Consider the following 57671-nt stretch of genomic DNA (forward strand, 5'->3'; position numbering starts at 1 on the left):
AACGCAGCGCAGCGGCAGCATCCTCGGCGCCATCGTGCGAACTGGAAACCAGCAGATGCAGGCCACGTGCCCGGGCGGCCAGGTCGATGCCGCGGATCAGCTCGGAAAAGAACTCGCCATACAGGTCCGGCAGCAGCGCGCCCACGGTATTCGTGCGGCGGGTAATCAGCATGCGGGCCGCGGCGTGCGGCATGTAGCGGAGACGTGCCGCGGCCTCGCGGATGCGCTCGCTGGTCTCGGCAGTCACCCCGCGGCCACCATTCAGTGCACGCGATACCGAGGCCACCGAAACGCGGGCCTCACGTGCCACATCTTTGATGGTTGCTGTCGCCACGCGAGCTTGCCCCGGATCGCCGAAAACCCAGCAGTGGCGGCAACGTAAACGTTTTCATGGCGACATGTAAAGTGCCTGTAAAAAGAAAATTCTGCTGCGCTGCGAGGTGTTTTTTGTCGCTCTACAAGGCCGCGATGGGACAAACCCATGGCGCACCGATTGCGGACGATGTGCTGCCTCCGGAACAGGCGTTGTGGCAGTGCAGCAACCGTCGTCCAGGTGAGATGGAAATGTGCCTTGCATCGACCGGTTGAGGTCGTCGCCGAAAGAGGAGACAGCCAAGATCGCCGGCAGCGATTGACCGTGGTAGCTGCGTGGTAGCCACCCGCAGCCTGTTCAACCTTGGCCGGAATCCGCACGCCGCTTCGGACGGACAGATGGCATGACCTCAGGCGGCCATTTGTGACCTGACGTTGTCCCTCAAGACCGTCGATGGAAACCCGCTTCGCGGGCGGCCCCGCGGTGGTTACCCGGGCTGCAGCCTCCAAGACGACAGCCGGAACCCTCTCAGGTACGACGCGCGTCTCAATTAGGTGTCACCGGACCGACTTTTACGCGCCTTACCCTCTGCGGCGCCTCTGATGGCAGGACTTATGCTTTTGATTTCATGCTTCTTCAAGAACGGATCAGGCATGCGACAGGCGTCTCACTTCGGCGCTCTTCAGCCTCTTGTTAAAAATTCCGGCATGTCGTTAAATCAAGGTTAATCTTCGCGCACTCAAGCAACTGTATCCTCAAGTTCCCACAACATTGAACGATATAGGGACAAGTCCCTGTTTTGAATACCATGATGACTCTGCTGACCTTACTGCTCGTACTACCTGCCGCGCTGATCGCCAGCGCAGTGAAGGTTGTGCCGGCCGGTCAGGTCTACAGCTTGTATCGTCGCGGCAAGCCGGTGCGGCTGTTGTCGTCGGGCACGCATCTGGTACTCCCGCTGCTGGATCGGGTGGCGCACAAGATCAATCTGGCCGGGCAGACGCTGCGGTTCGAGGAGCCGCTGGCCGACGCCCACGACGTCCGTGGCACGGTGTACTGGCAGGTGCTGGAGCCGGAACGCGCCGACGCCGTGTTCGAACAGGTCGATCAACTGATCCGCCGCGGTGCGCAGGAAGCCTTGCGAGCCGAGCCGGCGGTCGATGACGCCCATCGTCGTGACTTGGGCGCCCGCGTGAAGCAGTCGTTGAACAGCGCGCTGCGCGAACGCGGCATGATGGTGACCCGGGTCGAGCTCGACGTGGCCTGAGTCTGGAAATTGCGTCAGGGCGACCAAGAGCGCCCACGCCACAGGGGATTTGTGAACCTCGCAACCCGCTTCGGCGGGTTTTTCTTTCGTCGGCTTGCATCTGCCGCTGGCATCGTCGCCGTCCGGCCGGGATACTGCCGCCCCGGATTACAGGAAAGCATCATGGCTGCGCGCGACGCCTTGCAGGTACGACTCGAACAAGGCATTGCCGCACTGGGGCTGAGTCTGCCGACCGACGCGGTGCCACGCCTGCTCGACTATCAAGCCCTGCTGGAGCGCTGGAACGCGGCCTACAACCTTACCGCCGTGCGCGATCCGGCGGAGATGATCACTCGTCACCTGCTCGATTCGCTGGCGATCCTGCCGTACGTGCAAGGTCGCACCCTGGCCGACCTTGGCACCGGTCCGGGCCTGCCCGGCATCGTGCTGGCGATCGCCGCGCCGGGGCGCGAGATCCTGCTGGTCGATTCCAACGGCAAGAAGGTGCGCTTTCTGCGCGAGGCGATCCGTGCGCTCAAGCTCGAAGGTGTGCAGGCACTGCAGTCACGCGTGGAAGAGGTCGAAGGCCAGTACGACTGCATCACCGCGCGCGCGTTTGCCAGCCTGGCCGACATGCTGGGCTGGGGCGGCCACCTGCTGGCGCCGGAAGGGCTCTGGCTGGCGATGAAGGGCAAACGGCCGGATGACGAGTTGCCGGGCGTGCCGGCAGGCTTCGAAGTGCGCGGCGTGCATGAGCTGGCTGTCCCGGGTTTGCCGGCCGAGCGTCATCTGCTTGTGCTCGGCCACGTCTGAACGAGGGTTGTTCGGAGAGATTATTCGTCCAGCACGCTGCCGTTGCTCTCGATCACCTGCGCATACAGCTTGGCGGTGGCCTTGGGCGTGCGCTGCTGGGTAGCGAAGTCGACATGGTACAGGCCGAAGCGCTTGGAGAAACCCAGCGACCACTCCAGGTTGTCCATCAGTGACCAGGCGTAATAACCCTTCAGATTGACGCCGGCCTCGATCGCCTTGTGCACGGCCTTGAGGTGCTTGCGCAGGTAGTTCGTACGCAGCGGATCGTCAAGCACACCGTTCTCGGCGACCGGCGGATCGTAGAACGCGGAGCCATTTTCGGTGATGTATAGCGGGATGTCTCCGTAGCGGTCCCTGAATCCGGTCAGCGTATCGGTGAGGCCTTGCTCGAACACCTCCCAGCCGGTTTCGGTGTAGGTCTGGTTCGGCTGGCGCACCGGCACCGCCTTGAGTGGGTAAGCCTGTGGGTCGTGCTTCACCACGGCGCGGGTGTAATAGTTGATGCCGACGAAGTCGACCTTCTGGTGGGTCAGCTTGAAATCGTCGGCGGGGAAGTCCGGCCACGCGTCGCCGAAGATTTCCTTCAGCTCGGGCGGATAGCTGCCGAGCAGCGCCGGATCGGCGAACTGCTGGTTCATGTAGGCGTGCGCGCGGCGGGTTGCCGCCAGATCTTCGGCGCTGTCCGAATGCGGATACTTCGGCTCGATGTTGAACACCACGCCGATCTCATGCTTGCCATGCGCGCGATACGCCTGGATACCAGCTCCGCTGGCGCGCATCAGGTTGTGCGCGGCGATCGGTGCCTCGTATTTGTTGCGGTGGCCCGGCGCCAGCGCACCATGCAGATAGCCGCCATCGGTGACCACCCACGGCTCGTTGAGCGTGGCCCAGCGCGGAACGCGGTCGTCCAGCGCCTTGAACATCACCTCGGCGTAGTCGGCGAACCAATGCGCGCTGTCGCGATTGAGCCAACCGCCGCGGTCGTCCAGCGCCGCCGGCAGATCCCAGTGGAACAGCGTGACGTTCGGCGCGATGCCGTTTTCCAGCAATTCATCGACCAGCCGCGAATAGAAATCCAGCCCCTTCGCGTTGACTCTGCCGGTGCCCTCGGGCAGCACGCGCGCCCAGTTGATGCTGAAACGGTAGCCCTGCAGGCCCAGCGCCTTCATCAACTGCACGTCGTCCTTGTAGCGACGGTAGTGGTCGCAGGCGACGTCGCCGGTGTCCCCATTGCTCATCATTCCCGGCGTATGCGCGAAGCGCTGCCAGATGCTTGGGCCGGCGCCGTCGGCCAATGGCGAGCCTTCGATCTGATAGGCGGATGTGGCGGCACCCCAGTGGAAGCCGTCGGGAAAGCGGAAACTGGGGCGTGTCATGAGGTACCTATGACCAAGTGCTTGATGTAAACGATTACATGGGCAGAATAGCCGAATGCCCCACCGAAGTGTGCAGACTTGCGCACGCGCTGGCGGGACGGCCATCGTGGCCACACGCACCGGAGATGTCGATGGCCGCCGTACAACTGGACCAACTGCGCAAGGTCTACCCCAATGGCAACGTCGGCGTGGCCGGCGCCAGTTTCGAGATCGCCGACGGCGAACTGCTGGTGCTGGTGGGACCGTCCGGCTGCGGCAAGACCACCTTGCTGCGGATGATCGCCGGGCTGGAAACGATCAGCGCCGGCACGCTCAGCATCGGCGGCCGCGTGGTCAACGAAGTCGCACCGAAGGATCGCGACATCGCCATGGTGTTCCAGAACTACGCGCTGTATCCGCACATGACCGTAGCCGAGAACCTTGGCTTCGGCCTGCGGCTGCGCGGGCACAAGCAGGCCGACATCGACCAGCGGGTCGCCGCGGCCGCCAGGACGCTGGAACTGGAAGCCCGGCTCACCTCTCGCCCGGCCGCGCTGTCCGGCGGACAGCGTCAGCGTGTAGCGTTGGGCCGGGCGCTGGTGCGCGACCCGAAGGTGTTCCTGCTGGACGAGCCGCTGTCCAATCTCGATGCCAAGCTGCGGCTGTCGATGCGGGTGGAAATCGCGCGGCTGCACCGGCAGCTCAAGGCCACCATGATCTACGTCACCCACGACCAGATCGAGGCGATGACCCTGGGCCAGCGCATCGTGGTACTGGACGGCGGGGTGATCCAGCAGATCGACACGCCGATGAATCTGTACGAGAAACCGGCCAACCTGTTCGTGGCCGGGTTCGTCGGCAGTCCGGCGATGAACCAGCTGCACGGCACGCTGCGCCACGACCATGGCTGGACGCTCGCCACCGCCCACGGGGATATCGCGCTGGGCGATCCGCCGCAGGCGACGGCATGGCAGCCGTGGCGCGATCGCGAGGTGGTGCTGGGGATTCGTCCGGAAGACCTGCAGCCGCGAGACGCCGGCGATGCCGCGCTCAGCGCCCAGCTGGAAGTGCTGGAGCCAGTCGGCAACGAGGTTTTTCTCAACCTGCGCTACGGCGCGCAGGCACTGGTCTCACGGGTGTCGCCACGTGGCCTCCCCGAACCGGGCAGCACGGTACCGCTGGGGCTGGCGGCGCCGCGGCTGCACCTCTTCGATGCCGCCAGCGGCGCGCGGATCGGCCCGTGAGGGCGGGCAGCACTCGGCTGGACGAGGCATTACACTAACCCTCTCCCGCGTACGGTAGCTATCCATCCATGGCCCGCATCATCGCTGTCGCCAACCAGAAAGGCGGCGTCGGCAAGACCACCACTGCCGTCAATCTCGCCGCTGCGCTGGCCGCCGCGAAGCGCAAGGTATTGCTGGTCGACCTGGATCCGCAGGGCAACGCCACGATGGCCTCGGGCATCAACAAGCGCGATGCCAAGCCGGGTGGCTGCGAAGTGCTGCTGGAGGAAGTGGAGATCGCCGCGGCGATCGTGCCGACCGACGCGCATTACGACTTGCTGCCGGGCAACGGCGACCTCACCGCCGCCGAGCTGAAGCTGATGGATGCGCTGGCGCGCGAGCACCGGCTGAAGGAATTGCTGGCGAAGATCTCTCCGGACTATCACACCATCCTGATCGACTGCCCGCCCTCGCTGAACCTGCTCACCCTGAATGCGCTGACCGCCGCCGATGGCGTGCTGATCCCGGTGCAATGCGAGTACTTCGCGCTGGAAGGCCTGTCCAGCCTGCTCGACACGGTCAAGGCGGTGCGCCACCGGCTGAATCCGAAGCTGGAGATCGAGGGCTTGCTGCGCACCATGTACGACGTGCGCAACAACCTCGGCAACGAGGTTTCCGCCCAGCTCACCCAGCATTTCGGCGACAAGGTGCTGCGCTCGATCATCCCGCGCAACGTGCGCCTGGCCGAAGCGCCCAGCCATGGCCAGCCGATCCATCTGTACGACCGCAGTTCGCGCGGCGCGATTGCCTACATCGGCCTGGCCGGCGAGATCATCCGGCGCGAGCGTGTGCAGACACGCACCGATCACGTGGATCCGGTCGAAGACATTGACCCGCCGGCGGCAGCTCCCGCGCACGGCGACAGCGGCCCGACGCTCAAGGCGCCGGCCGCCAATCACCAGGAATAAGCATGGCAGCTGCGAAAAAACGTGGATTGGGACGCGGGCTCGATGCTCTGCTTGGTGGCGACGGTGATGCTTCGCCGTCGGTGATCGCGCAGGAAGGCGAGCTGCGCATGCTGCCGATCCAGCAGATCCAGCCGGGCAAGTACCAGCCGCGCCGGCACTGGAACGATGAGGCGCTGGACGAGCTGGCCGCGTCGATCAAGGCGCAGGGCCTGATCCAGCCGGTGGTGGTGCGCGAGATCGGCAAGCACAGCTACGAGCTGATCGCCGGCGAGCGCCGCTGGCGCGCCGCGCAGCGCGCCCAACTGGCCGAGATGCCGGCGCTGGTGAAGAACGTGCCGGAAGCCGCGGTACCGGCGATGGCGCTGATCGAGAACATCCAGCGTCAGGACCTCACTCCGCTGGAAGAAGCCGATGCGCTGAAGCGCCTGATCGACGACTTCGACCTCACCCACCAGCAGGCCGCCGACGCGGTCGGCCGCTCGCGCGCCGCCGTGTCCAACCTGCTGCGTCTCACCGAACTGCCCGCTTCGATCAAGAAACTGCTCGACGAAGGCAAGCTGGAGATGGGCCATGCCCGCTGCCTGCTGACCCTGCCCGAGCGCGACGCCGAGAGCCTGGCGCTGGAAGCGGCGCGCCACGGCTGGAGCGTGCGTGAACTGGAAGAAGCTGCGCGCCGTGCACAGCAGGCGCCGAAGGGCAAGGCGAAGCACGCGCCGTCGCGTGACGCCAATATCGCCGATCTGGAGCGCCAGCTCAGCGAACGTTTCGCCACCCGGGTCGAACTGGCCCAGGGCCGCGGAGGTCGCGGCAAGTTGGTGATCCACTACCACAGCAATGACGAACTGGACGGGATTCTCGGCAAGATCCGGTAGAAATGAGTGGAGAGGCGTGAGAAACGAGAGAGAGCGGGCGCCGTGTCTGGTTGCCTTCTCTCGTTTCTCACTCCTCTCCACTCACTCCTCGCTCCACGACACGCCACACGCTTCACGTTCACGTAATAAATAGTCAGGGCCTCCCCCATGCCGCAACTCTCCGTCGTCGTTCCCGTCTTCAACGAGCGCGACAACATTCCGCCGCTGCTTGCCGAAATCGCCGCTGCGCTGCGCGGCAAGATCGATTACGAAGTCATCTACATCGATGACGATTCCAGCGACGACAGCCGCGCCGTGCTGGCCGCGCAGAAGCTCAGCCATCCGGAGTTGCGCGTGCTGCACCATGTCACCCGCAGCGGACAGAGCACCGCAGTGTGGAACGGCGTGCGCGAAGCCAAGTCGCCGTGGATCGCCACGCTAGACGGCGATGGCCAGAACGATCCAGCCGATATCCCGAAGCTGCTTGCCGCGCGTGCCACCGCAGCGCCCGAGACGCGGCTGTTCGCCGGCTGGCGCACCACTCGCCGCGACAGTTTCAACAAGCGGATTTCCTCGAAGATCGCCAACGCAGTGCGTTCGCGCATGCTGAGGGACGCCACGCCCGACACCGGTTGCGGCCTGAAGCTGTTCGAGCGCGACGTGTTCCTTCGGCTGCCCTACTTCGACCACATGCACCGCTACCTGCCGGCGCTGGTCAAACGCGCCGGCTTCCAGAGCCAGAGCGTTCCGGTAGGTCACCGCCCGCGCACGGCCGGCGTGTCCAAATACGGCATGCTGGACCGGCTATGGGTAGGGCTGGCCGATCTGCGCGGCGTGGCGTGGCTGATGCGCCGCGGCAAGGTGACCAGGGTCGAGGAACTCTGATCCAGATCACGCCGGGCCGATGCGGTCGTCGTATGCTGGGGATCTGCCTTGCGTGACATCGCCCATGAGCATTGCCGTCAAGCGTGTCTACGAGCCGGCCGCGAAAGCCGATGGCTATCGCGTGCTGATCGACCGGTTGTGGCCCCGCGGACTGAAGAAGGAGGCCGTGCCGCTGGATCTGTGGGCGAAGGAACTGGCGCCGTCCAAGAGCTTGCGCCAATGGTTCGGCCACGATCCGGTGCGTTGGGACGGCTTCCGGCACCGCTACGCCAGCGAGCTGGATGACGCCGCCGAGCATTGGCGTCCACTGGCCGAGCGGGCGGCGCGACATCCGGTCACCTTGCTCTACGGTGCACGCGACGAGGAGCACAACAATGCCGTCGCGTTGAAGGCGTACCTGGAAAACTGGCTGCACATGCACGGCCCGCGCTGAGAGCGCGGGCGATCAGGACGGGCGCAGCGGCGTCGCGGCCTTCGACCAGCCGGCCAACGCTTCGCGGGCTTCCTCGCGACCGCGTTCGATCAGTTCGCGGGCGCGATAGAACTCGTAGGCAGTCGACATGTTGCGTGGCAGCTGGATCAGCAGATCCGGCTCGTAGGCTGCCAGCCGCATGCGCGAAAGGTTGGCCTGCATCAAATCCATGGACTGGTTGAGCAGCTCCAGCGCACCCGGTTCGCGCGGTTTGTTTTCGCTGTGCGGCAGTATCCGGCCGAAGAATTCGCCGACCTGGCGACGAAAGCCGCCATCCTCGGCCTGGTCGGGCTCATCGGCCACGGCGGGCGCCGTCCGCGCCGGGCCGTCCATGCTGACGGCAAACAGATAATCGGCCGTATCGCGAATCAAAGGCGTCACCGGCAACGGGTTCAGCAGCGCGCCATCGACCAACCTGCGGCCGTCGAGACGGTGCGGCCGGAATACCGTGGGGATCGCGATCGAAGCGCGGATCGCGTCGAACAGCGAACCGCGGGTCAGCCATACCTCGCGGTCGCGATCGAGATCGGTGGCGACCGCGGTGAAGGCGAGGGGCAACTCTTCGATGCAGACATCACCGATCAGGTCGCGCAACGTGCCGATGATCCGCTCGCCCTTGATCAGGCCGCCGCCGGAAAACGTCCAGTCGAGCAGCCTGAACACATCGAGTTTGGCCAGTGTGCAGACCCAGTCGCGATACACGTCCAGCTTGCCCATGGCGTATACGCCACCGATCAGCGCACCCATCGAGGTGCCGGCGATAGCGGTGATCTCGAACCCCTGCGCCACGATTTCCTCGATCGCACCGATATGCGCCAGCCCTTTCGCGCCGCCGGCGCCGAGCGCCAGGGCTACGGTCGGCTTGCGCGCGCCGGCGGACGGCTCAGGCACGATCGGCGGGGCGGAATCGTGGACCTTCATGGCTGACCTTCAATCACGGATAGCATGCGTTGTCGTGATCATGCTGCTCCTGCTTCGACATACCCTGGCGCAGAGGCTTGGATCAAGACGAGCCAAGTTTGCGCTGGCTGGTTAGGATGAAGCTAAGCCGCCGTAGCAACAAGTCCCTGGAATCATGCATGCCTTTCATTGACCGAACCCTGTTCCGATCGCGCTCCCGCCTCGCGTCGACGGGAGCCATCGCATGAGCTGGCAGGCATGGGCGACGATGGCGGTGATCGTGGTGGCGATGGGCTTGTTCGCAAGCGAGAAGCTGCGTATCGACCTGGTGGCGCTGCTTGTGCTGGCGGCGCTGGTGATCCTGGGCATCGTCAGCCCGGTCGAGGCGCTGAGCGGATTCAGCAATGAAGCCACGGTGACGGTGGCGGCAATGTTCGCGCTGAGCCTGGGCATCGAACGCTCCGGCGCGCTGGAGCCTTTGACCCGGCTGCTGATGCGGATCAGGCGACCGTGGCTGCTGACCTTGGCGCTGATGCTGGTGATCGCCCCGCTGGGCGCCTTCATCAAGAACATCGCGCTGGTCGCCACTTTCCTGCCGCTGGCCTTGCGCGTGTGTCAGCGCACACGCACCTCCCCGGCGCGCGTGCTGATGCCGATGGCCTACGCTGCACAGATGGGCGGCGTGTGCACGCTGATCGGCACGTCCTCGAATCTGCTGGCGGACAGTCTCGCGCAACAGCACGGCATGGCTGCCTTCGGTGTCTTCGAATTCACCCGCATGGGCGTGGTGCTGGCAGTGGTCGGCATCGCCTATCTGATCTTGGTCGGTCGCTGGCTGCTGCCGAAGCAAGTGGCTGCCGAGATACCCGAGCAGGAAGACATCGGCAAATACGTGACCGAACTCGAAGTGACCTCGCACTCATCGCTGCTCGGCGGCAGCATCGCCGATGCCAGGCTTGGCGAGCGGTTTGGCGTCTATCCGCTGGAGCTGCTGCGCGGAGAAAAGCGCATGTGGTCGCCCCGCAGCCAGCAGATCGCGGCCGGCGACGTGCTGCTGGTGCGTGGCGACTGGGAGAAGATCGAAGATTTCCGGCGCCGTGCCGGACTGCGCAATGCGCCGGACAGCCGCTATGCGCAGGATATCGATCATTTGCGCGTGATGGTCGAGCTGATGGTTGCTCCGGCCAGTCCGATGGAAGGTCGCCGGCTGGAAGAAACCGGGCTGCGCTGGCGCTACGACGCGGTGGCGCTGGCCATCCACCGCCGCGGCCAGCTGCTGCGCGACAAACTCAGCGACGTCAACCTCGCGGTGGGCGACGTGCTTCTGGTACTGGTGTCCGAGGATGCGATGTCCAGCCTGCGCAACGACGAGGCGTTCATCGTGCTGAGCGAGCGCGAGGAAGCCCATCGCACGCCGCACAAGGCCTGGTATGCCGTGGCGATCATGTCGGCCGTGGTGATCAGTTCCGCCCTGCACTGGCTGACGATCCCGATCGCGGCGATCTGCGGCGCCGCCACGATGGCATTGACCGGCTGTTTTGGACGTAAAGATGTCTACGAAGGCATCGACTGGAAGATCATCGTATTGCTCGGCGCGATCCTGCCGCTTGGTATCGCCATCGAGAACAGCGGGCTGTCGCGCACGCTGGTGCAGATGGGATTCGGCGTGGTCGGCGAACACGGCCCGCTGGCCGGGCTGCTGATGGTGTATCTGCTGACCGCGCTGCTCACCGAGCTGATGGGACACAATCCGACGGTGGTGCTGATGGTAGGTATCGCCGCCTCGGTCGCGCATGCGATGAACGTGGATCCGCGGCCGTTCGTGGTGGCCGTGGCGTTCGCCGCCGCCACCTCGTTCGCCACGCCGGTGGGCTATCCCACCAACACGATGGTCTATTACGCCGGCGGTTACCGCTTCACCGATTTCATGAAGGTGGGCATCCCGCTGATCCTGATCTTCTGCGCGCTGTCGATGTGGCTGATTCCGCAGTTCTGGCCGTTCCATCCGCCTCAATAAGACAACGCGCTCTTCGCGTTTGCTCCCTCTCCCCCCGGGAGAGGGTTGGGGAGAGGGTTCACGGATCCAGCGCTGCTTATGCGAAGCAGGCTCAGATGAAATTTCTGCGCGAGCACTCGCCCCTCACCTCAATCCTCTCCCCAAAGGGGGAGAGAAGGCGAACGCGTCGTCCTGCTGTCAGGCGTAGCCTGACAGGGCCAGTTGCAGCAGGATTTTCATTTCCTCGCGCAGCGGCAGCGGCGCCACCACTTCCGCATCCGGACCGTACTTGAGCACGTCCATCAGCAGTTCCTTCGAGTTGGAGTAGGGCACTTTCAGTTCGTAGCGGCCGTCAGTCAGCCACTCGCCCTTCTGCTGCGAGTGCCAGTGTTCGTCGGCAACCCAGCGCGCGGCGTGCGGCGAGAAGCGGATGGTCGCCCACGCTTTCGGCTTGCCCGCGAAGATGCCGTAGCTGGAGGCGAGCAGCTCGTTGAGATCGGTCTCGGCCACATCGGTGGCGACCGCGTCCAGCGACTGCGCCTCGACGATGCGATCGACCGCAAAACTGCGCAATGCCTCGCGGTCGTGATCCCATACGTCCAGATACCAGTTGTCGCGGTAATGGGTCAGCCGTTGCGGCGACACGGTGCGGCGGCTGTCGGCATTGGTAGTGCGTGCGCGATAGCGGAAGCGCAGCTGCCTGCGCTCCAGCACCGCGCCGGCAACGATGCGGAAAACCTGCTGGTCCAGCTTGCGCTCGCCCCACGGAATCACCCGGATGCGTTCGATAGGCAGCGCCTTGCCGCTGCCTTGATCGGACAGCAAGCCTTCGATGCGCGCCTTGAACGGTGCCAGCGCTCCGGCCAGCACGCCGGGACCGGAGCGGCTGATCAGTTCGTTCAACGCCAGCAATGCGGCCAGTTCGTCCGAAGTCAGCCACAACCCCGGCAGTTCGAACTTCTCGCCTTCGCCTACTTCGTAGCGGAACGCGGCCTGGTCGATACCTGCGCTTTCGATCGGCGCACCCAGCGCATCGCGCAGGAAGGCCACGTCGCGGTACAGCGTGGCGCGCGAACACTCCAGTTCGCTGAGCAGACGCGACAGCGGGATCGGGTAATGCGCCGACTTCAGCAGGCGATGCAGGGTCAGTATGCGTTCGTAGCGGTCCATGGCACTTCATCGAGGCATGCGTGGGTGCAGCGTTGTAGCATGGGTGTGTGCTGCAGTACTCGCAAGCCCATCATCCATCCGGATAGCGGCACGATCTTCAATCCTGATTCCACCGCTTTCAACCGGTTGATCCATGCAGCCTGTCCGCGAACTGCCGAATACGGTCAAGCCGGCTAATGGTCTGACCCATGGTCTGGATAGGCACAGGACGTATTGGCGCGCCGAGTCGGTGGCGCCGTTATGGCGGATATTGGCGGCCAGCGGCTACGGCTTGTGGGCCTGGCTGGGGCTGGCCTTGATGCTTGGGCTGTACCCGGCCGGCCGCAACGGCAGCTTGTTGCCGCTTTGCGTGGGCACCGTGCTGGTAGGTATCGGTTTGCTGGTGGCCTGCCTGCCATGGCGCGGGGCATCGGGTTGGTACGGCTGGCATCCGCGACGGGACAGCCGCCCGAACCGTGCGGCGATGCTGGCGCTGGTGACGTTCCTGCCGATGCTGGCCGTGGCCGGGCTGGTGCGCGGTGACAACATCTTCTGGGCGACCCGACTGGCCGGTGCGATGCTGGCGTTGTGCAGCGTGGCCAGCCTGGCCTATACCGGGTATCGCTTTCGCCGACAGTTGTCGCCGACCTTGCAACGCGCAGCGGCGGCATTGCCGCTCAGCCGGCTGGTCTTCGCCGGCTATGCCGGTGGATTGTGGCTCTGGCTCTGCACCCTGGCCCAAGGTGATCTGGTAGCTCCTCGAAGCCTGTATCCGTGGGTCTTGCTGCTGCTGACGCTGGCCTTGTTGCTGGGCCTGCTGGAGGGCCAGGGTTGGCATTCGTTGAGCAGGCTGGGAGCACAGGAGAGCGCGGCCGAGCAGGAGCTGCAGCCGGCGCGCTTTGTGGCGGCGCTGTTTATCTACGTACTTCCATGTATCGCCTTGTTGCACGCCAGGCAAGATGGAGTGGATCTGATCGCGGCGGCGCTGGCCGTACCCAGCTGCCTGCTGGGTAAATGGCTGGAGCGCCATTTGTATGAATCTCTGCTGCGTGGCTCCACAGACTGACGGCCTGACCGGCTTCGTTCATTGCGAGTTCAAGCCGTGCCGTTAAGGTAACGGATCACTATTAATTAACAAACGGGCTGTTCACCCATGAAAAAGACCTTGATCGCCGGCCTGTTGCTGGCTGCCTTCGCGAGCTTCGCCGCGCAGGCCCAGGATGCCCCCAGCGACCCCGCCAACAATGGTGGCTGGAGCGGTTCAGGCGAGTTCGGCTTTGCCTCGGCCACCGGCAACACGCGTTCGCAAAACGTCAATGCCAAGCTCGGCCTGAACCAGGAAAACGAGCAGTGGAAGAACAACTTCTACGTCGACGCGCTGCGCTCCAAAAGCCAGCAGAAGGTGGTCGATGCGGCCGGCAATACGGTCGAGCAGTTCAACACGACCGCGAACCGCTATGACGGCGGTGCCTCGGTCGGCTACAAGCTCGATCCGCGCAGCTACATCGTTGGCGCCACCCGTTACGAGCACGACGACTTCGGCGCCAATCTGTGGCAAGGCGTCGTCTCGCTCGGTTACGGCTACATCGCCCTGAAGGACGAGCGCAACGAGCTGTCGTTCGAAATCGGCCCGGGTTACAAGCGTTACCGCCCCGCCGACGTCAATGTACTAGTCAACGGCGTGATGGTGCCGCAGCGGCAGACGACGCAGGGCGAAGTCGTGGCCCGCGGCCTGATCAACTACAAGTACAAGCTCACCAGCAACACCGCGTTCGAGAACACGTTCCTGATGGAAGCGGGTTCGAAGAACACGTATCTGCAGAACGACGCCGGCGTGGCGGTCAGCATGACCAAGAAGATGGCGTTGAAAGTCGGCTTCCAGGTACGTCACAACAGCGACGTGCTCGCGGGCGTCAAGAAGACGGACACGCTGACCACGACCAATCTGGTCTACAGCTTCTAAACAGCGATCCGCGAGATGTGTCGGCAACGGCCCTTCCGCGCGAGCGGGAGGGCCGTTTGCGTTGCACGCGATTCAAAGCCCGAGCAGCTCGCCCGCACCCTGGACGAGCAAGGCCGCCGCGACCCGGCGGCCCAATGCCAGCGCCTGATCGCCAGGCTCGCTGCCGTCGGCATGCAGCAATCGACCACTGGCCGCATCACCCACCATGCCGCGCAGATGCAGGCCGTGTTCGCCCAGTACGCACCAGGCGCCGACCGGCACCGTGCAGCTGCCGCCGAGCGCCTGGTTCATCGAGCGTTCGGCGCTGACGGTCAGTCGCGTGTCGGCGTCGTCGAGCGCGGCGAGCAGGCTCAGAACGCCCAAGTTGTTGTCACACGCCTCGATCGCGATCGCCGCCTGGCCCGGTGCCGGCAGCCAGTCCGGCGCGGCCAGCCGCGAGCGGATGCGGGCGGCCAGGCCAAGCCGTTCCAGTCCGGCGCAGGCCAGCACGACCGCGTCGTAGTCGCCCGCATCGAGCTTGCCCAGCCGGGTGCCGACATTGCCGCGCAGGTCGAGCAGGACCAGATCCGGCCGCAGCGCGCGCAGCTGCGCCTGTCGCCGCAATGACGATGTGCCGACCCGCGCGCCCTGAGGCAGCGCCAGGAGATCCGCATGATCGTTGCTGACGAACGCATCGGCCGCGTCCGCCCGCGGCAGGATCGCCGGCAGCACGAAACCCGGCTCCAGCTGCGCCGGCACATCCTTCAGCGAATGCACTGCCAGATCGGCGCGGCCTTCCAGCATCGCCATCTCGAGTTCCTTCAGGAACAGGCCCTTGCCACCGATCGTCGCCAGCGGCTGGTCGAGAATTTCGTCGCCGCGCGTGCTCATCGGCACCAGGTCCACCGTCAGCCCCGGATGCGCCGCGCGCAGCAGCGTGGCCACATGCTCGGCCTGCCACAGCGCGAGCGCGCTCTTGCGGGTGGCGATACGCAGGGTGGAGGGATTCATCGGAACTCCGCGGCATTCGGCAAGGTCGCATTGTCGCGTAGTTTCCGTACCGCAGTGCAGCGGCGTATCGGCGCAGGGCGGGTGCGCCGCCTGCGGCGGACAGTTAGGATGGTTGGCATCTCACGGGAGTTCATCATGCAAAGCGGCAACCCGGCACTCAACAAGAACACTTTCCTCGACGCCGCCAGTGGCGCGGTCGTCGCGCACGGCGACGAGGCCATGACGATCAACGGCACCGTCAACAAGACCGGGTTTCTGCTGATTCTTGTCCTGGTCGGCGCGATGTTCAGCTGGAGCCAGTTCAGCGGTCCGGCCAGCATGCCGGGGATGCTCCCGCTGATGCTTGGTGGCGCGATCGGCGGCCTGATCCTGGCCTTGATCACTTCGTTCAAGAAGACCTGGGCACCGATCACCGCGCCGCTGTACGCGCTGGTGGAAGGCGTCTTCATCGGCGCGCTGTCGGCGATCTTCGAGATGCGCTATCCGGGCATCGTGATCCAGGCGGTGGGGCTTACCTTCGGGACCATGGCGGCGCTGCTGCTGGCCTATCGCAGCGGGCTGATCCGCGCCACCGAGAAGTTCAAGCTCGGAATCGTCGCGGCCACCGGCGGCATCATGCTGCTGTATCTGGCCAACATGGCGATGGGTTTCTTCGGCCACTCGATGGGCTTCATCAACGGCCACAGCGGCATCGGTATCGCGTTCAGCGCGGTGGTGGTGGTGATCGCGGCGCTGAACCTGATCCTCGATTTCGACATGATCGAATCCGGCGTCAATGCCGGCGCACCGAAATACATGGAGTGGTACAGCGCATTCGCGCTGGTGGTCACGCTGGTCTGGCTGTACCTGGAACTGCTGCGGCTGCTGTCGAAGCTGCAATCGCGCAACTGAGCGGCCGCGCCATCAGGCGGCGCATTGCACGGTCAATGCAAAAAGAAAGGCGCGGGTGACCGCGCCTTTCTTCTGTCGATCGCTCAGACTTGCGTCGTCGGATCCGGTCCCGCCAGGAGTGGATCGTCCGCCGGTTGGCGGCCGCCGTGATGGTCGGCGGCCAGCAGCATGTAGAACGCCGGCACGACGAACAAGGTGAACAAGGTGCCGATCGCCAGGCCGGTGGAAATCACCAGGCCCATGTTGAAGCGGCCCGCCGCGCCGGCGCCCGAGGCGATCACCAACGGCAGCACGCCCAGCACCATCGCCGCGGTGGTCATCAGGATCGGTCGCAGGCGCACCGCGGCGGCATGTTCGATCGCCTCGCGTTTGGACATGCCGGCGAGCTGCGACTGGTTGGCGAACTGCACGATCAGGATGCCGTGCTTGCTGATCAGGCCCATCAAGGTCACCAGACCGACCTCGGTATAGATGTTGAGGCTGGTGAACAGGTTGACGAAGATCAGCGCGCCGAACAGCGCCAGCGGCACCGATACCAGGATCACGATCGGATCGCGCAGGCTATTGAACTGCGCAGCCAGGGCCAGGAACACGATGATCACGGCGAACAGCAAAGTCGCGCCGAAGCCGCCGGCCTCCTGGGTGAACTGGCGCGACTGCCCGGAGTAATCCACCGTGTAGCCGGTCGACGCCACCTGCTTCACCAGGTCACGCAGGTAGGTCAGGGCCTCGCCCTGCGACAGCCCGCTGACGCCGGAGATCGTGGCCGAGTTCAATTGCTGGAAGCGGTTCAACGACTGCGGCACCACCTGCCGGGTGATCTTGGCCACGGTCGAGGCCGGGATCACCGAACCGTTCGGCACCCGGATGTAATAGTCCAGTACCTGGTTCGGATTGAGCCGATCGACCTGCAATACCTGCGGAATCACCTGGTAGGAACGGCCGGAGATCGAGAAATAGTTGACGTAGCCGCCGCCCAGCGCCGAGCCGAGTGCGGAACCCACATCCTGCTGAGTCAGCCCCAGCGTGGTGATCATGTCGCGGTCGAGGCTGACCGTGCTTTGCGGCTTGTCGACCTTGAGATCGGAGTCGACGAAGTAGAACTTGCCGCTGGCCTGCGCCTTCTGCAGCACTTCGGTGGCAACCGCGTTGAGGTTCTCGAATGGCTCGGTGGTGGTGATCACCACCTGGATCGGCAGGCCAGACGCGCCCGGCAGCGGCGGAAACTGGAAGGCCGCCACCCGGCCGCCGGCGATGCCGCTCCACTTCTCCTGCAAGACCTGCTGCAGTTCGTGCGCGCCGCGCTGACGCTGGTCCCACGGCTTGAACAGCACGCCGCCGATGCCCTGGTTGATGGTGGGCACGCCGGTCAGCTGGAACATCTGCTCGTATTCCGGCAGCTGCTTGGACAGCTCGAACATCTGCGTCGCGTAGACATTCATCTGCTGCGCCGTGGTGTTCGGCGCGCCCACGATCTGGCCGACCACGATGCCCTGGTCCTCTTCGGGGGCCAGTTCCGATTTCGAGGTCATGCCCAACGCAATGGTGGCCAGCAACAGCAGCCCGCTCATCACCAGAACCACCGACCAGGTCGACAAGGTGCCGTGCAGCAGGCGCTGATAGCCGTGGTGCACGCGATCGAACTGGCGGTCGATGAGCTGCACGAAGCGGTTGTTCTCCTGTTCGCTGCGGAAGAACTTCGCGCACATCACCGGCGACAAGGTCAGCGCGACCACCGCCGACACGGTCACCGCGCCGGCCAGGGTGAAGGCGAACTCGCTGAACAGCGCACCGGTCAGGCCCTTCTGGAAGCCGATCGGCACGTACACCGCGATCAGCACCACGGTCATCGCCAGGATCGGTCCGCCCAGTTCGCGCGCGGCCAGCAAGGCGGCCTGCAGTGGCGTCTTGCCCTCCTCCTTCATGTGCCGGTCGACGTTTTCCACCACGATGATGGCGTCGTCCACCACCAGGCCGATCGCCAGCACCAGCGCCAGCAAGGTCAGCAAATTGATCGAGTAACCCAGCGCCAGCATCACGAAGAAGGTGCCGATCAGCGACAGCGGCATGGCGATCACCGGGATGATCACGGCCCGCAGGCTGCCGAGGAACAGGAAGATCACCAGCGTGACGATCAGCAGTGCCTCGACCAGCGTCTTGACCACCTCGTTGATCGAGCTGTTCACGAACTCGGTGCCGTCGTAGACGATCTGCCCGGTCAGTCCGCTGGGCAACTGGCTCTGAATATCCGGGAACGCATCGCGCACGCGCTTGGCCACGTCCAGCACGTTCGCGTCGGGCGCGACCTTGATGCCGATGAACACCGAGCGCTTGCCGCTGAAGGCCACGTTGAAGTCGTAGCTTTCCGAACCCAGCGAGACGGTGGCCACATCCTGCAGGCGCACGATCGCACCGTTGACCTGCTTGATCGCCAGCTGCTTGAACTCATCGACGGAATGCAGATTGCTGTTGGCGGTCAGGTCGACCGTCACCGCCTGTCCTTTGCTGGAGCCGACCGCAGCCAGATAATTGTTCGACGCCAGCGATGCATTCACATCGCTGGCAGTGATGCCATGCGCCGCCATCTTGGCCGGGTCCAACCAGGCGCGCAGTGCGAACTGGCGTGCGCCGAGCAGCTCGGCGGTCTGCACGCCTTCGATCGAATCGAGCTTGGGCTTGACCACGCGGGCAAGGTAGTCGGTGATGTTGTTGGTGGGCAGCACATCGCTGTAGAAGCCCATGTACATCGCGTCGATCGTCTCGCCGACCTGTACCTTCAGCACCGGCTGCTGCGCCTGCGGCGGCAGCTGGTTCCGCACCGAATTCGCCTGGGTGGTGATCTCGGTCAGTGCGCGGTTGGCGTCGTAGTTGAGGCGCAGGGTCGCGGTGATGGTGGACACGCCCTGCACGCTGCTGGAGGACAGGTAATCGATGCCCTGCGCTTGTGAAATAGCCTGCTCCAGCGGCTGGGTGACGAAGCCGGCCATGGTTTGCGCGTCGGCACCGTAGTAAGCGGTGGTGACGGTGACCGTGGCGTTCTCGGTCTTGGGGTACTGGCGCACGGTCAGGCTGCCGACGGCGCGCACACCCAGCACCAGGATCAGCAGGCTGACGACCACCGCCAGCACCGGCTTGTTGATGAACAGGTCGGTGAATTTCATGGGTAAGCTCAGTGCTCCTGCGGCGCGGGATGGACGCTGTCGGCCGGCTGCACGCTGTTGTCGATCGCGATAGGCGCGTCGTTCTTCAGCTTGATCTGGCCGCTGGTCACCACCACGGTGCCGGCGTCGACGCCCTTGAGGATGGCTACCTGGTCGCCGCGGGTTTCGCCCACCGTGACAAAGGTCTGCTTCACCGTGGGCGGCAGCGGCTGGCCCTTGTCGTCTTTGCCCTTGGACGGCTGCACCACGTACACCGTGTCGCCATACGGGTTGTAGACGATCGCCGCCTGCGGCAACGTCAGCTGGCGCTGTTCGTTGCCGATATCGACGGTGACCTTGGCGAACATGCCCGGAGTGAGCGCCTTGTCATGGTTGGGCACGGTCGCTTCTACCTGCACATTGCGCGTGCCCAGATCGACCTTGGGGTTGACCGCGCTGAGCTTGCCGGTGAAATCGCGGCCGGCATACGCATCCAGCTTCAGGTTCACCGTCTGGCCCACCTGCATCCGGCCAAGCTCGCTCTGCGGCACATAGAAATCGACGAACAGCGGATCGAGCTGCTGCACGGTCACCACCGTGGTGCCGGCGCTGAGGTAGTCACCGGGGCTGGTGGTGATGATGCCGGCGCGGCCCGCAAACGGCGCGCGCAGCTGCTTCTTGATCACGACCACTTTCTGCTGTGCCACCGCGGCCTGCTTCGCCTTGAGATCGGCGGCAGCGGCGTCGTAATCAGCCTTGCTGATCGCCTGCGCCGCGAGTTGCTGGCGTGCCCGCTCGAAGGTGAGCTTGGACAACTGGGCCGCCGCCTCGAACTGTTGTAGCTGGGCCACGTCGTCGCCGTCGCGCAGCTGCACCAGCAGCTGGCCCTGCTTCACGTCCTGGCCGGATTTCAGGTTGACCCCGGTGACCAGGCCGGCCACGTCCATCGCCAGGTCGGCGCCGTTGGCCGCGCGCAGCGTGCCGACGGCACTCAGTGCGGGCTGCCACGGCTGTTCCTTGGCAGTGGTGGTGCTGACCGTGAACGGCGCCGGCTTCGGCATGCCGTGGATCATGCGCACCACCAGCAATACCTTGATGCCGACGATCACTGCGATCAGCAGCAGCACTCCGACGATCATCCAGATCATGCGCTTGGTGGTGCTGGGCTTCTTGTCGACGCGCGTGGGCATGCGCGAACTCCTTAGTTGGATGCGTTGGATGGTGCGGATGTGGATGCAGAGGGTGCGGACGTAGCGGGCGCGGGTGCGGCCATGTCGGCGCCGCTGCGCCAGCCGCCACCGAGTGCGGCATACAGCGCGGCGGTATCGGCCAGTCGTGCGCTGCGCGCCTTGATCAGTCCGATGCGCGCCTGCTGATAGCTGCGCTGGGCGTCGAGCAGGTTGAGATAGCCGGTCGCGCCGAGCTGGAATTGCCGACGGACCAGGTCAAGCTGCTGCGCCGCGGTACTCTCGGCGATGGCTTGCGCGGCCAGGCCTTGCGCGTCGTAATCCAGGGCTTGCAGCGCATCGGCGACGTTCTGGAACGCGTTCAGCACGGTCTGCTGCCAGTCCGCTACCGCCTTGTCCATGCCGGCCCGTGCGGCGCGTTTCTTGTGCAGCAGTTCGCCGCCATGGAACAGTGGCTGGGTCAGGCCGAGGCCCAGCGACCAGGCACCGGTGCCGGCGGAGAACAGATCGCCGGCCCGGAGCGCCTCCGACCCGGCGCTGCCGGACAGGGTGACCTGCGGCAGCATCGCGGCGGTGGCGACGCCAACCTGGGCCGAGGCGGCGTGCAGCTGCGCCGATGCCGCCCGGATGTCCGGGCGCTGCTCGACCAGACCGGATGGCAAGCTGACCGGGATGTCCGGTGGCAAGGTGACGGCATCCAGCGTCAACGGCTCTAGTTGCAGTTGCGCCGGCGTGGTGCCGAGATAGCTGGCCAGCTGATTGCGGGTCGCAGCGAGCTGCGCGCGCAGCGGCGGCAAGGTCGCCTCGGTGGCGGCCAGCTGTGAGCGTACCGCCAGCGTGTCGGCCAGCGACTTCGCGCCGATCTTCAGCTGTTTTTGTGCGATGCCCAGGCTCTCGCGCTGCATGTCGACGATCTGTTCGGTCGCGCGCACCTGCTCGCGCAGCGACGCCTCCTGCAGCGACGTGGTCACCACATTGGCGGTCAGCGCCAGATAGGTGGTGTCGAGTTGCGCCTGCTGAAAGTCCGCCTGCGCCAGCTGCGCCTCGATACCGCGGCGCACGCCACCGAACAGATCCAGGGTATAGCCGACGCTGACCGAGGCGTTGTACACCGTGTACGGGCCACCGCCGCCAGCCACGCGCGATTGGGCGGCCGATTGCTTCTGGCGGGTGACGCCGGCGCCCAGATCAGCCGACGGAAACAGGCCGCCGCGTGCCGCGTCGGCGTTCTCCCGGGCCTGGCGCAACGCCGCCTGAGCGGAGGCGATCGACGGGCTGTGCGTCAGTGCGGTGTTTACCCGGCGGGTCAACTCGGCATTGTTGAATGTCGTCCACCAGAGCGCAGGCACGTCGCGACCCTGCAGAAAGCGCTGCGCGTCGCCGTCGGCGGCTTTGGCGGCGGCGGTGGCGGCTGGCAACGGTTGCGCCGTGTAGCGATCCACCGGCGGTGCGTTCGGCCGGCGATAATCGGGGCCGACCGCGCAACCGGCGACGGAAAGACCGGCCAGCAACGCGAGGACGAGGGCGCTACGGGCAAGCAAGGCGGGCTTCGAGTCGGACAGGAGACTGGGCAAGGGAGTGACCTGGGGGGCAAGGGGGACGCCGTCGCCGACAATAACATACCGAATAGTTTACATATACATGACGATGGGCACAGGACGGCCAAATGCTGTCCGCAACACATTCTGCCGCCGTGGACGGGCCGCTTTCGGGCAGCAGAGGCTGCCCGCCCGGCCCGGAATTTGTCGCTACGCGGCCTTGTTCAGCAATGCACTGGCCCGCCGCACCACGTTGTCGACACTGAAGCCGTATTCGCGCAGCAGCACCTCGGCCGGGGCAGAGGCGCCGAAGCGGTCGATACCGAGCATGTCGCCTCGTTCGCCGATGTAGCGGCTCCAGCCCTGCGCCACGCCCAGTTCCACCGCCAGTCGCGCGGTCACCGGGGGCGGCAGCACCTCGTCGCGGTAGCTTTGCGGCTGTGCGTCGAACAGTTCCCAGCTAGGCATCGACACGCAGCGCACGGCGATGCCTTTGGCCTGCAGCTGGTCGGCGGCGGCAAGGATCAGGCCGACTTCGGAGCCGCTGGCGATCAGGATCAACGACGGCTTGCCGTCCTTCGCGTCGCTCAGCACATACGCACCCCGGCGCACGCCGTCGGCGCTGGCGTAGCGCGTGCGGTCGAGTGTGGGAACGTCTTGCCGGGTCAGCGCCAGCAGCACCGGATGCCTGGTCGACTCCACCGCCACCTTCCACGCCACGGCAGTTTCGTTCGCGTCGCCGGGGCGGATCACGGTGAGATTGGGGATGGCGCGCAGGCTGGCCAGCTGTTCCACGGGCTGGTGGGTGGGGCCGTCCTCGCCCAGCGCGATGCTGTCGTGGGTGAACACGTGCACTACGTGCACGCCCATCAGCGCGGCGAGACGGATCGCCGGGCGCATGTAGTCGGAGAAGATCAGGAAGGTCGAGCCGTACGGCAGGAAGCCGCCGTGCACGGCCAGCCCGTTGCTGATCGCGCCCATCGCGTGTTCGCGCACGCCGAAGTGCAGATTGCGTCCGGCGTAGTTCCAGCCGGCGCTGTCGGACCCTTGCGTATCCTGTCCCGGCGTAGCAACCGGATTGAAGTCGCCCAACCCTTTCAGGTTGGTGTGTGTCGACGAGTCGAGATCCGCCGAGCCGCCAAACAGCGCAGGCAGTTTCGGTGCGAGCGCATTCATCACTTTGCCGCTGGCGACCCGGGTGGCGATGCCCTTGGCGTCGGCGGGGAATACGGGAATGTCCGCGTCCCAGCCGGGCGGCAGCTCGCCGCGCAGGCGACCTTGCAGTTCTTGCGCAAGATCGGGGAACGCCTTGGCGTAGGCATCCAGACGTCCATTCCATTCCACCTCGGCCTTGGCACCCCGATCGAGCGCCTCGCGGAAATGCGCCAGCGCCGGTTCCGGCTCCAGGAAATCCGGCTCGAGCGGCCAGCCGAGATTCTGCTTGGTCTTCTTGGTGTCTTCGACACCGAGCGGTGAACCGTGCGCCTTGAAGCTGTCCTGCTCGGGCGAGCCGAAACCGATGTGCGTGCGCACCAGGATCAGGGACGGCCGCGTGGTGTCGGCGCGAGCCGCTTCCAGCGCGGCACTGATCGCGTCCACGTCGTTGCCGTCGGCCACGTGGATGATCTGCCAGCCATACGCTTCGAAGCGCCTGGCACGATCCTCGGAGAACGTGATGTCGGTGCCGGCGGCGAGCGTGACGTAGTTGTCGTCGTACAGGCAGACCAGCTTGCCCAATTTCAGATGACCGGCCAGCGACGCCGCTTCGCTGGCGACGCCTTCCATCAGGTCGCCATCGCTGACGATCGCCCAGGTGCGGTGATCGATCACGGGATGGCCATCGCGGTTGTAGCGCGCGGCAAGGTGCGCTTCGCCGATCGCCATGCCGACCGCGTTCGCCAGGCCCTGGCCCAGCGGCCCGGTGGTCACTTCGACACCGGGCGTATGGCCGTATTCGGGGTGTCCCGGCGCCTTGCTGCCCCACTGGCGGAACTGCTTGAGGTCGTCCAGCGACAGCGCGTAACCGGTGACGTGCAGCAAGCTGTACAGCAGCGCCGAGCCATGTCCGGCGGATAGCACGAAACGGTCGCGGTCGGGCCAGTGCGGATTCGCCGGGTGATGCTTCAGCTGCTTCGTCCAAAGCGTATACGCCATCGGCGCGGCGCCGAGCGGCAGGCCGGGGTGACCGCTGTTGGCCTTTTGCACCATGTCCACCGAGAGGAAGCGAAGCGTATTGATGCATTGCTGGTCGAGGTCGGTGGACATGGGTTTTCTCCGGTGGGGACTGGGATCATGTGTGTAGGAGCCCGCTAGCGGGCGATGCTTTTGCTTCAAATCTCCCCAACATCAAAACAAGAGCATCGCCCGCCAGCGGGCTCCTACGCGAGTGCGGCGTCGACGATGCTCTGGGCTTCCTTCAGCAGGCTCTGCAGGTGGTCTTCGCTCTTGAAGCTCTCCGCGTAGATCTTGTAGATCGCCTCGGTGCCGGATGGCCGTGCGGCGAACCAGCCGCTAGCGGCGACGACTTTGATACCGCCGATCGCTGCGCCGTTGCCCGGCGCCTTGTCCAGCACCTGTTCGATCTCCTCGCCGGCGAGCTGGTCGCTCTTCAACTGCTCGGGCGACAGTTTCGCGAGCCTGGCTTTCTGCGCCGGCGTGGCGGCGGCTTCGACACGGTCGGCGAACGGCTTGCCGAGCTCGTCGGTCAACTGCGCGAACAACTCGCCCGGGTCCTTGCCCTGGCGCGCGGTGATCTCTGCCGACAGCAACGCGGGCACCAGGCCGTCCTTGTCGGTAGCCCATACCGAGCCGTCGCGGCGCAGCAGCGACGCGCCGGCGCTTTCCTCGCAGCCGAAGCCCAGCGAGCCGTCGAACAAGCCTTCGGAAAACCACTTGAAGCCGACCGGCGCTTCGTAAAGCTGGCGCCCGAGCCGCTTCACCACGCGGTCGATCAGCGCCGTGGTGACCACGGTCTTGCCGACCGCGGCGTTCGTGCCCCACTGCGGCCGGTGCCGGTACAGGTAGTCGATCAGCACCGACAGGTAATGGTTCGGCTCCATCAAGCCGTTGCTGCGGGTGACTATGCCGTGGCGATCGTGGTCGGTGTCGCAGGCGAACGCGACGTCGTAGGTGTCCTTCAGGCCGATCAGCCGCTGCATCGCGTATTTCGACGAGGGATCCATGCGGATCTTGCCGTCCCAGTCCACGCTCATGAAGGCGAACTGCGGATCGACTACCGCGCTGACCACGGTGAGGTCGAGCTTGTAGCGCTCGGCGATCGGTGCCCAGTAATGCACGCCGGCGCCGCCCAGCGGGTCGACGCCCATATGCACGCCGGCACTGCGGATCGCGTCGAAGTCGATGATGTCGGCGAGGTCGGCGACATACGTGTTGAGGTAGTCGTGCTCGCGCGTGGTGGCGGCCTTGCGCGCCTGCGCGAACGGCATGCGCTTGACGTCCTTCAGGCCGGCTTCGAGCAAGGCGTTGGCGCGGTTCTGCACCCAGCCGGTGATATCGGTATCGGCCGGCCCGCCATTCGACGCGTTGTACTTGAAGCCGCCGTTGTCGGGCGGATTGTGCGACGGCGTGATCACGATGCCGTCGGCCAGGCCGGATGTTCGGCCTTTGTTGTAGACGAGGATCGCGTGCGAGATCGCCGGCGTCGGAGTGAATTCGCCGCCTGCGGAGATCATCGTCTGCACGCCGTTGGCAGCCAGCACCTCCAGTGCGCTCTCGAACGCAGGCTGCGACAGCGCATGCGTGTCGGCACCGATGAACAGCGGGCCGTCGATGCCCTTCGATTGGCGGTACTCGCAGATCGCCTGGCTGATCGCCAGGATGTGCCACTCGTTGAAGCTGCGCTCGAACGAGCTGCCGCGGTGACCGGAGGTGCCGAATGCCACGCGTTGGGCGGCGACCGACGGGTCAGGCTTCAGGTCCGCATACGCGGCCAGCAGCTTCGGGATGTCGACCAGGATCGAGCTCGGTGCCGGCTTGCCGGCGAGTGGATTGATGTGTTGACTCATTTCTTCCTATGGAAACCTTTCGTGGAAATTCCCGACCGCCGCGTGGGAGCGACTTCAGTCGCGATGCTTTTCGGCAATGCCAGAAGAGCATCGCCCACAAGTGCGCTCCTACAAAATCAGCCTCGCGGACCTGTCGGTGCCTTGCCGTCGCGCAGCTGTCGATAGCGGCGAATCAAGGCGTTGGTCGAACTGTCATGGGCGAGCTTGGGCTCGTCCGTTGCAGTCAGCTCGGCGATAGTGGCCTTGGCCAATTGCTTGCCCAGTTCCACGCCCCACTGGTCGAACGAATCGATGTCCCAGATCACGCCCTGCACGAACACGCTGTGCTCGTACAGCGCGATCAGCGCGCCGAGTGTATGCGGGGTCAGTTTTGCGGCGAGGATGGTCGTGCTTGGCCGGTTGCCCTCGAACGTGCGATGCGGCACCAGCGCCTCGGGCGTACCTTCGGCACGCACTTCGTCCGCGCTCTTGCCGAACGCCAGCGCTTCGCCCTGGGCGATCAGGTTCGCCATCAGCAAGTCATGTTGATCGCCACCGCCTTGTGCCGGCAGCGGATTCAACGTCTGGCCGAAGCCGATGAAATCGCACGGCACGATGCGCGTGCCCTGATGAATCAGCTGATAGAACGAGTGCTGGCCGTTGGTGCCCGGTTCGCCCCAGTAGACCGGGCCGGTGTCGTAGTCCACGACCTTGCCGTCGAGCGTGACGTGCTTGCCGTTGCTCTCCATCGTCAGCTGCTGCAGATACGCCGGGAAGCGTTTCAGGTATTGCTCGTACGGCAGCACCGCGACGGTGGCTGCATCGAGGAAGTTGTTGTTCCAGATCGCCAGCAGGCCCATCAGGACGGGCAGGTTCTTTTCCAGCGGCGTGCGCCGGAAGTGCTCGTCCATCGCATGGAAGCCGGCCAGCAGGTCGCGGAAACCGTCTGCCCCGATCGCCAGCATGGTCGACAAGCCGATCGACGAATCCATCGAGTAGCGCCCGCCGACCCAGTCCCAGAAGCCGAACATGTTGGCGGTGTCGATGCCGAACTTCGCCACGCCCTCGGCGTTGGTGGAGACGGCGACGAAATGTTTGGCGACGGCCCCGCTCTTTTCAGCGTCGGCGTCGCCCAGCGCCTTGACGCTCCACGCCCGCGCGGCATGCGCGTTGGTCAGGGTCTCCAGCGTGGTAAAGGTTTTCGAGCAGATGATGAACAGCGTTTCGGCCGCATCCAGGTCGCGTACGGCCTCGGCGAAATCGGTGCCGTCCACGTTCGACACGAAGCGGAACGTCATGTCGCGCCGGCTGTAGTCGCGCAGTGCCTCGTACGCCATCACCGGACCAAGGTCGGAGCCGCCGATGCCGATGCTGATCACGTTGCGGATGCGCTTGCCGGTGTGGCCCAGCCACGCGCCGCTGCGCACGCGTTCGGAAAACGCCGCCATGCGGGCTAGCACCTCGTGCACGTCCGGTACCACATCGCGGCCGTCGACAAGGATTTTCTCGGTGGCCGGCGCACGCAACGCCACGTGCAGCACCGCGCGGTTCTCGGTGGTGTTTATCTTGTCGCCGCGGAACATCGCCTCGATCCGTTGCGGCAATGCGCAGGCCTCGGCCAGTTCGCGCAGCAGGCGCAAGGTGTCGGCATCGACGCGCTGCTTGGAGTAGTCCAGATACAGCCCGACCTCCTCGACGGTCAGCCGTTCGCCGCGCTGCGGGTCGGCGGCGAACAGCTCGCGCAGGTGTTTAGGGCCGAGCGCGGCGAAGTGCCGCTGCAATGCTTGCCACTGCGGCAAGGTGGTGAGTTTCGGATGGCTCATCGCAGCGCGGGTCCTTTCGATTTGTCGGCCAGCGCAGCGGCCTTGTCCGCGATCCGCTGCAGCAGCTGGTTCCAGGATTTGACGAACGCCGCGGCGCCATCCAGCTGCAGCTTGCGCGCCAGCGCGTCGATATCCACACCAGCCTTGGCGATCTGCGCCAAGGTGGCGTCGGCGTCGCCGCCATCGGTCGCCATCACGCCATGCAGCTGGCCGTGGTCGGCGAACGCAAGCAGGGTTTTCTCCGGCATCGTATCGATGGTGTCGGGCGCGGCGAATGCGCTGATGTACAGCGTGTCGGGCGCGGACGGGTCCTTGGTGCCGGTGCTGGCCCATAGCAGGCGCTGCGGCTGCGCACCGGCCGCGGCCAGCTTCTGCCAGCGCGGCGAGGCGAGCAAGGCGCGGTAGGCGCGATACGTCTGCTGGCCCACCGCGATGCCGAGCTTGTTGTGCAGCTCGGTGGGCAGCTGTGGATTGCTGGCCACATCCCAGCGGCTGATGAACAGCGAGGCGACCGAGCCGACTTTCGGGTCGAGCCCGGCGGCGAGGCGCCGCTCGATGCCGCGCATATAGGCCTCGGCGACAGCCTGGTAGTGCGCGCAGGAAAACAGCAAGGTCACGTTGATCGGAACGCCCAGAAAGATCGCTTCCTCGATCGCGGGCACACCTTCGGGAGTGCCGGGAATCTTCACGAACAGGTTGTCGCGCTGCGCCTTGTGGTGGATATGCCGGGCCGCCGCGATCGAGCCGGCGGTGTCGGCGGCCAGCAGCGGCGAGACTTCCATCGAGACCCAGCCGTCGACCTGGTGGGTAGTGTCGAACACCGGCTTGAACAGGTCGGCCGCGCGACGCAGGTCTTCCAGCGCCAGTTCGATGAACAGCGTCTCGCCCGACAGCCCGGCCAGCGTCTTGGCGTGCACGCCGGCATCGTAGGCGTCGCCGTCGCCGATCGCGGCGTCGAAAATGCTGGGGTTCGAGGTCAGCCCGGTGATCGAATCCTCGGCGATGTAGCGCGCCAGCGTGCCGTCGTCGAGCATGGTGCGGGTAATGTTGTCCAGCCACAGGCTCTGGCCGAGTTCGTGCAATTGGCGGGTCGCTTTCATGCTTGCTCCATGACTCCAGTTCGATACGGTGGGGTTTCAGTCTGCCGGAAGGTTGATGGTGGGCGCGTCGGGCAGGAAATCACCAAGCTTACGCTCGCGCAGTTCATCGATGCACGCGATGCGGATATCGGCCGCCGCACGAACATCCGCGGGCGCCTGCGTGGCGTAGTGGCCCTGCTCCACGAATACTGTGGTCAGCCGGTGGCCGAGCCGCTGTTTCATCTCGGCCAGGATCTGCGGCTTGTCGTCGACCATCACGTAATGCGCGGCCGGGTAGCGCTGCTGCATCGCCACCAGCATCTGCTGTTTGTGCACATAGATCAGCACTTCGCCATCCAGCGCATCCCACAGCCCGGCGCGCTGGATCTTGCGGGGCTGGAACACCACGTCGCCATCCGACAGTATGGCCGCGGTCCCTAGCGTGCGCAGGTGCGCCAGCGTTTCCAGCGCGTGCGGATACAGCCGGTCGGTGAACGGATAGTCCAGCAGGTATTTCGACATCTGCAGCAGCGACGGGTCGTTGTCCAGGCCGACGCGGAAACGCTGCAGCGCGCCAAGGTAATCGGCGTAGCCCAGCTCGTCGCGCAGCTGCGCATAGATCGCCCAATAGCGGTCGCGTTCGGCCACACCGAAGGCCTGTGTGAGCGTGTCGCCGAGGTCGACGGCGAAGCGATCGTTGTCGAGCAAGGTGTTGTCGACATCGAGCAGGAACGCTACCGACGCGGTGGCAGGGGTGTCATTGCTCAGCATGGCTCGCTCGCCTCGGCTTTCGGATCGTGCCAGCCCTCGGCACTGCTGACGATTTGCGCGGCATCGGGCGGCCCCCAGCTGCCGGGCTCGTAGAAGCTCACGCTGCCCGCGTGCTGCAGTACACGATCGACCACCGCCCACGCGGCCTCGACGCATTCGTCGCTGGTGAACAACCCGTTGTCGCCGCGGATCGCATCGGCGAGCAGCCGCTCGTACGGCGGCTTCTCCGGCTCCGAATGATGTCGTGCCACCAGTTCCACCGGCTCGCCCTGCATCGCTTCGCCGGGCCGCTTGACCCGCATGCCCTCGGCAATAACCACCTCGGGGCTGAGCCGGAAGCGGAAATAATTCGACTGCGGTGGCGTGATCTCGTCGAACACCGACAGCGGTGGCGTCTTCATGTCCACCATCACCTCGGTGGTGGTGAGCGGCAGGTTCTTGCCCGCGCGGATGTAGAACGGCACACCGGCCCAGCGCCAGGTATCGATGTGCAGGCGCAGCGCCACAAAGGTCTCCACATCGGAATCCGGCGCCACGCCCTGCACTTCGCGATAACCGTTGAACTGGCCACGCACCACTTCCTTCGGGTCGAGCGGGCGCATCGCGCGGAACAACCGCAGCTTTTCCGCGTTCAGCGAGACCGGATCGTTGCCGATCGGCGCATCCATCGCCAGCAGCGAGGTCACCTGAAGCAGATGGTTCTGCAGCACATCGCGGATCGCGCCGACGCCTTCGTAGAAGCTGCCGCGACCATCCACGCCGAATTGCTCGGCCATGGTGATCTGCACGCTGTCGACATAGCGGTTGTTCCACACCGGTTCGAGCACGGTGTTGGCGAAGCGGAAGTACAGCAGGTTCTGCACCGGCTCCTTGCCCAGGTAATGGTCGATGCGGAAGATCGCCGACTCCGGGAACACCTGGTGCAAGGTGTGGTTGAGCGCCCGCGCCGAGGCCAGGTCGCGGGCAAAAGGCTTTTCCACCACTACCCGCGCATTGTCGGCACAGCCGGCCTGCTGCAGGTTCTTCACCACCACGCCGAACAGGCCGGGCGGAATCGCCAGGTAGTGCAACGGCGCGCTGGCGCTGCCCAGCAGCTGCTTCAACTGCGCGAATGTGGCCGGGTCGTTGTAATCACCGTCGACGTACTGAAGGTTTGCCGAGAACTTCGCAAACGCGGCCTCGTCGACCTCGCCGCCCTGACGCTTCGCTGCCTGCGTCAAGCTGTCGTGCGCGCGCTGACGCAGCTGTTCGACGCTCCAGCCGGAATGCGCCACGCCGATGATCGGCAGGTCCAGTCCATCGCGCAGCATCATCGCCTGCAGCGCGGGGAAGATCTGCTTATAGGCCAGGTCGCCAGTGGCGCCGAAAAAGACCAGGGCATCCGAGCGGGGTGATGTCATGGTGATTGCTTTCTCCATAGGGCTGGCCGGCGCCGTCATTGGCGCAGCGCGTGGTGCAGTAGATGCGGCATGTGAATCCGCTACATGCCGGAGATCGGGTCTACTTTCCAGCTTGCACGCAGCAAAGTTAACCCGATGCATAAGTCCGCACGTTTACCATTTTGTCGCGACAGCCGCAGGAATCTGCGTCGAAGGGTATGCCGCTGGAACTCTCAGCTTGCCAGCTCTTTGAACATGACCAGAGCATCGACGAAGCCGAGGCGCTGGTGCCGGAACGCCCGCGGAAGCGTGCCGACCACCGTGAAGCCGAGTTTCTTCCACAGGCGCACGGCGCGTTCGTTGGTCGATACGACCAGATTGAACTGCATCGCGAGAAAGCCCATCGACAGCGCTTCCGTCTGCGAATGCTCGCACATGGCCGATGCAATGCCCTGGCCCTGCGCCTCGGGAGCGACCACGTAGCCACAGTTGCAGACGTGTCCGCCAAGGCCTGGCTGGTTGGGTTTGAGCATATAGCTGCCCACGACCTGCCCGTCTGGCGAGCAGGCCACGAAGGTCGCTGCTGGCAGCTCGACCCAGGCCAGGTGTGTTTCAGCCTTGGTACTTTGCGGAGAGTTGGCGTAGGTGTCGCCGGACTGAAAGGTCGCATGCAGGATCGACCAGACGGCTGGCCAATCCGTTTCCTGGAAGGGGCGTATGAGGGCCATGGGTTTGTCGTGAGGTGAGTTGGCTCGATGGAGGAGTGTGCATTGCCTTCAATCGACAATGAACAGCTTCGCCCCAGTTTTGGTGAACGATCGGTGCGGTTCTGCATTGTCGGCGACTTGGTAGCTCATGCCTGCAGTCAAGGTGAACTTGCGGCCGTCTTCCAGTTCCGTGTGAAGCTCTCCCTCGACACACAGAAGTACGTGCCCCTTGACGCACCAGTGATCCGCGAAGTAGCCCGGTGTGTACTCGACCATCCGAACGCGGATGCTCCCGAGCTGCCGTGTTCGCCAGTAGGCGATGCCGCTGACACCTTTGTGTTCAGTCCGTTCGACCGTCGACCAATCAGTCGTGCCGAACGGAATCCCTGTCATCTGCATGCTTAATCCCGATGTGTTTTGGCGTCCGACACCCAGTTTAACCGGCACGCGTTGACACGTCCGCTTGAGTGGCGAAGCCGGCCAAAGAGGTCCGCTTGAAGAAACGATTGGCCATTGGCTGAGGAACTCAGTCGCGCTCGACTAGAACTGACTCTGCAGGGCGGCTCGTGGGTCCGTGCCATACGGCTTCGATATTGTTGCCATCGGGATCGAGCACGAACGCTCCGTAGTAATCCGGGTGGTAATTTCGCGGGCCAGGCTTCCCGTGGTCTCTTCCGCCCGCGCTGAGCGCGGCCTCGTGAAAACGATGGACGAGGGCTTTGTCCTTGGCCTGGAAGGCGAGATGGATGAGTGAAGCTTGGCTGTCTGCACGGTCAACATAAGAGTTCGTCGGCATAGAAGTAGCCATCTCCTTCGCCGTATCCATCCAGCAGATTGAGCGCTTCAAGTGCCGCTCGATAGAAGCGCTTGCTCGCTTCGAGATCTTTGACACGGAGATGAACGTGATCAAGCAAGCGCCCTTGACGGTAAATCATGATGTGTCCACAAAAAGATCTGACTTAAGCGGTGCACCGAAGGCACGTTCGCTTGAAGCAAGGGTCAACCACCATTGGACTTGAGATCATGAAGGATGGCCATGCTTCTCCGCGAAGCGGGCTCATTGGGTGAGGCTGCCTTTGCAGACCAGATTGTTGCTTGATCGCTACCGCACCCGGCCAGCAGAACGCGGCTAACGGCGATGGCCTTCCATGTGGCGCGCATGAGATTCATACAACCTGGCGTTCGGCGTGAGAGGTGCCCAGCGGACGCAGTCCGTTGGGCGTCTTTCGATTGGAGGTTTAGAGCGCTTGCCGGTACACATCGGGTTTGAGTATTTCCATCATGCTCGACGGATTGGCCAGCTCGCGGAACTCGAACTGCTTGTACAGATCATGTGCATCCTTGGTAGCGAGCATGAAGCGCCTTAGCCCTTGCAGGTCTTCATGCTCCTCGATGATTTGCATGAGCCACTTCGACAGGCCCTTGCCTCGATGTGCTTCGAGAACGAATACGTCTGCAAGATAGGCGAAGGTGGCTTTGTCGGTGATCACGCGGGCGAACCCCACTTGCTCGGCTCCGCGGTACAGGCCAAAGCACAAGGAGTTGCTTATGGCCCGCTCGACTACCGAGCGCGGAATGCCGGGCGACCAATAACTCTGCGCGAGAAACGCATGAATGATGGCGACATCCAGAAGCTCCGAATCAGTGGAGATCTCGTACTCGCCGCGTTGGACGTGGTTGGGCATATGAAGTGCTCTAACGCTGTAGTTAAGCAGGGGCGAAGCCGCCCGTTTGAAGGAAGGGCTAGGCCTCGCCATGCTGGAGGGGGACCAGGAAATCTGATATCGGCTCGAGGACTAATTCTGGCAAGCTCTCGGCGATGGACTCGCGCAATTGCGCCCAAGCCTCGGGATCGACGGACGAGCGAGCAAGCCCTTCAGCCTTTGCAGTTGCGGATGGCCACTGCGTGTAGCTGTACCAAATATCGTCTGGACCGCGATGCAAGCGCGAGCCCAATGAGCCGCGTTCAGTCAGCAGCAACTGAGTGATCCGCGACCACGCCTGGACAAACGTTTCCTCGGACCCGGGGCGCAGGCGCCAGCGATAGATGGCGCAGAAAGCGGAACTGGCATGGCTCATATATCTCCCATCCCGTTAGTTGTATTGCCGATCTCGCCACCGACAGGATTGCGCAGAAAAGCTGCGACTTCGTATTCCATGGCGCTGGGAGCCTCGTGGCAGTGCAGTGTAATCCCACGGCCCAATCCATATGCGCGATGTCGACCCTAGGGCGGCGGCGCTAGGAAATCAGCTGCTTACTTTCTTCGCCGCCAGATAATTTTGCAGCCTGGTTCCGCCGCGTTCGTCGATCGGGAAATGACCGATCCATCATGGATGAGGGACGTCGATCAGCTCGCTCGGGGATGATTGAGCTCCACGCTGTGTTCCACCCCGTCATCGGCCAGTGGAATACAGCCATCCGCCTGCACCACCCCGTCCAGCCACACGGTGCTCACGGTGCCGGCATCGCTCTGCCGCAGATCGATACGGTATTGCGTATCGAGGTAGCGGTAATCGAGCGAGAAGCCTTCCCACTCGGCAGGCAGCACCGGCGTGAAGCGCAAGCGGCCGGCTTCCAAGCGCAGGCCGAGCAGCGATTCGACGATCAGCCGGTACATCCAGCCGGCGGAGCCGGTGTACCAGCTCCAGCCGCCGCGGCCGATGTGCGGTTCGACCGCGTAGACGTCGGCGCAGACGACATAGGGTTCTACTTTGTAGACGTCCATCTCGGTGGCGTCGCTGCCATGGTTGACCGGATTGATCATGCGCAGCAGTTCCCATGCGCGGGTGCTGTCGCCGAGTTTGGCGAAGGCCATCGTGGCCCAGATCGCGGCATGCGTGTACTGGCCGCCGTTCTCGCGCACGCCGGGGACGTAGCCCTTGATGTAGCCGGGGTCGAGCGCCGACTTGTCGAACGGCGGTTCCAGCAATTGCACCAGGCCCGCCTCGCGGCGCACCAGGTGCCGGTCCAGCGAGTTCATCGCCTGCTGCTGGCGTTCGGGCGTGGCGATGCCGGACAACACCGACCAGCTCTGCGCGATCGAGTCGATGCGGCATTCGTCGTTGCCGCTGGAGCCCAGCGGGGTGCCGTCGTCGAAGTACGCGCGGCGATACCAGGCGCCGTCCCAGGCGTGCTGTTCCAGCGCGACACGCAGCTGGCTGACTTCGCCTTCGCAGCGCAGCGCGAACGCTTCGTCGTCATGCAGGCGGGCCACTTCGGCGAAGCGGGTCAGCACCTCGCAGGAGAAGAAACCCAGCCACACGCTTTCGCCGCGACCGGCTTCGCCGACCCGGTTCATGCCGTCGTTCCAGTCGCCGCTGCCGATCAGCGGCAGGCCGTGCGCGCCGCGCGGCAGGCTGCGTTCGATTGCACGCACACAATGCTGGTATAGGGTTTCGCGCAGGCTCGACGGTTGTGGCAGGTCGTAGTAGGACTCTTCGCCGTGATGCAGCGGGCGGCCTTCGATATAGCCGAGCTGCTCCCGCAGCACGTTCGTGTCGCCGGTGGCCAGCACGTAGCGGCTGGCGGCCAGCGGCAGCCACAGGTAATCGTCCGAACACGCGGTGCGCACGCCGCGGTCCAGCGGCGGATGCCACCAATGCTGCACGTCGCCTTCGGGAAACTGGTGCGCGGCGCACAGCAGCAGTTGCGTCCGCGTCAGGTCGGGTGCCGCGTGCAGCAGCGCCATCGAATCCTGCAACTGGTCGCGGAAGCCGAACGCGCCGCCGGACTGGTAGTAGCCGCTGCGTGCCCACATGCGGCAGGCGATGGTCTGATACAGCAGCCAGCCGTTCGCCAGCACGTCGAGCGCCGGCTCCGGCGTGCTTATCTGCACGGCGCCGAGCATGCGTGCCCAATGGGCGTGGATCCTTTCCAGTGTTTCGGCGGCCACGCCGCGACCACGGAAACGCTGCACCAGCGCGGCAGCATCGGCGCCGTCGCGACCGAGGCCGAGCCGGAAGATCAGCTGACGTTGCTCTCCTGCGTCCAATGCCACGTTGACCTGCAATGCCGCGCACGGATCCAGTCCGGCGCCGAGGCGGCCAGACAGATGCGCGCGTCCCAGCCCAGCCGGCGCGACCGCACTGCCGTTGCGGCCGATGAACGCGCTGCGGTCGCCGTCGATGCCGCGGCCGGGATCGTCCACGTCGAAGAACGCGACGCGATTCGGGAACTCGCTGTTGTAGGCATTGCGGGCGAACAGCGCACCGCTGGCCGGATCCGATTCGGTCACCACGTGCATCGCGGTGCGCTCGCGCAGATCGCCGAGCAGCCATTCGACGTAGCCGGTGACGCTGAGCCGGCGCGGCTGGCCGGAGTCATTGCGCAGCCTCAGTACCGAGAATTTGACCGAGGCATCCAGCGCCACGTAGATCCACAGCTCGGAGTGGATGCCGTCCTCGTCGTGCTCGAACACGCTGTAGCCGAAGCCGTGGCGGGTGACGTAATGGCCGCTGCCTCGCGCGGGCAGCGGCGTGGGCGACCAGACCTGGCCGGTTTCATCGTCGCGCAGGTACAGCGCCTCGCCGCTGCCGTCGCTGACCGGGTCGTTGTGCCACGGCGTGAGCCGGAACTCGTGCGCATTCTCGCCCCAGGTATACGCGCTGCCGCTCTCGGAGATCACCGTGCCGAAGTGCGGATTGGCCAACACGTTGGCCCATGGTGCGGGCGTGGCGTCGCCCGGGCCGAGCGTGATCACGTACTCGCGGCCATCGGCGCTGAAGCCGCCGTGCGGGTTGGTCAGCTGCAAGGTGGGAGGAGCCGGCGGCGCCAGTGCAGTCGGGATGCGCCGCGGTCTGCTGGCTTCGAAACGCGGTGCCTGCGTTACCGCCACGCGCCGGCTGATTTGCTCGGTTAGGCTGCCGCGGTTGTCGGCCAGGATGATCCGTGCGCTGGCCAGCATCACCAGCCGATCCTCGCCGGACAGCTGCTGCGCCGGACGCACGAAGATGCCGCCGGGACGGTCGAGCAGGCTCGCTTCGCTGCCCGACGCAATCAGTCCCATGATCTGGTCCTGCAATTCCTGCCGGTAGCCGGCGCGGTCCTCGTTCCAGATCACCAGATCCACGGCAAGCCCCTTCAGCCGCCAGTACGCATGCGCCTGCACCAGCTGGCGCACCAGCTCGATCCGCGCGCGATCGGCAATCTGCAGCAGCACGATCGGCAGGTCGCCGGAGATCGACTGACCCCACAGCCCGGACTGGCCGCGCCGGTTGCCGCGCAGGACGCCGGGCTCCGCACGCAGATTCGCGTTCGGATAGATGATCGAGGTCGCCATGTGCTCATACAGCTGCGCATCGGCGAGGCTGGCATTGAGCTGGCGCAGCAGCACCTGGCTGTGTGTCCAGGCCAGGTCGAACACGCGGTCGGCGAGGTGGCGGTCGCGGTACTTGCCGATCAGCTGGATGCAGCCGTCGCGGTGGTCGGCGAGCCCGGTGACGAAGTCGATCGTCGCGGACTGTTCCGGCTCCAGCGTGATGCGGCAGCGGATCGCCACGATCGGATCGAGCACCGAGCCTGTGCTGTTGGACAGTTGCGACTGTTCGCGATCCAGCGCCTGCGGCTGCGTCAGATTGCGGCCGCGACCGATGAAGCGTGCGCGGTCGGTCTCGTAGGAGATCTGGTCGATGTCGGCGTTGTGCACGGCCAGCAGATGGCACATCCACGGCACGTGTTCGTCGGCAGCGCGCGGGCGCCGGGTACATACGATCGCCTGCAGTTCCGGGATCAGCTCGGTCTGCACGAACAGCTTGCTGAAGGCCGGATGCAAGGCATCGGCTATCGATGGCGCCAGCACCACCTCGGCGTAGCTGGTCAGCTCGATCGTGCGCCGCATGCGGCTGCGGTTGGTGATGCGTGTGCGGCGCAGCTCGATATCGTCTTCCGGCGAGACCACGATCTCGGTATGCGAATCGAACTCGCGTTCGCGCACGCGGAATTCGGCGCGGGCATCGGAGAAGATCGCCTCGAACAGCTCGGTCTTCTTCAACGTCGGCTGATACGCGGTGGACCAGTAGTCGCCGCTGGCGACGTCGCGCAGGTAGCAGAACATGCCCCAGTGATCGCGCGTGATGTCCTCGCGCCAGCGTGTCAACGCCAGTTCGCCGCGACGGCTGTAGCCGCCGCCGGCACTGCTGACCATGGTGTGATAGCGGCCGTTCGACAGCAGTTGCACCGCCGGCCGCGGCCGGTTCGGATCGGTGAACACGCGCAGCCGTGCCTCGGCCGCGCGCGTCTGGCCGTCCGATTCGGGGAAACCGGAGGCGTGCAGGTATTCCGCGGCGGTCTTCGGCACGCGCTCCTGCAGCAGCAGGCTGGTGGCCTGGAACTGCGGGTCGGTCTCGAAGCGCCGCTGCATCGGCCGGCCCAGCAGCGCGTAGTCGAGCGCCAGCAGGCTCATGCCCTGGTGGTGCGCCATGAACGACTGCACCACGGCCGAGGCCTGACCCAGCGGCAAGCGCGCGGGGGTGTAGTCGATCGCTTCGTACAGGCCGAAGCGGCCTGCGGCGCCTGAATCGGCCAACCGCTGCAGATTTCTGGTCGCCGCCGCCGGCGCCACCATCATCGCCAACGCGGTGGCGTACGGCGCGATCACCACGTCGTCGCCGAGCCCACGCTTGAGGCCCAGCCCGGGTACGCCGAACGCGCGGTACTGATAGGTAAAGTGCGCGTCCAGCGTGTTGTAGCCGGATTCGGAAACGCCCCATGGCACGTTCAGCTGGTTGCCGTATTCGATCTGGCGGGCCACCGCCGCGCGACAGGTCTGGTCGAGCAAGGTGCCTTCATAGCTCGGCATCACCAGCGTGGGCATCAGGTATTCGAACATCGAGCCGGTCCACGACAGCAGCACGGGTTCGCCGCCGCTGGTGGTGAGCAGCCGGCCCAGCGAGAACCAGTTGTCCTGCGGCAGCTGACCCTGCGCGATCGCCACGAAACTGGCCAGCCGCGCCTCCGAAGCCAGCAGGTCGTAGTAGCTCGCGTCGAGCCGGCGCTCGTCGACGTTGTAGCCGATCGACAGCAGGTCGCGCGCGCTGTCGTATAGGAAGCGATAGTCCATCAAGGCCAGGTCGCCGGCCTGATGCGCGAGTTGCTCGATCACGGCGATGCGTTCGCGCGCGCGTTCGCGCATGGCGTCGGCGCCCGCGTCGGCGGGCCAGCACAGCGGTTCGATCCGCGCCAGCTGGCGCAGCGTGGGAATGCCGTTGAAGCCGCCGTCATCGTCGTGCGGAGGATCGAGCTTGAAGGTGGCGGCTTCGTCGCACAGGTCGCTGCATTGTTCGAGCAGGGCGGCGAGCCAGAACTCCGCGCCGCTGCCGGGTTCGACCTGCAGCGATTGCGCCAGGACGTGGGCGTGATCCAGCAGTCGTTGCAACAGCGCCGCAGCGACGCTGGTGGTGGCCGGCGGCGTGGCCAGTCCATCCTGCAATGCTTGCCGCAGCGGATCCAGCGCCGACGCGGTGCCGGCATCGAGCGCGTCGTGCAGCACGTTCACGGTATCGAGCATGCCAAGCAGCACGCGCGGCTGGAACACCGGCTCGTCCGGCAGCGCCAGCAGACCCGGCCGCAGAGTCAGCAGGTGGCCGGCGAGGTTGCCGCTGTCCACCACCGAGACGTACAGCGGTGCCAGCGGTTGCAGGTTCAGCGTGTCGTACCAGTTGTAGAAGTGGCCGCGATGGCGCGGCAGCTGCTGCATCGTGGCCAGGGTCTGGCGCGTGCGATCGAGCAGGCTGCCGATGCTGAGGAAGCCGAAGTCGCAGGCGGCCAGATTCGCCAGCAGCGCCATGCCGATATTCGTCGGCGAGGTGCGATGAGCGATCACCAGCCCCGGCTGCTCCTGCACATTGTCCGGCGGCAACCAATGATCGGCCGGGCCGACGTAGGTGTCGAAGAATGCCCAAGTGCGGCGTGCCAGCACGCGCAGGAAGCGCATCTGTGCCGCAGTTGGCGCAAACGTATCGGGCTTGCGTGGCTGGCTGATCCACCATGCCAGCGACGGCGACAGCAGCCACAGCAGCAACAGCGGCCCCGCCAGCAGCAATACCATCGGCCGTTGCAGCGTCAGCGCCACGGTCAGCCCCAATGCCAGCAGCGGGCCTAGCCACATCGTTCGCCACAGGGCCGCCGGTGCGTTGCTGCTGCGCCGTTCGACCTCGCTGGAGGTCTGCCACTGCAGCAGGTGTCGATGACTGATCGCCATCCGCCACAGCGTGCGCACGATCGCGTCGAGCTGGTACAGCACCTCATGCGGCAGCCAGGCCAGCCCCAGCCCCATCCGCGCGAAATGCTGCAGGCCGGCCTGGAAGCCGGCACGCAGATGCTGATCCAGTTGCACGTCCTTGGGTTTCTGCACCAGCTCCAGCAAGGCCGACAGCAGCGGCGGCACCAGGACCATCGCCAGCACGGCCAGCGTCCACGACAGCACCGGCGACAGCACCAGCCAGCCGGTCACCAGCAATACCAGCAGCGAGGACGGCACCAGGCTGCGGCGCAGGTTGTCGAGGATCTTCCAGCGCGACAGCGCGGTCAGTGCGTTGCGGCGCCAGCCGTCATGCGCCGTCGGCGCCCACGGCAGCAGCCACGGCAGCAGCTGCCAGTCACCGCGGATCCAGCGATGACGCCGCCTGATGTCGGCGCCATAACGAGGCGGGTATTCCTCGAACAGTTGCACGTCGCTGAGCAGGCCCGCGCGGGCGTGGCAGCCCTCGACCAAGTCATGGCTGAGAATGCGGTTTTCCGGGAAACGGCCGTCCAGGCTGAGCTCGAACGCATCGATGGCGTAGATGCCCTTGCCGACGAACGAGCCTTCGTGGAACACGTCCTGATAGACATCCGACACCATCTGCGTATACGGATCGATGCCTGCGTCGCTGCCGTACAGCTGCGCATAGCGCGAGCGCGCGGTGCTGGGCAGGCTGATGCCTACTCGCGGCTGCAGGATCGCGTAGCCGGACACCACGCGCCGCTGCACGGGGTCGTATACCGCGCGGTTGAGCGGGTGATCGATGGTGCCGACGAACGCCTGCGCCGAATCGCGCGGCAGTCCGGTGTCGGTGTCCAGCGTGATCACATACTGCACGCGCGGCAGCGTCGCGATGTCGCCGACGATCAGCATGAAGCGGCCGTGCGCATTGCCGCGCAGCAGCGCGTTGAGATCGGCCAGCTTGCCGCGCTTGCGCTCGTGGCCCATCCAGCATCGCTCGGCGGCATTCCACCGGCGGGGGCGATGGAACAGGAAGAAGCGGTCGGCCTCGACGCTCGCATAGCGCTCGTTGAGCGCCTCGATGCGCCGCCGCGCCAGACGCAGCAGTGCCTCGTCGCCGGGCAGCGTCTCGCTGTCCGCATCGGCGAAATCGGTGAGCAAGGCGAAGTGCAGGTGTTCGTCGCGGTTGCCTAGGAAGCGCACTTCCAGTGCTTCGACCAGGTCTTCGACATCCTGCGCGCTGGCGAACAGGCTGGGGATCGCCACCAGCGTGCGTGCGCCGGGCGGGATGCCTTCCGAATAATCCATCCGCGGCAGCAACTGCGGCGGGATCGTCAGCGTGGCCATCCAGTTGAGCAGGCTCAATCCCAGCTGGCTGGCCAGGATGGCGGCCGGAATGGCGATCGCGACAAGCACCCACGTCGGCAGCCGATTATGTATGGCGGCCGCCACCAGCGGCTGCGCGAACGCGAACGTCAGCAGCGCCAGCAAGCCAAGGTAGATCGGCAGCGGCGCGCGGTCGAGGCCGCGGCGCAGCGTTTCGGCCAGCCGCGGCCGGACACCGAGGCGCTGCTCCAGCTGGCGGCGGCCCCGATCGATCAAGTAGAGACCGACGTGCTGCGGCAGCGACGACGTGGTGTCGGTTGGCGCGGCGGCCTGACACAGCGCCACGGTCGTCTCGGCCACCTCCAGCTCGGTCAGCCGATGATGCCGCGCGAGCCCTTCCACCACGTGGCGATAGCGGTCGCGGGTGGTGAAATCCATCGCCGCATAGACGCCGGCCGGATCCTCGCGCAGACATTGCTCGACCAGACTGCTCTGCTCGACGAAGTCGCGCCAGTCGATCGCCGACAGCGTGCGCAGGCTGCCGATGCTGTTGCTGATCGAAACCTGGTTGGCGGCCTGCTGCTGCGCCTCCAGCTGTACCAGATGTTCGATGCTCCGGCCCGACGTGGACAGACGTTGTTCGATCCAGCTCAGCGGCAACGCCAGCGCGGGGCTCTGGCCTTGCAGCCGGCGCGCCATCTCGGCGACGAACGGACCGTTCATCGGCGGGTTCGAGCGCGCCATGTCGGCAACCACCAGCACCACGCTGCTCGGATCGCGCTCGGCGGTCGCCGTCATGCTGTCGGCCCAGCGCACGGCCTTGCCGCGGTAACGCCAGTCCGCCATCACCCGGGCGGCGACCCGGCGCAGGTTCTCGATCAGCGCCAGCCGCAGCATGATCGGGATCGCCCACAGCTCGCCCAGCTTGAGCGGAGTCACGCTCTGGTAGGCATTGATGAAGCGGTGCAGGCTGCTGGTGTCGACCCGGCCGTCGCCGTGCGAAATGATTTCCAGCGCGATGTCGTACACCCGCGGCAGACCTGCCGACAAACTGTTTTCCAGCCGAGGCAGCTCGCGGCTGTAACCCTTCGGCAGATGGCGGCGCGCGATCCTGATCTGCTCCTCGATCAGGTAGAAGTTGTCCAGCAGCCATTCGCCGGCCGGGGTGACCCGCCGTTTGCGCCGGGTGGCGTTGGTCAGCCGTTCGCAGGTATGCGTCAGCACCGCTTCGTTGTCGGCCAGCCGGGCCAGCAGCAAATCCGCCCCCGACCGCGCACTCAACCGGTGCTGGCTGGCCAGTGCCGCGCCATGTCGTTCCATCTGCTCGGCGCTGAACAGCTCCGAACGCAGCGCCGGCTCCTGCTCCGGTCGTATGCGTGCCGCGGCGCGGCGGCGCCGGAATGCGCGCAGACGGCGCAGCTTGAGCAGGTCGAGAAGGCTGCCGATGTTCAAGTCCGGTTTTTCCTTGGGTTCATGCCGGGCCGTCGCGAACCGTCCATTTCTGTGAAAGCCCGGGACATCCGCTGCAGCCAGCAGCTACCGCCCGGACCCTACGCGCCGACGTGTGAAGACGGCGCACGCTACGATGAGTGCCCAGCCCCGCACCGGAGTCATGCCGTGTCATTGTCGATTCGCGCCGCCGCCATCACCGACCTTGCCGACCTCGTCGCATGGAATGCCGCGATGGCATGGGAGACCGAACACAGGCAGCTCGATCCCGCGACCTTGCAGCGCGGCGTCAATGGCGTGTTCGAGGAGCCCCGACGCGGCTTCTACCTGATTGCCGAGCGCGATGGCGTGGCAGTGGGCTGCCTGCTGGTGACGTATGAGTGGAGCGACTGGCGCTGCGGCGATTTCTGGTGGATTCAGAGCGTGTACGTGATCCCTGCCGCCCGGCGGGGTGGTGTGTTTCGCGCGCTATACGCCGCGGTCGAGCAGGGCGCAGCGGCAGCTGGCGCGGCCGGCCTGCGCCTGTACGTGGAGACCGAGAACCTGCACGCGCAGACAACGTATGCCGAACTGGGCATGCAGCGCTGTCATTACTTCATGTACGAAGCGTTGCTGACCAGCCGAGCCTGAGCGCGGCGGGCTCCTGCCATGAAAAGCCACGCTTCTTGGCGAAGCCGCGTACCAGGTTCAGGTGGTGGCGGCGAGCAATTGCTGGAACTCCTCTGCCGGCATCGGTGCGCCGAACAGGAAGCCTTGCAGTTGCGAGCATCCGGCGTGGCGCAGGAACGCGGCCTGATCGCGGGTCTCCACGCCTTCGGCAATCACCACCTTGTTGAGGCTGCGCGCCATCGCGATGATGGCGCTGGTGATCGTGGCGGTGTCGCGGTCGCTGATCAGATCGTGCACGAACACGCGATCGATCTTCAGCGCGTCGATCGGGAAATGCTTCAGATAGGACAGGCTGCAATAGCCGGTGCCGAAATCGTCCAGCGACAGTCGCACGCCGCGTTGCCTGATCCGGCGCAGCAAGCCGGTGGTGGTATCGCCACCGGACATCACCATGCGCTCGGTCAGTTCCAGTTCGAGCAGGCCGGGATCAAGTCCGCTTTCATTGAGCACGTCGTCCAGCCAGCTGTAGAAATCGGCATGCTGGAACTGCAGCGGCGAAACATTCACCGAGACCGGAATGGTTTGACCGCCGAGCTGCCACAGCTGCGCCTGCTTGCAGGCCTGGCGCAGCGCCCAGGCGCCGATCGGCAGGATCAGGCCGCTGTCCTCGGCCACCGGGATGAATTGATCCGGCTTGTATAGTTCGCGTCCGTTCACTTGCCAGCGCAGCAATGCTTCGGCGCCAACGACGCGGCCGCTCTGCGCTTCCACCTTGGGCTGGTAATGCAGGCTCAATTCGTGCCGCGGGAGCGCCTGGCGCAGTGCCGTCTCGATCCGCCGGCGTGCCTGCGAGCGCTCGTTCATCAGCGCGGTGAAGAAGCGGTAGCCGTGCATACCCTGCGCTTTTACTGCGACCAGCGCGGTTTCCGCATGCTGCAGCAGGTCTTCCGGTTCGGCGGCGTCGTCCGGATACACGCTGATGCCGATACTGATGCGCAGCGCCAGTTCGGGCAGGCCGTCGACACGGGTCTGTTCGCACTGGTTGATCAGGACCTGGCACAGGCTGGCTGCTTCGCCCACGCTTCCCAGATGCGGCAGCAGCACCACGAATTCGTCGCCGCCATAACGGCTGATCAGTTCGTCGCCGGGGAGGCAGCGATGCAGTTGCGCGGCCAGCGCGCGCAGCACGCGGTCGCCGGCCGCGTGGCCGTGCAATTCGTTGATCTGCTTGAAATGGTCGATGTCGATGTAAAGCAACGCGGCGCGTTGCTGGCGCCGATTCGCGGTTGCCAGTGCCTGCCCGATGTGGTCGTGCAGCTGGCTGCGGTTGGGCAGTCCGGTGAGCGTGTCGTGCTGGGTCAGATGGATCATCTTCAGCGCCAGCGCGCGGGTTTCGCTGACGTCGTGGAACACCAGCACGCCTCCGATGACGTTGCCGGCATGGTCGTGGATCGGTGCGGACGAGTCTTCGACCGGCGTGTCGAAACCATGCCGGTGGCGCAGCAAGGTCTTGCCGGCGAGATCGACGATGGTGTTGTGCTCGATCGCCACGCGCAGCGGGTTGGCGATGGTGTGGCCGTCCTGGGCGTCGAACAGCTGGAAAATTTCCTCGATCGGCCGGCCCTGCGCCTCGTCGTTGCTCCAGCCGGTCATCGCCTCGGCGATCGGGTTGAGCGAGGTGATGCACAGCTGCGTGTCGGTGGTGATCACCGCGTCGCCGATCGAACGCAAAGTGACCTCGGCCAGTTCGCGTTCGCGATGCAGCGCGTCCTCGAAGGCCTTGCGCTGGCTGATGTTCTGCACCTGCGACACGAAATACAGCGGGGCGTTCTGCTCGTCGCGCACCAGCGATACGCTGAGCTGGATGTGGACGGCGTGGCCGTCCTTGTGCAGGTTGCGCTTCTCCAACTGGTACGACTCGCGCGTGCCGGCCAGCAGTTCCGCCATCAGCCTGGCATCGGTCGCCATGTCGTCCGGATGGGTAAGCCGGGCGATGTCCAGCGCCAGCAGCTCGTCTTCGCGATAGCCGAGCATCTGGCACACCGCGGCGTTGACGCGCAGGAAATGGCCGTCCGGTCTGGTGAGTGCCATGCCGATCGCGGCGTGCTGGAATGCGCCGAAGAAACGCTGCTCGCTTTCGTGCAACTGCAGTTCCAGCAAATGCCGTTCGGTGATGTCGAGCAGCGCGGTGAACACACCCCGCACACGGCCATCCGCGTCGAAATCCGGCTGGAAGTTGCCGTGGGCGTAACGCCGCTCCTTGCCGTTGTAGAGCTCGCCCTCGAAGCTGGCCAGCTGGCCGGCGTAAGCCTTTTTCAGTGCCGGCGCGGCGCTGCGGTAGTTGCGCTGGCCGATCACGTCGATCAGGCGCTTGCCGAGCAGCGCCTGCGGGTCGACGCCGAGCCAGCTGCGATGGGTCTCGTTGGCGTAACTGAAACACTGTTCGGCATCGAGATAGGCCAGCAATACCGGCGCGCCGTCCAGGATTTGCGCAGGCCAGTCCGGCCCCTGAAGAAGCGAAGGCAATACCTCGGCAGACTTGTGCGGCCGCATGGTCATTCCGTCAGCTGGAACGCGCCCCCCGTCGGCGCGCCCCCATCATGCGCCGAGTCTCCGCCGCGGCACAAATGCCACGTTCGCCAGCGGCAGTTCAATGCAGCGCTGTCGCCGGCGCACCCAATCGGCCGCGCTCGTCCAGCACGACCCGGCCCAGCGCATGCAGCTCGGGCGCGATGCCGTAGCGGTCGGCCAGCAGCGCCAGCAAGGGTCCCAACGCCTGCGGCTGCCATGGGTAGCCATGTGCCAGCGCACGGGCCATACCGCCGTCGCCCCGTTGCGCCACGGTGAGCGCGACCACGCCAAGTCCGGGCGCCTCGTGCGCGAACAGGGCCGGCGATTCGTAACCGGGCTCGATCGCAGCCAGGGTTTCCAGCAGATAGCCGGCGCCGGCCTCGGTTTTCGCCTGCGCGGCCGGCTGCAGCAGCAACGGCAGCTGATGCGCATCGAGCAGCGCCGCATACTGGCGCAACTCGAACACGATGCCGGCGAAGTCATGCGCGCGCTGCGCGACATCGCCTGTCTGCGCGGCGAGCCACTGCGCCGGCGACTGCGCCAGCACCTTGCCGTCGGCGTACCGCAGGCTCAGCCCGCGTGCGCTCATGGTCGATTCGGCGTGCTGCGGGGTCAGCAGCGCCGCTTCCAGCAGCGTCCACAATGACGCCAGATTGACGTGCTCGTACTGCACGCAGGTCAACGCCAGCAAGTCGTTGCGGCTGAGGTAACGCACATGCTCCAGGCGGATGCCGAGCGTGCGCATCAGCCAGTCGGCGGTCAGCGTGCCGGCTTCGCCGCGGCCGACCAGGTGGACCTCCAGCAACTCCGACAGCTCCTCGGCCAGCGCCGCCGGTGCCAGCAGGCTCAGCGGCAGCAGCCGCATCGGGCCATCGGCAAAAATCGGCGACGGCTCCAGCGGTTGCGCCGGCATGTGGCCGTCATGACTGCCGAATGCCACCACGTTGTCCAGCTGGCCGCGCGGCACGCGCCGGGCCAGCTCATCCAGCGTAGCCCATACCGGAAAGCCCGGCCGCAGCAGCTCGACCTGATCGAACAGAGCCCCCGCGAGTGCCAGCCGGGCAGCGCCGACCTGCGGCACCAGCGCGTGCAGGTCGGCGGCAACCAGTTCCGCCAGCTCGGTTGCCTCGTCGCGGCTCAGGGTCATGCGCGCCGAAGCCTCGCCAGCGACCGGTTCCAAGGCCAGCACAATGGGCAGGGCCAGCAGCGCTTGTGCTTCCACGGTCAGCAATCCGAACGGCAAAGAGAACCGATTCTACCAGCGAGGACGTCGTGGTCAGTTCAACGCGAGCCCTAGCCCATGGAAACAAATGGATCGTGCTGAACAGATCAGGACATCCTCTGGCGTTTTGGGCTTTCGCCGCGCGGCATCGCGGGTTAGCCTTGACCGACTTGAGTTGTGGACAGTTTCGAGCATGGAAAACACGCTAAGGCGCGTCGGGGTGATCGGTGGTGTACGCATCCCGTTTTGCCGCAACAACACCGCGTATGCCGACGTCGGCAACTTTGGCATGTCGGTGAAAGTGCTGGGCGCGCTGGTCGAGCGGTTCGGGCTGCATGGGGTGGAGCTAGGTGAAGTGGCGATGGGTGCGGTGATCAAGCATTCATCGGACTGGAACCTGGCACGCGAGGCGCTGCTCAGTTCCGGGCTGGCGCCGACCACACCGGGCATCACCACCGCGCGTGCCTGCGGTACTTCGCTGGACAACGCGATCATCATCGCCAACAAGATCGCCGTGGGGCAGATCGCCGCGGGCATCGCCGGCGGCTCGGATACCACCAGCGATGTGCCTATCGTCTACGGCACGCGTTTGCGCAAACGGCTGCTGGCGATGAACCGCGCGAAGACGCCGCTGGACAAGTTGAAAGTGGCGCTGCGCGGGTTCTCGTTCCGCGAGCTGAAGCCTTCGTTCCCCGGCGTAGCCGAGCCGCGCACCGGCAAGTCGATGGGCGACCATTGCGAGCAGATGGCGAAGGAATGGCACGTCGCCCGCCAGGCGCAGGATCAGTTGGCGCTGGACAGCCATCACAAACTGGCCGCCGCATATGACGCCGGTTTCTTCGACGACTTGCTGGTGCCGTTCCGCGGCCTCAAGCGCGACGGCTTCCTGCGTCCGGATTCGACGCTGGATAAGTTGGCCACGTTGAAGCCGGCGTTCGACAAGAGTTCCGGCCACGGCACGCTGACTGCGGGCAACTCCACCGGCTTGTCCGATGGCGCGGCCGCCGTGCTGCTGGCCAGTGACGAGTGGGCCGCGCAGCGTGGCCTGACCATTCAGGCGTATCTGCGCGACGCCGAAGTCGCCGCAGTGGATTTTGTCCACGGCGAAGGCCTGCTGATGGCGCCGACCGTCGCGGTGCCGCGCATGCTGGCGCGACAGGGACTGACCTTGCAGGATTTCGACTACTACGAAATCCACGAAGCGTTCGCGGCGCAGGTGCTGTGCACGCTGCGCGCGTGGGAGAGTGCCGAGTACTGCAAGAACCGGCTCGGCCTGGATGCACCGCTGGGTTCGATCGACCCGGCCAAACTCAACGTGCATGGCTCCAGCCTCGCGGTAGGTCATCCGTTTGCCGCCACCGGCGCACGAATCGTCGCCACCTTGGCGAAGATGCTGGAACAGAAAGGCTCCGGCCGCGGCCTGATCTCGATCTGCACCGCCGGTGGCATGGGCGTCACCGCGATCCTCGAGCGGCCATGAACGGGCCCATGAACGGGATACTCGCATGCTGCGGCTGCGCACCACCACGGGCCTGAGCGCGCTGGCGCTGGCGATCGGCATCGCCGGTACCAGCTGGCTCAGCACGCTGACGGTCGGCTGGCATGGGCCGGCGCCACTTCTTGCTGCGACTCGGCATGGACCATCCATGCAGCCGCGCGCCCTGCCCTCACCGCAGCACCGGAAACGTCCGGTCAGCGTGGTGCAGGCGCGTCGCGCCAATGCAGATCGCGCCATCAGCGGCGTGAGCGAGGCGCAGGCCACTGCGCCTGCGCCGGCAGTCGAACTGGTGCCGCTGGCGATGCCGGGCGACACCTCGCAATCATGGGAAGAACTGCGCGGCCATCTGGACGGCCGCGTGGTGCTGCACGTCGGCGTCGACGGCGACGGCCGTGTCCGCACGGCCAGTCTGGTCGAGTCCAGTGGCGATCCGGTGCTCGACGAGCATGCCTTGCGCAGCGTGCGGGGCTGGCGTTTCGCGGTGCCGGGCGATCATCCGGACGGGATCAGCGGCGACTTGCCGATGCGTTTCTCCGCGCAGGGCGAGCGCATCGCGCAATCGCCGTAGGTTTTTTTCCAGTCGCGGCGGCCCTGCTTTTATTGTTCCCTGCGCCGATGGCGCCCGAGTTACCTTAGCTCGGCGATTCTTGTAGGAGCCGCGCTCGCGGGCGATGCTCTTTTTTGCACTTGAGGCGAAGAGCTTTCACCCTCCTGCGGAGGGCGAGTTACTTCTCTTTTGCTTGTCCAAAAGAGAAGTAACCAAGAGAAAACGACACCCCGCTTACGCGCCTTGCGGGCATCCCTGCCCGCAAGGTCCGCGGGTGGGTTACGGGGTTTGTCGACAGCACATCCTGTGCTGACGCCAAACTGGCCGGCATCCCTGCCGGCCACCCTGCGGGCTTTCCTTCACCCACCCGCCGCTTCAGAGGGGCCCCGGGTAGAGCAACGCGCATCCTGCGCGTACTTTTCAGAGGAGCCAGAGCAATAGCAGAGCGACGCTTCGCTTCGGCCTTTCACCGAGTGCGGGCCACGATGGCCCGCTGCTCTACCCGGGGCCCCTGTGCGGCGGTGAGACGGGGTCGACAGGCCCGCAGGGGCATCGGCAAGGATGCCGATGCCTTTTCGCCAGGACAGGAGTCCTGTCGAAAAGCCCGGCCCCGGCTCACGGACTTGCCGGGCAGGAGCCCGGCAAGCGCCAAGCGGGGTGGCCTTTCTCTTTGGTTAGCTTTCTCTTTGGCCACACAAAGAGAAAGTAACTCGGGCGCCGTAGGCGCACGAAAGCTCTTTGCTTCGAGTGCAGAAACAACAAGCAAAGGCATCGCCCGCCAGCGGGCTCCTACAAGAAGTCACGGTTTAAAGTGGTTCGGCTACAGCAGGAGGACGAAAGCTCTTCAAGCCTTGCTTCAAACAAAACCGGAGTTCACAACACCCCTTTCGCGCCCACCCCGAACGCCGTGAACAACCGCGTGATAATCAGTTTCGGCGACAGCGCCACGTCGGGGAAATCGCCGACCGGCTGATAGCAGGCGTAGAAGCCTGGATCGATCGCGCGCAGAGGTTGGCAGCCAGGCTTGAGGTCGTAGCTGGTGGCGTAGCGGAACGGCCACAGATCGAACAGCGGGAGCTGTGCGGAGATGCTGCCGATCGCATCGTTGATGTCGGTGAGCAGCGGCGTCGCCGATTGCCGCGGCGCGATCACCCATGCATTTTCCGGCTGGGTATTGCGCATGATGCTGTCGCGCAGCTGGTCGGCGAACGCGTGGTCGTAGACGATCACACCGGCTTCGGTGTTGTAGTTGTCGGAACGCGGATCGAAGTTGTGCGAGCCGACCATCGCGAAGGTATCGTCGATCACGATCGACTTGGCATGCAGGCCGAACCGGCGGCCCTCGCTGAGCAAGGGCGCCGGCCGGTTGCTGCTGCCGCGGCTGCCAAGCAGGTGAAAGCGCGCCTGCGTGGCGCTGGCCGGGCTGGCGGTTTCCGCCGGCATCGCGGCCTTGTTCATGCCGAGGTTGGCCAGCTCGTTGTCCACCGCCGGGCCTGACGCATGCGGCTTCAGTTCGTGGATCTCGAAACCGAACGTCTTCAGGTAACGCTTGCGGTGCTTGTACGACATCGCATACACGGCGAACGCATCGGTCGAGGCCAGCGAGTTGGTCGAGACGATCACCCGTGGCGGCTCGTCGCGCTGGTGCAACCGCTGGAAGATGCGCTGGGCGCGTTTGCTCATCACCAGATACGGCGTCTGCAGCAGCACTTCGCGCTTGGCGTCGTCGATCATGCGCATGATGTGCTGGGTGTACTCCTGCGCGCGTCGCTTGTCCGGCTTGTCGGCCTTCGACGGCAGATCGCTGAGGTAATCGACCTTGCCGGCGGGTAACGAAGGATCGACCAGCCACGCCTGCAGCCATAACGGATCTTCGGCGGCCTGTTGCAACTGCGCCACCCGCAGCGGCCGGCGATAATGCGGCGCCGGCCAGACCGGTGGCGCGCTGTCGGACAGGATGCGCTGGTTGACGTCGCGCAGGTGAGTCAGCGGCACCGCCCGCTTGTGCCGCCAGAACAACTCGAAACTGGCCGCCATCTGTTTTGCGGCAGGGCCGCCAACCATCACGTCGCGGTCGACGTAGTCGAAGTCGTCGTCCCAGTTGAAGTAGCGATCCTGGTAGTTGCGCCCACCGGTGATGCCGATGCTGTCATCCACCAGCAGCAGCTTGTTGTGCATGCGCTGGTTGAACTGCATGAAGCAGCACAGTATGCCGGCAGCGAATTCCAGCGGTTGCGTATGGGCCTTGTGGAAGGTCGGGTTGTACAGCCGCACTTGCAGGTTCGCGCTGACCCGCGACAGTCGGTCGAGCACGTCCAGATTGTCGAACGAAAACAGTTGGTCGGCCAGGATGCGCACCTGCACGCCGCGGCGGGCCGCCTGCACCAATTCGTCCAGCATCAGTTGGCCGGCGTCATCCTGATCCCAGATGTAGGTCTGCACGTCGATCGACTGTCGCGCGGCGCGGACCAGGTTGATCCGCGCCGCCAGCGCCGGTTCGCTGTCATCGAGCAAGGTCACCACGTGTACGGGTTGTTGCGGGGTGGATTCAGCCAGCGCCCGGGTTGCCGCCGCCAGCAGCGGTGACGGCACCGCGCAGCGGTCGGCCTGCGCGCAGACTGTGCTGCGATCGGTAGTGGTCGCGACGATCGCGTCGGCGCGCCGGATTTGCGCTTGCGACAGCGTACAGCCCTGCAGCAGCAGGGCCACGAGCAGGAGTGGAAGGCTGACCTGGCGCAGGAAGCGGGACATGCGCGAATGATACGGAGGGTTCGTGCAGCGGTGAGGGCTTTCCATGCAGGCGCTGTTCAATCGCACTGGGCCGCCAGCGCGGTAGGCGAATGAACGGTGGCGCGTGGTTTCAGGGCGACCAGAATGCGTCCAGTCGGGCATTGCCCGGTTCCAGCGAACCATTCAGGTGCAGCACCGCCAGCGCACCGGGCGGCATGCCGCGGAATTCGTCGGAGCGGCCTTCGACCAGCAGCGCGACCAGCCGCTCGATGCCGGGATTGTGGCCCACCAGCATGACCGTATCGGCGTCTGTGTGCTGATCGAGCAGTGCCAGCAATTCGCCGGGCGAGGCGTCGTAGATCTCGCTGGCCAGATGAGGCACTGGCGCGGAGTCGATGGCGGCCAGCGCCAGACGAGTGGTTTCGTCGGTGCGCCGGGTCGGCGAGCACAGCACCCGCTCGGGTCGGAGGCCGTGCCCGGCCAGCCACAGCCCGGCCGCCTGCGCCTCTTGTTCACCGCGGGCGCTGAGCGGACGCTGCTGGTCATCGCCGGAGGCTTCTATCGGCACGGCTTCGGCATGCCGCAACAAAATCAGTTCTTGCATGGAGGACTCCGGGGTGTGGTCGTACGTGGCGCGATAAGCATCAAGAGGAACTCGCTTCACTGCTGACGCTTGATCCAGCGCAGCAGCGCCTTCCAGTCCTGTTGGTGGTTGCGCACCTGTTCGGACTGGTAATCGAAAATGCCCTTGCCCAGCGCACTCAGCAGCACGTAGGCCTGGCTGTCGCGCAGTTGCGCCACGATCGGAAACGGGGACTGTTCGGCGAGCTGGGCGATCGCGTCCTGACTGGCATGGGTCCACGGCTTGAGCCGGTTGGCGACCAGCCCCACCGGCAGCTTGCCGCGGCGGATGCGGCTGAACGACTGCAGCTCTCCGATGAAGTGGAGTGTGGCGTGCAGGTCGAACGACGACGGCAACACCGGCACTAGCAGCACGTCGGCCTGTTCGAGGTACGGTTCCAGTTCGCGCTCGCCGGAGCCGGCGGCGGTGTCGATCAGCAGTTGCTGGGTGTCCGGCGGCAATTTCTGCAGCGAGCGGCGACCGCCTTCCAGCGCCAGCACGCCGGGAACGTTGTCCGGTCGCAGGCCGGCCCAGCGGTAGCTGGAACCTTGCCGGTCGACGTCGATGATGGCGGTGTGCTGCCCTGCTTGTGCCCAGTGCGAAGCCAGCTGGGTCACCAGCGTGCTCTTGCCGCAACCGCCCTTGCTGCTTGCCACCAGCGTCGTAAGCATCGACTCACCCTTGTCGCGGAAGGTGGCCCAAGCCTACACGGCTGCGGATGCGGCGCAAAGCGGCGTAGCGGTCAAAGTCAGCCCGGCTCGCGCGGCTGCCAGTCGGCGGGTGCTTCGGCCGGGATGCTGTTGTCGCGCAAGGCCGCCAGCAGCAGGCTCATCTCGGTGCCGCCGTTGCGCGCCAGCGCCAGCAGATGCTGGGCCATCGCCGGCTCGTCCCGCACCCGGGTCAGCAGCTGGCCGAAGCTCTGTACTTGCCAGATCAGGTTGCGGCGGGCGTCTTTCGCTTCCTGCTGCTGGGTCGGATCGTCCGCCAGCACTTCGCGCAGATGCAGGCCGAGCGAGCGCGACAGCGGACTGGACCCCCACTCGAGCAGCTTGCCCAGCTTCAGGCAATCGGCCTTGGTCGAGGCATCGCTGCCGGCGTTCTCGCACAGTTTGGCGATGAGCTGCAGACCCGGTTGCGGCTGCGTGCCCGCGATCCCGTAGACCAGCATGGCCTGCATGCCCACTGCGCCGGATTTCGAGGCCGGATCGAAGGTGCCGGCCGGTGGCGGCAAGACGCCGATCGAACTGGCCAGTGCCTTCAGGCTGGCGCCGGTGTAGTCGTCGTACAGCTTGCTGTTGGCGGCCTTGCCCAGGTCCTCGCGGGCGGCATCGTGCTTCATGTCGTGGGCGTCCGCGCCGAGCTTGAGCAGCCATACCGCGGCATTGTCCGGCGCCTGGACGAGCAGCTGGTCCAGCGCGGCGGTATTCGGGCAGGCGTCGGCTTTGGCATCGCAATCGGCCAGTCGCGCCCAGCTCACCGCGGCGTCGGCTCCATCGGCCTGGGCGGCGCGCCCGATCAGTGCATGGAAACTGTTGCTCGGTGGCTGATTGAACAGCGGCCGGGCCAGCAAAGCGGCACCGAGCAGCGGCAAGGCATCGGCGCGCGGCGCCAGCACGCTGACCAGGTCGCGCTGGAACGCCAGCTGGGCCTTGTCGCGGTCGGTGGCTGCCTTGCTCGGTTCATGCCGGGTCTTATCGGCGGCGGCTTTGCCAGCGAAGGCTGGCGTCACCGGCAGAGACAAGGCACACGTCAGAGCCAGGTAGCGCAATCCACGCATCATGGGCTTGGTCATCATGGGCTGGGCCGCGATCAAAGCGTTCAGCATAGCTCGTGCAGATTAAGCGCGGCTGATCCGCCTGCCTCGCGCAAGCGGATCGGTGCAACCAGATATGTCAGGATTGCCGTTTCGGCGCACGGCGGCGCCCTCACGTTTAGGGAGACGCATAGTGGATCAATTGTCGACATTCGCCGGTGGTGCCCCGTGGTTCGTCGGCTGGGGCACGCTGGCGCTGATCAACGCCGCGCTGGCGCAGGGCAAGAACCGCAGCGGACTGCTGTGGTTTCTGCTGTCGCTGTTGTTCGGCCCGCTCGCGACGCTGCTGCTGGTATTGCTGCCGAAGGTGCGCGGCAACTTGTTCTGAGCGCGCCGTTTATTCGCCCAGCGCTTCGCGCATGAATTCCGGCTGCGCCAGCGCGCCCTTGTGGATGTCGGCGTTGTAGTAGCGGGTCGGAAAGTTCTTGCTGATCGCGCCGCGCTCGCGGAAGCCGGACAGATCACCGCCCTTGCGCGCCATCGTGCAGCTCCACCAGCCGGTCGGGTAGCACGGCTGCGGGAACGGCAGTGTCTTCACGGCGCTGAAGCCGGAGGTGCGCATGGCCGAACGCATCGACTTGATCAGGTCCAGATGCGCCAGCGGCGATTCGCTTTGCTGTACCAGCAGGCCGCCATGGCGCAGTGCCTTGTAGCAGCTGGCGTAGAACGCGGCGTTGAACAAACCTTCGGCCGGGCCGACCGGATCGGTCGAGTCGACGATGACCAGATCCAGCGAATCGGGTTCGCACTCGGCCATGTACTTGATGCCATCGATGAACAGCAGTTCGGCGCGCGGGTCGTGATTCGATTCGCACAGTTCCGGAAAATATTCCTCGGCCAGCCGGGTCACGCGCTCGTCGATCTCCACCTGCACCGCCGACTCGACTTCCTCGTGCTTGAGCACTTCGCGCAAGGTGCCGCAATCGCCCCCGCCGATGACCACCACGCGCTTGGCGCGCGCGTGGGTGAACAGCGCCGGGTGGGTCATCATCTCGTGATAGAAAAAGTTGTCGCGGGTGGTCAGCATCACGCAACCATCGATCACCATCAGGTTGCCCCAGTCGGTGGTCTTGTAGATCTCGATGGTCTGGAACGGGGTCTTCTCCGCGTGCAGCAATTGCTCGGTGCGGAAACCGATGGAGGAACCGGAAGCCTGGTGGGCTTCGGTGAACCAGCTGAGCTGCTGCGACATGGCGGGGATGTTCCTGACGAACCGGGTGGAAGGATAAAGACTGCCAATTGTAGCGATAACGGTGGTGAACGTCCTGGGAGCAGGCCGTCGGCACATGCGCATATCGTCACAGGCGCCCATTACAATGGCGACCTGGCATCGCCGGCGCAGGGCGTCCGGTCGCCGACAAGTCCGATCGGCCCCGCGGCGTGCGAGGCTTCCGGTCGCTCGGGCTTCGTGCTCCTGAGTTGGGCAACACCGTCAAGGCTCGCCGCTGCGACGACATCATCCATGCTTGTAACAAGCGCCTGCACAAGGAGCTACGCTGATGTCGAACCATTGGAATACCGATTCCGCCCGCCACACCTATGCCGTGCCGCACTGGAGCGACGGCTATGTGGATGTGAACACCGCGGGCGAAATCGTGATGCGTCCGCACGGCGCCAGCGGCCCGGCCTTGTCGCTGCCGCAGATCGTCGAGCGCGCCCGTAGCGAAGGCCTGCGTCTGCCGTTGCTGGTGCGCTTTCCGGACATTCTCGCCGACCGTCTCGCGCGGCTGCAGGGTGCATTCGCCCGGGCGATCGCCGACAGCGCGTATGCCGGCGGCTATACGGCCATCTATCCGATCAAGGTGAACCAGCAGCGCGGCGTCGTCGGCGAGCTGGTCGCCGCAGGCAGCCATGGCTTCGGCCTGGAAGCCGGCTCGAAACCCGAATTGATGGCGGTGCTGGCGATGGCGCGGCCCGGTTCGATCGTGATCTGCAACGGCTACAAGGATCGCGAATACATCCGCCTCGCGTTGATCGGCCTGAAGCTGGGCCTGCGCGTGCATATCGTGATCGAGAAGCTGTCGGAGCTCGATCATGTGTTCAGCGAGGCAAAAGCGCTGAATGTCGAGCCACTGCTCGGCGTGCGCGTGCGACTCGCCTCGATCGGTGCGGGCAAGTGGCAGAACACCGGCGGCGACAAGGGCAAGTTCGGCCTGTCGCCGAATCAAGTGCTCACCCTGATCGAACGGCTCGACGCAGCCGGTCTCAAGCACACGCTGAAGCTGCAGCACTTCCACATGGGTTCGCAGATCTCCAACGTGCGCGACATCGCCAACGGCATGCGCGAGGCGACGCGCTACTTCGTCGAGCTGACCCGGATGGGCGTGCCGTTGGAAATCGTCGACGTCGGCGGCGGCCTCGGCGTGGACTACGAAGGCTCGCGGTCGCGCAGCCACAATTCGATCAACTACTCGATCGAGCAGTACGCCGCCACGATCGTGCAGTCGCTGGCCGAGGCAGTCGAGACCGAAGGCCTGCCCGCGCCGCATATCCTCACCGAAGCCGGTCGCGCGATGACCGCGCATCACGCGGTGATGGTGGTCAACGTGACCGAGGTGGAGCCGGTGCCGGCCGGCGCGATTCCGCCCCTGCACCTGGAAGAGCCCGCCGTGCTGCGCCGGCTGCGCGAAACCTGGGAAGAACTGGACCGGCGTCCCGCGCTGGAACTGTTTCACGAAGCCCAGCACCATCTGCAGGAAGGCCAGACGCTGTACGCGCTGGGTCAGCTGGCGCTGGCCGACCGCGCGCGGCTGGACGAGATGTACTACGCGATCGCCGGCGCCGTGCGCACGCGCCTGCTGCCGGCCGAGCGCTCGCACCGGCAGGCGCTGGACGAGCTGGACGAGAAGCTGGTCGACAAATACTTCGTCAACTTCTCGGTGTTCGAGTCCATTCCCGATGTCTGGGCGATCGGTCAGATCTTCCCGATCGCGCCGATCGCGCGACTCGACGAGAAGCCGACGCGGCGCGGCGTGATCGTCGATCTCACCTGCGACTCGGACGGCCGCATCGACCAGTATGTCGATGCCGAAGGCGTCGACGTGAGCCTGCCGCTGCATGCCTTGAAGGAAGGCGAAAGCTACCGGCTCGGCATCTTCATGGTCGGCGCCTACCAGGAGACGCTGGGCGACATCCACAACCTGTTCGGCGACACCGATGCGGTGAATGTGCGCGTCGACGGCGACAGCTACACGTTCGCGCACGTACGCCGCGGCGACACCACGGATCTCATGCTCGACTACGTCGGTTACGACCTCGAAGCGCTGCGCCGGAGCTACCGCGAACGCATAGCCAATGCGGGTGTGACAGGCGCCGAGGCCGAACAGTTGTACGGGACACTTGATGGCGGGCTGACGGCTTACACCTATCTGGCCGAAGACACGCACTGATTGGAAGCCCCTCTCCCGTGGGAGAGGGGTTGGGGTGAGGGTTCGGGCGGA

Annotated in this window: 42 protein-coding genes and 1 pseudogene (1 of these 43 only partly in view); 16 read left to right on the top strand and 27 right to left on the bottom strand. The window is 65.3% G+C overall.

Annotated features, from left to right (window positions below; genetic code table 11):
- Positions 1–334, bottom strand: the 5' portion of a protein-coding gene (locus BUA26_RS09280) for a LacI family DNA-binding transcriptional regulator (RefSeq protein WP_072759769.1). It extends 740 nt beyond the left edge of the window; the window shows 334 of its 1074 coding nt (coding positions 1–334); the start codon lies at positions 332–334; the stop codon falls past the left edge of the window.
- 787 nt (positions 335–1121) lie between these two features.
- Between BUA26_RS09280 and BUA26_RS09285 the strand changes: the two genes are divergently transcribed.
- Both BUA26_RS09285 and rsmG read left to right on the top strand, forming a co-directional pair.
- Positions 1122–1580: an SPFH domain-containing protein gene (locus BUA26_RS09285; RefSeq protein ID WP_072759771.1), complete on the top strand. Its 459-nt coding sequence runs from the start codon at positions 1122–1124 to the stop codon at positions 1578–1580.
- A gap of 162 nt (positions 1581–1742) precedes the next feature.
- Complete coding sequence (rsmG, locus tag BUA26_RS09290; RefSeq protein WP_072759774.1) at positions 1743–2372, top strand: 16S rRNA (guanine(527)-N(7))-methyltransferase RsmG; 630 nt, start codon at positions 1743–1745, stop codon at positions 2370–2372.
- A 20-nt stretch (positions 2373–2392) separates the two neighbouring features.
- On the opposite strand, the gene BUA26_RS09295 is transcribed toward rsmG, so the two are convergent.
- Positions 2393–3748, bottom strand: coding sequence for a GH1 family beta-glucosidase (locus BUA26_RS09295; RefSeq protein ID WP_072759776.1), 1356 nt, complete (start codon positions 3746–3748; stop codon positions 2393–2395).
- Positions 3749–3879: 131 nt separating this feature from the next.
- Between BUA26_RS09295 and ugpC the strand changes: the two genes are divergently transcribed.
- The 5 genes from ugpC to BUA26_RS09320 all read left to right on the top strand — a co-directional run bounded on the left by ugpC (position 3880) and on the right by BUA26_RS09320 (position 8087).
- Positions 3880–4971: an ABC transporter ATP-binding protein gene (ugpC, locus tag BUA26_RS09300; RefSeq protein ID WP_072760236.1), complete on the top strand. Its 1092-nt coding sequence runs from the start codon at positions 3880–3882 to the stop codon at positions 4969–4971.
- Between the two features lie 68 nt (positions 4972–5039).
- Complete coding sequence (locus BUA26_RS09305; RefSeq protein WP_072759778.1) at positions 5040–5918, top strand: ParA family protein; 879 nt, start codon at positions 5040–5042, stop codon at positions 5916–5918.
- Positions 5919–5920: 2 nt separating this feature from the next.
- Positions 5921–6790: a ParB/RepB/Spo0J family partition protein gene (locus tag BUA26_RS09310; RefSeq protein ID WP_072759780.1), complete on the top strand. Its 870-nt coding sequence runs from the start codon at positions 5921–5923 to the stop codon at positions 6788–6790.
- Between the two features lie 147 nt (positions 6791–6937).
- Complete coding sequence (locus BUA26_RS09315) at positions 6938–7654, top strand: glycosyltransferase (RefSeq protein ID WP_072759782.1); 717 nt, start codon at positions 6938–6940, stop codon at positions 7652–7654.
- Between the two features lie 64 nt (positions 7655–7718).
- Complete coding sequence (locus tag BUA26_RS09320) at positions 7719–8087, top strand: DUF488 domain-containing protein (protein ID WP_072759784.1); 369 nt, start codon at positions 7719–7721, stop codon at positions 8085–8087.
- A 12-nt stretch (positions 8088–8099) separates the two neighbouring features.
- On the opposite strand, the gene BUA26_RS09325 is transcribed toward BUA26_RS09320, so the two are convergent.
- The gene (locus tag BUA26_RS09325) at positions 8100–9047 is read right to left on the bottom strand and encodes a patatin-like phospholipase family protein (protein WP_072759786.1); all 948 of its coding nucleotides are present in this window, start codon (positions 9045–9047) and stop codon (positions 8100–8102) included.
- 223 nt (positions 9048–9270) lie between these two features.
- Here BUA26_RS09325 and BUA26_RS09330 point away from each other — a divergent pair, with 223 nt between their 5' ends.
- Entirely contained in the window at positions 9271–11043 is a 1773-nt protein-coding gene (locus BUA26_RS09330; protein WP_072759788.1) for an SLC13 family permease, read from the top strand.
- A 177-nt stretch (positions 11044–11220) separates the two neighbouring features.
- Here the strand turns inward: BUA26_RS09330 and BUA26_RS09335 are convergent, their stop codons facing one another.
- Complete coding sequence (locus tag BUA26_RS09335; protein ID WP_072759790.1) at positions 11221–12192, bottom strand: helix-turn-helix transcriptional regulator; 972 nt, start codon at positions 12190–12192, stop codon at positions 11221–11223.
- 133 nt (positions 12193–12325) lie between these two features.
- Here BUA26_RS09335 and BUA26_RS09340 point away from each other — a divergent pair, with 133 nt between their 5' ends.
- Both BUA26_RS09340 and BUA26_RS09345 read left to right on the top strand, forming a co-directional pair.
- Complete coding sequence (locus BUA26_RS09340) at positions 12326–13237, top strand: hypothetical protein (protein ID WP_072759792.1); 912 nt, start codon at positions 12326–12328, stop codon at positions 13235–13237.
- Between the two features lie 87 nt (positions 13238–13324).
- Positions 13325–14134: a DUF481 domain-containing protein gene (locus BUA26_RS09345; protein WP_072759794.1), complete on the top strand. Its 810-nt coding sequence runs from the start codon at positions 13325–13327 to the stop codon at positions 14132–14134.
- A gap of 72 nt (positions 14135–14206) precedes the next feature.
- Here BUA26_RS09345 and hemC read toward each other — a convergent pair whose 3' ends face one another.
- Complete coding sequence (gene hemC / locus BUA26_RS09350; protein ID WP_072759795.1) at positions 14207–15124, bottom strand: hydroxymethylbilane synthase; 918 nt, start codon at positions 15122–15124, stop codon at positions 14207–14209.
- Positions 15125–15259: 135 nt separating this feature from the next.
- Here hemC and BUA26_RS09355 point away from each other — a divergent pair, with 135 nt between their 5' ends.
- Entirely contained in the window at positions 15260–16015 is a 756-nt protein-coding gene (locus BUA26_RS09355; RefSeq protein WP_072759797.1) for a Bax inhibitor-1/YccA family protein, read from the top strand.
- An 83-nt stretch (positions 16016–16098) separates the two neighbouring features.
- On the opposite strand, the gene BUA26_RS09360 is transcribed toward BUA26_RS09355, so the two are convergent.
- The 15 genes and pseudogenes from BUA26_RS09360 to BUA26_RS09430 all read right to left on the bottom strand — a co-directional run bounded on the left by BUA26_RS09360 (position 16099) and on the right by BUA26_RS09430 (position 42622).
- Positions 16099–19176 carry an efflux RND transporter permease subunit gene (locus tag BUA26_RS09360; RefSeq protein ID WP_072759799.1) on the bottom strand — a complete coding sequence of 1026 codons (3078 nt, stop codon included), beginning with the start codon at positions 19174–19176 and terminating at the stop codon, positions 16099–16101.
- A gap of 8 nt (positions 19177–19184) precedes the next feature.
- Positions 19185–20345 (bottom strand): efflux RND transporter periplasmic adaptor subunit, encoded by a 1161-nt coding sequence (locus BUA26_RS09365; RefSeq protein WP_072759801.1) that lies wholly within the window; start codon positions 20343–20345, stop codon positions 19185–19187.
- Between the two features lie 11 nt (positions 20346–20356).
- Entirely contained in the window at positions 20357–21916 is a 1560-nt protein-coding gene (locus BUA26_RS09370; RefSeq protein ID WP_255368222.1) for an efflux transporter outer membrane subunit, read from the bottom strand.
- Between the two features lie 174 nt (positions 21917–22090).
- Positions 22091–24145 carry a transketolase gene (tkt, locus tag BUA26_RS09375; protein WP_072759805.1) on the bottom strand — a complete coding sequence of 685 codons (2055 nt, stop codon included), beginning with the start codon at positions 24143–24145 and terminating at the stop codon, positions 22091–22093.
- A gap of 113 nt (positions 24146–24258) precedes the next feature.
- Positions 24259–25905, bottom strand: coding sequence for a phosphoglucomutase (alpha-D-glucose-1,6-bisphosphate-dependent) (gene pgm, locus BUA26_RS09380; protein ID WP_072759807.1), 1647 nt, complete (start codon positions 25903–25905; stop codon positions 24259–24261).
- A 116-nt stretch (positions 25906–26021) separates the two neighbouring features.
- The gene (pgi, locus tag BUA26_RS09385) at positions 26022–27707 is read right to left on the bottom strand and encodes a glucose-6-phosphate isomerase (protein ID WP_072759809.1); all 1686 of its coding nucleotides are present in this window, start codon (positions 27705–27707) and stop codon (positions 26022–26024) included.
- Positions 27704–28807: a transaldolase gene (gene tal / locus BUA26_RS09390; RefSeq protein ID WP_072759811.1), complete on the bottom strand. Its 1104-nt coding sequence runs from the start codon at positions 28805–28807 to the stop codon at positions 27704–27706. Before tal ends, pgi begins: the two co-directional genes overlap by 4 nt.
- Before the next feature lie 36 nt (positions 28808–28843).
- Positions 28844–29557, bottom strand: coding sequence for an HAD family hydrolase (locus BUA26_RS09395; protein ID WP_072759813.1), 714 nt, complete (start codon positions 29555–29557; stop codon positions 28844–28846).
- Positions 29551–30957, bottom strand: a complete 1407-nt coding sequence (zwf, locus tag BUA26_RS09400; RefSeq protein WP_072760238.1) for a glucose-6-phosphate dehydrogenase — start codon at positions 30955–30957, stop codon at positions 29551–29553. Before zwf ends, BUA26_RS09395 begins: the two co-directional genes overlap by 7 nt.
- A 212-nt stretch (positions 30958–31169) precedes the next feature.
- A complete protein-coding gene (locus BUA26_RS09405) occupies positions 31170–31664 on the bottom strand; it encodes a GNAT family N-acetyltransferase (protein WP_072759815.1) in 495 nt (164 codons plus the stop codon).
- Positions 31665–31712: 48 nt separating this feature from the next.
- The gene (locus BUA26_RS09410; RefSeq protein WP_072759816.1) at positions 31713–32042 is read right to left on the bottom strand and encodes a DHCW motif cupin fold protein; all 330 of its coding nucleotides are present in this window, start codon (positions 32040–32042) and stop codon (positions 31713–31715) included.
- Between the two features lie 127 nt (positions 32043–32169).
- Positions 32170–32578 (bottom strand): annotated as a pseudogene (locus BUA26_RS09415) (VOC family protein).
- A 303-nt stretch (positions 32579–32881) separates the two neighbouring features.
- Positions 32882–33328, bottom strand: a complete 447-nt coding sequence (locus BUA26_RS09420; protein ID WP_072759817.1) for a GNAT family N-acetyltransferase — start codon at positions 33326–33328, stop codon at positions 32882–32884.
- Between the two features lie 58 nt (positions 33329–33386).
- The gene (locus BUA26_RS09425; protein ID WP_072759818.1) at positions 33387–33722 is read right to left on the bottom strand and encodes an antibiotic biosynthesis monooxygenase; all 336 of its coding nucleotides are present in this window, start codon (positions 33720–33722) and stop codon (positions 33387–33389) included.
- 269 nt (positions 33723–33991) lie between these two features.
- Positions 33992–42622: a glycoside hydrolase family 94 protein gene (locus tag BUA26_RS09430; protein WP_072759819.1), complete on the bottom strand. Its 8631-nt coding sequence runs from the start codon at positions 42620–42622 to the stop codon at positions 33992–33994.
- 165 nt (positions 42623–42787) lie between these two features.
- Between BUA26_RS09430 and BUA26_RS09435 the strand changes: the two genes are divergently transcribed.
- Positions 42788–43249, top strand: coding sequence for a GNAT family N-acetyltransferase (locus tag BUA26_RS09435; RefSeq protein WP_072759820.1), 462 nt, complete (start codon positions 42788–42790; stop codon positions 43247–43249).
- Positions 43250–43306: 57 nt separating this feature from the next.
- On the opposite strand, the gene BUA26_RS09440 is transcribed toward BUA26_RS09435, so the two are convergent.
- Complete coding sequence (locus BUA26_RS09440; protein WP_072760240.1) at positions 43307–45781, bottom strand: sensor domain-containing protein; 2475 nt, start codon at positions 45779–45781, stop codon at positions 43307–43309.
- Positions 45782–45878: 97 nt separating this feature from the next.
- A complete protein-coding gene (locus tag BUA26_RS09445; RefSeq protein WP_072760242.1) occupies positions 45879–47021 on the bottom strand; it encodes a hypothetical protein in 1143 nt (380 codons plus the stop codon).
- 193 nt (positions 47022–47214) lie between these two features.
- Between BUA26_RS09445 and BUA26_RS09450 the strand changes: the two genes are divergently transcribed.
- Together BUA26_RS09450 and BUA26_RS09455 are read left to right on the top strand one after the other, a co-directional pair.
- Positions 47215–48501 carry an acetyl-CoA C-acetyltransferase gene (locus BUA26_RS09450; RefSeq protein ID WP_072759821.1) on the top strand — a complete coding sequence of 429 codons (1287 nt, stop codon included), beginning with the start codon at positions 47215–47217 and terminating at the stop codon, positions 48499–48501.
- A gap of 25 nt (positions 48502–48526) precedes the next feature.
- Positions 48527–49087 (top strand): energy transducer TonB family protein, encoded by a 561-nt coding sequence (locus BUA26_RS09455; protein WP_072759822.1) that lies wholly within the window; start codon positions 48527–48529, stop codon positions 49085–49087.
- 852 nt (positions 49088–49939) lie between these two features.
- On the opposite strand, the gene BUA26_RS09460 is transcribed toward BUA26_RS09455, so the two are convergent.
- From BUA26_RS09460 to BUA26_RS09475, 4 genes are all read right to left on the bottom strand, one after another.
- Entirely contained in the window at positions 49940–51817 is a 1878-nt protein-coding gene (locus BUA26_RS09460) for a phospholipase D-like domain-containing protein (RefSeq protein WP_072759823.1), read from the bottom strand.
- A gap of 109 nt (positions 51818–51926) precedes the next feature.
- Complete coding sequence (locus tag BUA26_RS09465; protein ID WP_072759824.1) at positions 51927–52400, bottom strand: SixA phosphatase family protein; 474 nt, start codon at positions 52398–52400, stop codon at positions 51927–51929.
- Between the two features lie 56 nt (positions 52401–52456).
- Positions 52457–53089, bottom strand: coding sequence for a ParA family protein (locus BUA26_RS09470; protein ID WP_072759826.1), 633 nt, complete (start codon positions 53087–53089; stop codon positions 52457–52459).
- A 77-nt stretch (positions 53090–53166) separates the two neighbouring features.
- Positions 53167–54198: a hypothetical protein gene (locus BUA26_RS09475; RefSeq protein ID WP_072760244.1), complete on the bottom strand. Its 1032-nt coding sequence runs from the start codon at positions 54196–54198 to the stop codon at positions 53167–53169.
- Positions 54199–54364: 166 nt separating this feature from the next.
- Between BUA26_RS09475 and BUA26_RS09480 the strand changes: the two genes are divergently transcribed.
- Positions 54365–54559, top strand: a complete 195-nt coding sequence (locus BUA26_RS09480; RefSeq protein WP_072759828.1) for an antitermination protein NusB — start codon at positions 54365–54367, stop codon at positions 54557–54559.
- Between the two features lie 9 nt (positions 54560–54568).
- Here the strand turns inward: BUA26_RS09480 and speE are convergent, their stop codons facing one another.
- On the bottom strand, positions 54569–55423 hold the full coding sequence (gene speE / locus BUA26_RS09485) for a polyamine aminopropyltransferase (RefSeq protein WP_072759830.1): 855 nt from the start codon (positions 55421–55423) through the stop codon (positions 54569–54571).
- A gap of 307 nt (positions 55424–55730) precedes the next feature.
- On the opposite strand from speE, the gene speA reads away from it, so the two are divergent.
- Positions 55731–57620, top strand: a complete 1890-nt coding sequence (gene speA, locus BUA26_RS09490; RefSeq protein WP_072759832.1) for a biosynthetic arginine decarboxylase — start codon at positions 55731–55733, stop codon at positions 57618–57620.
- Positions 57621–57671 lie beyond the last annotated feature (51 nt).

Origin of the sequence: Rhodanobacter sp. OK091, from assembly GCF_900142825.1 — a bacterium.
Classification (GTDB): domain Bacteria; phylum Pseudomonadota; class Gammaproteobacteria; order Xanthomonadales; family Rhodanobacteraceae; genus Rhodanobacter.

Coding starts and splice junctions, on each gene's coding strand:
- BUA26_RS09285 (WP_072759771.1), top strand. CDS start 1,122: ATGATGACTCTGCTGACCTTACTGCTCGTACTACCTGCCGCGCTGATC.
- rsmG (WP_072759774.1), top strand. CDS start 1,743: ATGGCTGCGCGCGACGCCTTGCAGGTACGACTCGAACAAGGCATTGCC.
- BUA26_RS09295 (WP_072759776.1), bottom strand. CDS start 3,748: ATGACACGCCCCAGTTTCCGCTTTCCCGACGGCTTCCACTGGGGTGCC.
- ugpC (WP_072760236.1), top strand. CDS start 3,880: ATGGCCGCCGTACAACTGGACCAACTGCGCAAGGTCTACCCCAATGGC.
- BUA26_RS09305 (WP_072759778.1), top strand. CDS start 5,040: ATGGCCCGCATCATCGCTGTCGCCAACCAGAAAGGCGGCGTCGGCAAG.
- BUA26_RS09310 (WP_072759780.1), top strand. CDS start 5,921: ATGGCAGCTGCGAAAAAACGTGGATTGGGACGCGGGCTCGATGCTCTG.
- BUA26_RS09315 (WP_072759782.1), top strand. CDS start 6,938: ATGCCGCAACTCTCCGTCGTCGTTCCCGTCTTCAACGAGCGCGACAAC.
- BUA26_RS09320 (WP_072759784.1), top strand. CDS start 7,719: ATGAGCATTGCCGTCAAGCGTGTCTACGAGCCGGCCGCGAAAGCCGAT.
- BUA26_RS09325 (WP_072759786.1), bottom strand. CDS start 9,047: ATGAAGGTCCACGATTCCGCCCCGCCGATCGTGCCTGAGCCGTCCGCC.
- BUA26_RS09330 (WP_072759788.1), top strand. CDS start 9,271: ATGAGCTGGCAGGCATGGGCGACGATGGCGGTGATCGTGGTGGCGATG.
- BUA26_RS09335 (WP_072759790.1), bottom strand. CDS start 12,192: ATGGACCGCTACGAACGCATACTGACCCTGCATCGCCTGCTGAAGTCG.
- BUA26_RS09340 (WP_072759792.1), top strand. CDS start 12,326: ATGCAGCCTGTCCGCGAACTGCCGAATACGGTCAAGCCGGCTAATGGT.
- BUA26_RS09345 (WP_072759794.1), top strand. CDS start 13,325: ATGAAAAAGACCTTGATCGCCGGCCTGTTGCTGGCTGCCTTCGCGAGC.
- hemC (WP_072759795.1), bottom strand. CDS start 15,124: ATGAATCCCTCCACCCTGCGTATCGCCACCCGCAAGAGCGCGCTCGCG.
- BUA26_RS09355 (WP_072759797.1), top strand. CDS start 15,260: ATGCAAAGCGGCAACCCGGCACTCAACAAGAACACTTTCCTCGACGCC.
- BUA26_RS09360 (WP_072759799.1), bottom strand. CDS start 19,176: ATGAAATTCACCGACCTGTTCATCAACAAGCCGGTGCTGGCGGTGGTC.
- BUA26_RS09365 (WP_072759801.1), bottom strand. CDS start 20,345: ATGCCCACGCGCGTCGACAAGAAGCCCAGCACCACCAAGCGCATGATC.
- tkt (WP_072759805.1), bottom strand. CDS start 24,145: ATGTCCACCGACCTCGACCAGCAATGCATCAATACGCTTCGCTTCCTC.
- pgm (WP_072759807.1), bottom strand. CDS start 25,905: ATGAGTCAACACATCAATCCACTCGCCGGCAAGCCGGCACCGAGCTCG.
- pgi (WP_072759809.1), bottom strand. CDS start 27,707: ATGAGCCATCCGAAACTCACCACCTTGCCGCAGTGGCAAGCATTGCAG.
- tal (WP_072759811.1), bottom strand. CDS start 28,807: ATGAAAGCGACCCGCCAATTGCACGAACTCGGCCAGAGCCTGTGGCTG.
- BUA26_RS09395 (WP_072759813.1), bottom strand. CDS start 29,557: ATGCTGAGCAATGACACCCCTGCCACCGCGTCGGTAGCGTTCCTGCTC.
- zwf (WP_072760238.1), bottom strand. CDS start 30,957: ATGACATCACCCCGCTCGGATGCCCTGGTCTTTTTCGGCGCCACTGGC.
- BUA26_RS09405 (WP_072759815.1), bottom strand. CDS start 31,664: ATGGCCCTCATACGCCCCTTCCAGGAAACGGATTGGCCAGCCGTCTGG.
- BUA26_RS09410 (WP_072759816.1), bottom strand. CDS start 32,042: ATGCAGATGACAGGGATTCCGTTCGGCACGACTGATTGGTCGACGGTC.
- BUA26_RS09420 (WP_072759817.1), bottom strand. CDS start 33,328: ATGCCCAACCACGTCCAACGCGGCGAGTACGAGATCTCCACTGATTCG.
- BUA26_RS09425 (WP_072759818.1), bottom strand. CDS start 33,722: ATGAGCCATGCCAGTTCCGCTTTCTGCGCCATCTATCGCTGGCGCCTG.
- BUA26_RS09440 (WP_072760240.1), bottom strand. CDS start 45,781: ATGCGGCCGCACAAGTCTGCCGAGGTATTGCCTTCGCTTCTTCAGGGG.
- BUA26_RS09450 (WP_072759821.1), top strand. CDS start 47,215: ATGGAAAACACGCTAAGGCGCGTCGGGGTGATCGGTGGTGTACGCATC.
- BUA26_RS09455 (WP_072759822.1), top strand. CDS start 48,527: ATGCTGCGGCTGCGCACCACCACGGGCCTGAGCGCGCTGGCGCTGGCG.
- BUA26_RS09460 (WP_072759823.1), bottom strand. CDS start 51,817: ATGTCCCGCTTCCTGCGCCAGGTCAGCCTTCCACTCCTGCTCGTGGCC.
- BUA26_RS09465 (WP_072759824.1), bottom strand. CDS start 52,400: ATGCAAGAACTGATTTTGTTGCGGCATGCCGAAGCCGTGCCGATAGAA.
- BUA26_RS09470 (WP_072759826.1), bottom strand. CDS start 53,089: ATGCTTACGACGCTGGTGGCAAGCAGCAAGGGCGGTTGCGGCAAGAGC.
- BUA26_RS09475 (WP_072760244.1), bottom strand. CDS start 54,198: ATGATGCGTGGATTGCGCTACCTGGCTCTGACGTGTGCCTTGTCTCTG.
- speE (WP_072759830.1), bottom strand. CDS start 55,423: ATGTCGCAGCAGCTCAGCTGGTTCACCGAAGCCCACCAGGCTTCCGGT.
- speA (WP_072759832.1), top strand. CDS start 55,731: ATGTCGAACCATTGGAATACCGATTCCGCCCGCCACACCTATGCCGTG.